We start from the raw sequence: 46,141 nt of genomic DNA on the forward strand, positions 1-46,141 counted from the left end.
TGGTGGAGCAGCACGGCGGCCTGTTTGCCGGCGCGCCCGTGGTGGCGGCCCCGGTGGCCAAACCCTAACCACTGATTGGCCTGGATTTTTCGGATTCCACGGATTTTGTGGGCGAATTCGCGTGCCTAACGGCCGCCAAACAAGCCGCCGAGCATTCCGCCCAGGCCACCGTTCAGCAGACCGCCCAGGCCCGAGCCGCCGGCGCTGGCCGGTTGCGAGTTGGGCCGCCCGCCCAGGCCGCCCAGAATGGACATCATCGAGCCCAGCCCACCGCTACCGATGGCCGAACCCTGCTGCGGCATATTGGCCGTGGCGTTGGAATTGCCACCGCCCAACAGGCCACCCAGCATGCCGCTGCCCAGCAAGCCGCCGAGCAGGCTGCCCATGCCGCTATGCGCCGCCCCGCCCAGCAAGCCACCCATGCTGCCGCCCAGCAAGCCGCCGCCGGAACTGCTCTGGTCGCCGTAGCCGCTTTGATTCTGGCTGCCGCCGCTCATCACTTTCGAAATCACCATTGGAGCCACCACGCCTAGCAGGCCGGCCATAAGCGCACCCTTGGGAATGCCAACATTGGAGAGTTTATCGCCGATGCTGCTCAGGAATCCGGTTTTGGCCGGGTCTTGCGGGTCGTGGGGGACGCTGGCGGCTTGGTCCACCACGGTTTCGAGGGTTTGCTTCTGCTCAGGGTTGATGCCGAGGTACTGAGACATTTTGCTAATCATGGCCTCCTCATCGTTGGCATACGAGCCATCGGCGCGAGCAAAGCTGATGAGGTCGGTGACGAGCGAGAAGCGTAAATCACTGTTCTTGAGAACGTCCAGGTTCTGCTGAATGCTCTGATTGGTGGCGTCCTGTGCAGCGGCCAGCACCTGCTGGGTAGCCCCGCCCGACAAGCCGGCCTGCTGGGCCAGCGCTTGCAAAAATTGGCCTTCGGCGCCCGAGGCCTGCCGGTCGGCAGTGGCCAGGCTGGCAATGGCGCTTAGGTAAGCAGTTTTTTCTTGTTCTGAATAATTCTGGAGGAGTTGGGTATCCATCGGATGGGGGTGTTGAGTGAGAAGTTTGTTCCAACTCCTTAACGCGGGCGCCCGGAATACGTTGCTTTCCTGCAGTGGCGCCGGCCGCACAGTTTTTTTCTGAAATCAGGCGAAAATTTCTTGCGCTGAAAATGAATTTGTTGCTTCCGGATTTAAGCCAAAAACGAAAAAATATGCGCCCAAATGCAGCGGAGGGTTTTGTGTTTCCAAAAAGTCCTCCCATCTTTGCAATCCCAAACGGAAACAACCACACGGGGGATTAGCTCAGCTGGTTCAGAGCATCTGCCTTACAAGCAGAGGGTCGTAGGTTCGAACCCTACATCCCCCACACTGATAAGCAGCCACTTGGATTAATATCTGAGTGGCTGTTTTCTTCTAAAACGGCCTCCTGGTTTGCGCCGGGGCTGCTGCACCTGCTGATAGGGCGTGCAGATTTTTTAATGGGAGGTTAGCTCAGTTGGTTTAGAGCGCTTGCTTCACACGCAAGAGGTCGAAGGTTCGAATCCTTTACTTCCCACCAGTAACACTAACAGCCACTCAGACGCAAGTCTGAGTGGCTGTTTTGCTTTTGACGCAGCTTCGGAATGCAGTGGTTGCCAGTGGGCTATGCGCTGCTGATACAAATTTGGATGGTAACGGCATCTGCTAGCAGCAGGAGCCGGTGGGCAAGCGCGTCTTATTGCATGGCTGGAGGACGAATCAACTTTTTTTGTTCATTGATACTATTTCAATATATTTATATGTAAAATCGTGTTGAAGGACAGACATAAAGCGTATGAAATCGCAGCTCTATTTATTGCTTTCGGCGCTGCTGTTCTTGCTGCTAGTGGCTGGAGCGCCGCCCAAATCGGCGCTTCCAACCGAAATAGGGCCGTATGCGCTGAATTACCCCGCTTACTTTGGGGATGAGCTGGCCCGGTACCCCAGCAACCCTATGACGAAGGAAGGCGTGTTTTTGGGGCGCATGCTGTTTTACGAAAAGCGGCTGTCGGGCAACAATAAGATGTCCTGTGGTACCTGCCACCAGCAAGCCCGGGCCTTTACGGATGGCAAAGCAGTCAGCCGGGGCATCGACGGCAAGGAAGGACGCCGCAGCGCCATGTCGCTGGTTAATCTGTTGTGGGTGCGCAACTTGTTCTGGGATGGGCGCGCCGCTACGCTCGAAGAACAGGCCGCCGTGCCCATCCAGGATTCGCTGGAGATGCACCAGTCGCTGGAGCAGGGCGTGGCCAAACTGCAGCGCACCAGCATCTACCCGCCGCTATTCAAGCTGGTTTTTGGCAGCGAGCAGATTACGAAGGAAAACCTGGTGAAAGCCATTGCCCAGTTCGAGCGGACGCTTATTTCCAGCAATTCGCGCTACGACCAGTACCTGCAGGGCAAATACCAGCCCACGGGAGCCGAACTGACCGGCTCGATTTTGTTCATGACCCACCCTACGCCGGAAAACGCCCTGCGCGGCGCCAACTGCGGCGACTGCCACGCCGGACCGAAGACCTTTATGGACTACTTCCACAACAACGGGCTGGAGGCAAACCCCAAAGACGTAGGCCGGGAAGGCGTGACTAAGCGCTACCAGAACCGCGGCATGTTCCGCATCCCGAGCCTGCGCAACATTGCCCTCACGGCCCCTTACATGCACGACGGTCGGTTTAAGACGCTGAGCGAAGTGCTGGACCACTACAACGAGCACCTACAGCCCAGCGCCACGCTGAGCCCGCTGCTCATCGAAGCCACCAACCAGCGCGGCGGCAAAAGCCTGCTCCTGACGCCTGAAGAAAAAGAAAGCGTGCTGGCATTCCTGAACATGCTGACGGACTCGACTTTTATCACCGACCCCCGTTTTTCCGACCCCTTCGTCAAAGCCACGGCGAGCCGAAAGTAGGAGCGCGCACGGGCCAGCCTGGGGTTGCGGGCTGGATAGGAGCGGTTTGTATTCATCTTTTTAGCGAGCAGATATCATGCGACTGATGATATGCGCGGGCTGGGCAATAGCAAGTCTGGTAGCGGCTTCGTTCCGGGTGCTGCCCCCGGACCCGCCGGCGGCACCAACGGCAGAGGTCCGCGTGCGGGTTCGGAATGTGTTTGGGGCCGAGCGGCTGCAGCTGCACCAGTCCTACACTACCCTGCCGGGCGATGTAGTCGAGCTGACCCGGTACGCCTACTACCTAAGTAACCTGCGCCTCCAGCGCGCCGACGGGACGGAATGGCGAGAGCCGCGAAGCTGGCACCTATTGGAAGTGGACGAAGACGGCACTTCTGATTTCACGTTTGTCCTGGCGGGCGTGCCGGTAGGCGAGTACACGGCCATTGGCTTCGCCGTGGGGCTGGATAGCCTGGTGAACCACGGCCCCGACCGGGCGGGGCCGCTCAACCCGGATTTTGGCATGTTCTGGCAGTGGGAGTCTGACTATGTATTTCTTAAATGCGAGGGGTACTTCCAGAAGCCCGCCCGCGAGCTGGGGGCCTTCGTGTACCATGTGGCCCGCGACGGGTGCTACCGCCCCGTGACCCTGCCGCTGGCACCTGGCCAGCTGGTGCTCAGCGCTGGCGCGGCGAAAACCGTGGAAGTCACGGCTGATGCCCGGCAGCTTTTTGGTGGTTTTCCCAAGGCCGGGCTGACGCTGAAGCTCGCGCAGGCTGATTCAGCAGCCAGCATTATGGCCGGCCGCAACGCGGCGGGGCTGGCCGACAACTATGCCCGAATGTTTTCGGTGGGGAAGGTGCTCAGCCAATAGCGCGGGGCGCACAGCCAGCGGAGCCGCTGAGGATAAGTGGCGCCTGCCGCATCGCATCAACAATCTGTTACTTTTGGCCCTTGCACTGCCCGAATACCTGCTTGTTGTCTCCCGTGAAGCTCTTTTTACTCCTGTGTGGCCTGCTCTTTGGCGTGGCTCCTGTTTATGCTGCGGTAAGCACGGGCACGACCGACAGCCTGCTAATCGAACTAAACCGGGTACTGGACCATAAGAAGGAGTACGACTCGCAGCGCCTGAATCGCATTGCCGAGCTCACGGCCGAGTTTGCCTCGGCGGAAGCAAACGACAACGCAAAGTTTGACCTGGGGCTGCGCATTTACGATGAATACAAGGCGTTTAAGTACGATTCGGCCTTTGTGTACTGCCAGAAGGTTATTCGGCTGGCCAATCAGCTGAAGCAGCCCGAGAAAGTAGAGGTGGCTAAGCTGAAGCTGGCTTTTGTGTTGCTCTCCTCGGGCCTGTTCAAGGAAACCTTTGAAACGCTCGAGGGCATCAACCCAACGCTGCTGAAAGAGGCGGACAAGCAGAGCTTTTATTTTCTGAAAGCCCGGGCCTACAGCGACCTGGGCGATTTCAACCAGGACCAGGTATACCGGCCCACGTACTATTCTAAAGCATTGGCCTACGCCGATACGGCCCTGCAATACGCCCGCCCCGGCTCCTACGAGTACCTGTCGGTGCAGGAGTTTCGGGCGCAGAAAACCAACAACCTGAAAGCGGGCGCGGCCGTGTACCAGCAGATTCTGCGCCTGCCGCACCTCACGCTGCACCAGCTGGCCGTGAGCGCCAGCACCACGGCCTACCTCTACGAGCTGGCCGGGCAGACGGATAAGGCTGTGGAGTTGCTGCTGGTGTCGGCCATCGCCGACGTGAAAACGGCCACCAAGGAAACCACGGCCATCTTCAAGCTCTCGGACTACTGCTACCGCCAGGGCGACCTGAAAAACGCCTACACCTTCATCAGGGAGGCGCGGGAAGATGCCGCGTTTTACAAAGCCCGGCAACGGCAGATTGAAATCAGCCACGTCTCATCCATCATTGAGGGACAGAAAATCAATATCATTGAAAATCAGCGCAAGTCGCTGAAAACCTACGCCATTATCATGACGCTGCTGGCGGGCGTGGTCATTGGGTTTGCCGTTATCAGCTTCAAGCAGCTGCGGAAGGTGCGCAAGGCCGACCGGGTGATTTTTGCCACCAACCAAGAGCTACGCGAGCGCAACGAGGTGCTGCGGCAGCTGAATGGCGACCTGAACGAGGCCAACAAGATTAAGGAAGAGTACATCGGCTTCTACTTCCACAACAACTCGCAGTACATTGACAAAATCGAAACTCTGAAGAAGCGGCTCGACGCCCTGCTGGCCAGCAAGCAGTACGCTGGCGTGCAGAAACTGGTGGATGGCGTGAACATCAAGACCGAGCGCAACGAGCTATTGAAGGGGTTTGACACGGTGTTTCTGCGGCTGTTTCCCAACTTCATCGCGCAGTTCAACGCGCTGTTCAGTGACGAGGAGCGGGTGAAGCTGACCGACGACCAGCTGCTGACCACGGAGCTGCGCATCTTCGCCCTCATCCGCCTCGGCATCGATGACAGTGAGCAAATCAGCCGAATGCTGGGCTACTCCATCAACACGATTTACACCTACAAGACCCGGGTGAAGAACCGCTCGTTCCTGCCGAACGAGGAATTCGAAGCGCGCATTCAGGCCATTCAGGCCGTCTGAAAAGTGAGGCTTTTGCTCAGCGGCTGTAGCCAAGCAGCACCTGATTTATGATGAGGTGAGTAAGCGCACACCGGAGCGAAGCGAGCAAAAATTATAGCTCGAGGTGGGGCTGCGATGGAGGCTCGGAGATGGTGATGGACAATAAGAGCGACTGCTTTAGCGGGGTGTAAATAAGCTGAACTTTGGCGGCTGTTTTAAGAGGCTAAGGCCTCTTTTTTTGTATGAAATGGAAGGCGAAACGGCTATACACGGTCAATATTTTAAGAGGTATTATTTGGGGTAATGAATTGTATGTGAAAGGGTAAACGGTGTGGGAGGTTAATATTTTTCATACTGTGGTTTGACAAGTTTCGGTGGGGTAGGGGTAACTCTAGTTTTGCCCGGCAAGCTCCCCCAAACGATTGTCGAAAATGGCTGGAACCGCTGACTCGGTTCGTGGCTCGGCGGGGGAGGGCCGCGCTGCCATCGGCTGATTTATTGCCCGGCAGCGGGCCGCCGGCACTACGATTAGCCACCATTAAACTCCCACCCATGCTGCACCCGTTACCTCCTCTGCTTACTGCCCGCTTGCTGCGAAAGTCGCTGCTGACTTCAGCGCTGGGCGCTTTCGTTATGAACGCCGCGCTGGCGTACCCGGCGGCCCTGGCGACGCCACTGGCCGGCGCGGAAATGCTGGCCGGCGGCACCATCACCGGCCGCGTGGTGGATGCCAAGGGCGAAGGCATTCCGGGCGTCACCGTGATTGTGGAGGGCACCACGCTGGGCTCCTCAACCGATGCGGCCGGGGTCTTCAGTATTGCCAACGTGCCCGCCGGGCCGCACACGCTGGTTTACTCGTCCATCGGGCTGAACTCGGTGCGTGTGCCAGTGACCGTGAGCGAAGGCCAGACCATTCAGCTAGCCGCCACGGCCCTGAGCGAGAATGCTACTGCCTTGAGCGAGGCGGTGGTGGTGGGCTACGGCACCACCCGCCGCCAGGACGTAACCGGCGCCGTAACCACCGTGACCACCAAAGACTTCGTGCAAGGCCAGGTGACTTCACCCGAGCAGCTGGTGCAGGGCAAGGTGGCCGGCGTGCAGATTACGACCGGCGGCGGCGCACCCGGCGAGGCCAGCGTGATTCGCATTCGCGGGGGCTCGTCGCTGAATGCCAGCAACGACCCGCTCATCGTCATCGACGGGGTGCCGGTTGACAACCAGGGTATTAGCGGGGCGGGCAACCCGCTGTCGCTGGTGAATCCGCAGGATATTGAGAGTTTCACGGTGCTCAAGGATGCTTCGGCGACGGCCATTTATGGCTCGCGGGCATCGAATGGCGTCATCCTCATCACCACCAAGAAAGGGGTGGAAGGGGAGAAGATGCATGTGAATATCAGCTCGCAGGTGTCGCGGGCCACGAACTATGGCAAGGTGGACGTACTGAGCGCCGACGCTTACCGCACGCTGTTTGCCCAGGCCAAGCTCAACGGCAGTATTCCGGCTTCGACGCCCTCTTACCTGGGCACGGCCAATACCGACTGGCAGGACGCCATCTATAAAACGGCCTGGACCACGGACAATAGCGTGAGCCTGAGCGGCAGCGCCAAGCACATGCCCTACCGCATTTCGGTGGGCTACCTCGACCAGGACGGCACCCTGAAAACCGGCAACCTGAAGCGGAACTCGGCCTCGCTGGGCCTGTCGCCGCGCCTGTTCGATAACCACTTGCGCATCGATGTGAACGCGAAAGGCACCTGGGCCGACTACCGTTTTGCCGACCAGGGCGCCATTGGCGGCGCGGCGCGCTTCGACCCCACGCAGCCGATTTACGACAGCAGCCCGAACGGCTTCAATGGCTATTTCGAATGGAAAGCTGGCGCGATTCCGAACGATTTGAGCGACCGCAACCCCGTGGCGCGCCTCAACGACAAGCGCGACAGGAGCACGGTGCTGCGCAGCATCGGCAACGTGCAGTTCGACTACAAGCTGCACTTCCTGCCCGACCTGCACGCCAACCTAAACCTGGGCTACGACCTCTCGCGCAGCAACGGCACGGTGTTTATTCCGGCGGCTTCGTCGTTGGCATTCAGTACCATGGGTCAGAATACTTCCTACCGCCAAGAGAAGAACAACAAGCTGCTGGAAGCCTACCTCAACTACAGCAAACAGCTTGGCGACCACCACGTGGAGGCGCTGGCGGGCTACTCGTACCAGGATTTCTACACCTACTCGCCGTTCCGCTTTGGTTACAAGGCCGATGGCTCGCGGGTGAATCCGCTGTTGCCGGCCGAAAACCCCTTCAAGACGCAGTACACGCTGCTGTCGTACTACGGCCGCGTCAACTACAATTTCCGCGACCGGTACCTGTTCACGGGCACGGTGCGAGCCGACGGCTCGTCGCACTTCCGCAACCCGTGGGGGTATTTCCCGGCGGCTTCGGTGGCCTGGCGCATCAACCAGCAGAGCTTCCTGAAGGATTCCCGCACGGTTTCGGACCTGAAGCTGCGCGTGAGCTTCGGCCGCACGGGCCAGCAGGACATCACCAGCGTGGCCGGCGACTACCCGTACCTGGCCAAGTACAGCCTCAGCTCGCCGTCGGTCAGCCAGATTTTTGGCACCGATACCATTCGCACCCTCAAGCCAGCCGCCTACGACGCCAACCTGAAATGGGAGCAGACCGATACGTATGACGCAGGCCTGGACTTCGGCTTCCTGAACAACCGCTTCACCGGTTCGGTGGACGTGTACCTGCGCAAAACCAGCGACCTGCTGGCCGTGGTGCCCATCCGGGCCGGCACCAACCTCTCCAACACGGTGCTCACCAATATCGGCAACCTCGAAAACCGCGGCGTGGAGCTGGCCCTGAACTACAACGTGCTGCAAGGCGAGCGCCTGAACTGGTCGGTGAATTTCAACGCCACCGTGAACCGGGGCAAGATTACCAAGCTGCTGCTGGCCGAAGACCCCAACTACCTGGGCACGCCCACGGGCAACGTCGGCAACTTCCAGTTTGTGCAGGTGAATGCCGTGGGCTACGCGCCCAACACTTTCTTCCTGTACCAGCAGAAGTACGAGAACGGCAAGCCGCTGCAGGACCTCTCCTCCAGCACCAGCACGGTGCAGTACGTGGACCAGAACGGCGACGGCCAAATCAACGACCGCGACAAGGTGTACGGCAAGAACCCCGCGCCCAGCGCCATTTTCGGGTTCGGCTCGAACCTGAGCTACGGCAAGGCCAGCTTTGCCTTCACGGTGCGCTCCAACGTGGGCGGCTACATCTACAACAACGTGGCCGCGGGCCAGAACAACTACTACGGCCTGAATACCACGCACAACTACAACTCGAACGTGGTGCCCGCCATCTACAACACGGGCTTTGCTAACGGGCAGCCCTACAGCGACATCAACCTGGAAAGCGCCTCTTTCGTGCGCCTGCAAAACGTGACGCTGGGCTACGATTTCGGCAGCCTGCTGCGCGCCGGCACCACCCTGCGCCTGAGCCTGGCCGGCCAGAACCTGCTGCTGCTCACCAAGTACTCCGGCCTCGACCCGGAGCGCTCCAACGGTATCGACAGCAATTTCTACCCCCTTCCCCGCACCGTGACGCTGGGCGTCAACGTCGGCTTTTAATCATCCTCACGCTGCATTCTGATATGAAATCCCACCCCATTCTGCGCCGCGCCGGGCTCGTATTTGCCGTGGCGGCGGCCGCGCTTACCGGCGGCCTCACGGCCTGCAACAAGGACCTGCAACGCGAGCCCTTCTACGACCTGAACACCGAATCGGTGTACCGCGACCCGGCCAACTACATCCAGGTGCTGGCCAAATGCTACGCCTCGCTCAACCTGTCGGGCAACTCGGGTGCGCCCGACGTGTTTGCCGGCCAGGGCAAGGACGAAGGCGAAACCGCCTATCTGCGTGCCTACTGGTACCTGCAGGAGCTGCCCACCGACGAAGCCGTAGTAGCCTGGAACAGCCCGCCGCTGCAGGAGCTGAACAAAGCCACCTGGACCTCGGGCAACGACCTGATAAACAACTGTTACACGCGCATTTTCTACACCATCGCGCTGTGCAACGAGTTCATCCGGGAAACCAGCGATGACAAGCTCGGCAGCCGCGGCATTACTGGGGCCAACGCCGACAAGGCCCGCACCTACCGGGCCGAAGCCCGCTTCCTGCGCGCCGTGGCCTATTCGCACGCCATCGATTTGTATGGCAATGTGCCCTTTGTGACCGAGGCCGACCTGCCCAGCAAGCAGCTGCAGCCCCGGCAAATCAAGCGGGCCGAGCTGTTCGACTACATCACCCAGGAGCTGCGCGACATTCAGCCGGCGCTGCTGGCTGCCCACCAGGCCCCCTACGGCCGCGCCGACAAGGGTGCTGCCTGGGCCCTGGCCGCCAAGCTCTACCTGAACGGCAACGTGTACACGGGCCGCACCACCACGGCCGCCTACGACAGCTGCCTAGTGTACTGCAACAAGATTCTGACCAAGCCCAGCTACGTGCTGGCCCCGGAATACCGGCTGCTTTTCCTGGCCGATAACAACGTGACTTCAGCTTCGGAAATCATCTTCCCGCTGGAGAGCGACGGGCTGGTATCGCAGGTGTATGGCGGCACTACCTACCTGGTGCACGCCGCCGTGGGCGGCCGCATGCTCAACACCGGCTTCGGCATCAACAGCGCCTGGGCCGGCAACCGCACCCGCAAGAACCTGCCGCTGCTGTTCCCCACGCCGGCCAGCGGCTTCGATACCCGGGCCATGTTTTTCACCACGGGCCAGAACCTGGAAATCAACGACCTGACGGCCTTCACCGACGGCTACGCCGTGACGAAGTGGCGCAACAAAACATCCACCGGCGCCAACGGCAACGACCCGCAGCAGATTTTTGTCGACACCGATTTCCCGCTCTTCCGCCTGGCCGATGTGTACCTGATGTACGCCGAAGCCGTGCTGCGCAACGGCCGGGGCGGCACTCAAACCCAGGCCCTGGCCTACGTGAACCTGCTGCGCGACCGCGCCTACGGCAACACCCCCGGCACCACCGACGGCCACGTAACCACCGCCGAGCTCACGGCCCCCGACTTCATCCTCGAAGAGCGCGCCCGCGAGCTGTACTGGGAAGGCACGCGCCGCACCGACCTCGTGCGCTTCGGCAAGTTCACGGGTTCCACCTACCTGTGGCCCTGGAAAGGTGGCGTGAAAGCCGGCCAGAGCATCGACGCCAAATACAACCTGTACCCCTTGCCATCCACCGACATCGTGGCCAACCCCTCGCTGGTGCAGAACCCCGGGTACTAAGGCATGACTGTTATTCCGACCGCAGGGAGGAATCTGACTCAAATGGTCGGAAGACTTTTCTCAGATTCCTCCTTCGTCGGAATGACAGGCAATGCTCGCAACTGCATAATGGTTTGGGACTTAGTGTCTGGGCGCTCTCGGTGGGAAACCGGGTGGGAACCTCGGAAGACATTGGGAATTGTCAGCTGATTGAGCAAACCCAGGCACTAAGTCCCAAGCCCCTTGCCGGGGCTACCTGCCCCGGCCCGTCATTTTCCATTCCCACTCACTTTTTCAGCTTTTCACTCATGAACAAAACGTTTACGCTCGCTTTCCTCGCTGCTTTGGGCGGGGCTACTCTCAGCGCCCGCGCCCAGGTGGTGCTCGACGGCGTCATCAATGCCAGCGAAATTGGTGCGGGCGGTAAGTATGTGTCGCTGGGCGCATTCAGCCCGGCGCACGTGGGCAACGCCGGCTTCGGCAACGCCGGCCTGCTGCGCATGTACGGGGCCAACACCGCTACCAAGCTCTACATCGCGCTGGCCGGTACCATCGAGGTGGGCGGCAATAACTTCCAGCTCTATATGGACTTGCCGAATAAATCCGGCGTGCCGGTGGGTACGGGGCTGCCCGGCATTGCGGGCGCTTCCACGGTATTCGGCACCTTCGGGGGCGGCAGCATCGGCGGCACCAAGCTGGAGCTGGAAGCCGACGCGGCCATTGCCACTACCGGCAACATGGACGTGCAGGCGGCCATCTACACGGCCACCACGGGCGTGGCCAAGTCGCTGGGCGACGGCATCAGCACGCCCGCTTCGAACGACGGCGTGGCCAATACCATCCCGCCGTCCTCGACCACGGGCGTGTACAGCCTGTTTGCCGGTACCCGCGTGGCCTACAAGGCCCCCAGCACGCCCACCATCGACATCACCAGCAACCCCGGCAATGCCAACGGCGGCGGCGCGGGCTCCTACGGCCTCGAATACGAGTTCAACCGCACCTCGCTGGGGCTGCCCTCGGGCGCGTCCATCGTGCGCGTGTTTGCGGGCTACGTGAGCGGCGACGCCTACTGGTCGTCGGACGTGATTCCGGAAATCCCCGGCAACGGCAACAACAACCTGGGTTTCAGCCCCGACTTCACCAACCAGACGCTGTATCCCGGTACCCAGGCCGCCACGCTCAACGTGGTGGTAACCAGCACCCGCCAGGCTGACGACGCCGTGGTGGCCATGAGCGTGTTCCCGAACCCGGCGCAGGGCGAATCGACCATTTCCTACCAGGTGCAGGGTGGCACGCAGGCTGTGGCCGTGCGCGTAACCGACCTGCTGGGCCGCGAAGTCCGCACCCTGCTCGAGGCCAAGCAGCCCGCCGGCTTCCACGATTTCAAGGTGTCGACGAACGACCTGTCCACCGGCATCTACCTGGTGAAAGTGCAGGTGGGCGACAAAGTAGCCAACCGCCGCCTGGAAATAACCCGCTAGTCTTCAACGCGCCGCATATGGGGCCGGCTGGGTCCGATGTGCGGCGCATCAATTTATCCACCGCGCCCCAGCCATTGAATGGCCGGCCGCTTTCGCAAAAGTCCTTTCCCGTTTTGTCTATGCTTTCTTTCCTTCCTCAAAAAACCGCTTTACGTTTCCTCGGGCTGGCCGCTACCGCGCTGGGCCTGAATACCACGGCCCAGGCCCAGACCCGCGTGCTGTTCGTGGGCAACAGCTTCACGCACGGGCAGTACACGCCGGTGCTGAACTACAACTCCGGGGCCGTCACGGATTTGAACTACAACCTGCCCGCTGGCAACCCGCGCGCCCACGATTCGGGCATGCTGGCGGCTTTTGGCGGCATCCCGGGCATTTTCAAGAAATTCACGGTGCAGACCGGGTTGAACTACGACGTGCAGTTGGAGGCGGTAAGCGGCAAGACGCTGGAATTCCACCACACCAACGCCTTGTCATTGATAGCGCAGCCGGGCTGGGACAAAGTGGTGTTGCAGGAGCAAAGCACTCGGCCGGTGCCCAGCACCCGTGGCGGCAACCTAGCCTTGTTCTACGACTATTCCACCCGCCTGGAGCAGGCCATTCACGCGGCTAACCCTGCCGCGCAGGTGTACCTGTACGGCACCTGGGCCCGCCCCGATTACACCTACCCCGCCGGGTCGCGCTACGTGGGCTTGCCTCTCGACTCGATGGCCCAGGACCTGCACCGGGCCTTCTACCAGGCCTTTGCCACCAACGGCCACTTCGCCGCCGTGGCCCCGGTGGGCGACGCCTGGATGCGCGCCATTACCACCGGCATCGCCACCCGCAACCCCTACACGCCTGACCCCGCCAAAATCAACCTCTGGAATGTCGACTACGTGCACCCCAGCACCACGGGCAGCTACCTGAGCGCGCTGGTGCTGTTTTACCAGCTCACCAACGTGGACCCGCGCACCCTCGGGGCTAGCGAGCAGGCAGCGGCGGCGCTGGGCATTGCGCCCGCTACGGCCGTTACGCTGCAGCAGCTGGCCTACCAGCAGGTGACGTCACCGACCACTTCCATGGCTTTCACGCCCGGCAACGTGGCCGTGGTGCGGGTGGGCGATGGCTCGGCCACGCTCACCACCGCCGCTACCCCGGAATTTGTGGACGAGTACACGCTGGGCGGCGCGCTGGTGCGCAGCATTGCCATGCCCACCGCCGACAACGGAACCGTGCGCGCCTTTACCAACAGCGGCACGGCTACTTCGGACAACATTACCCGCTCGGTGGATGGCCGCTACCTGCTACTGACCGGCTACAACGCCGTGCCAGGCACAGCCGGCATCGTGACCAGCACCAACAGTGGCACCACCAACAACCGCCTCGTGGCCCGCATCGGCACCGATGGCAGTGTGGACACCAACACCCGCATCAACGACGCCTTTTCGGGCACCAATGTCCGCACGGCGGTGAGCACCGACGGCAGCGCGTTTTACGTGTCGGGCGGCAACAGCGGCATCCGCTACGTGCCCTTCGGCAACGCCGGGGCCACCACGGCGCTGAGCACCGGCACGGTGACGAACTTCCGCATCCTGGGCATTGCCGGCGGCAACCTCTACGCCACTTCGGCCGCCAATTCCAACTACGGCCTGAACCAGATTGGCACCGGGCTGCCCACGGCGGCCGGCGCGGCCACGGCGCTGCTGCCGGGCTTCCCCACGGCCAGCGGCCCCAGCTCCTACGGCTTCTACTTCGCCGATTTAAGCACTACCATTCCTGGCCTCGACGTGGTGTACGTGACCGATGACGCCAGCACCGGCGGCATTCAGAAGTGGAGCTTGGTGGGCGGCACCTGGACGCTGAATGGCACCATTGGCGGCAGCACCACGGCGCTGCTGCGCGGCCTCACGGGCCAGCGCATCGGTACGGCCGTGCAGCTGATTGCCAGCGGGGGCGGCGGGCTCTACACCGTGACCGACCAGGCCGGCTACAACGCCGCTCCGAGCATCACGGCCCTGCCCGCGCCCTTCGTGCCGCTGCCCGCCAACACCTCGTTTCGGGGTGTGGCGCTGGCGCCGGTAGCCACGGCGCTGGCTGCTGCTAAGTCGGGCGCTGCGCCCGAGGTAGGCGTATTCCCCAACCCGGCCACCGACCAGCTCACCGTGCAGCTTGGCGGGCTGGTCAGGCCGACTGGCCCCGTACGCGCCACGCTGCTCAACCTGCTGGGCCAGGTGGTGGCCGAGCAAAAGGGCACGGGCAACACCTTCACCTTCGGGCTGGCCGACGTGGCCAACGGCGTATACCTGCTGCGCCTGCAAACGGCGGCCGGTGTGAGCAGCCGTCGGATAGAAGTGCGGCGGTAAGCCGTTCAACGACGAGACGCATACTTGCGTCTCGTCGTTGAACGGCCAGGACGCGCAAATCTGTGCAGACTAACAACATCAGCAACGAGGAGACGCGAAGTGTCGCGTCTCTACATCGTTCCTTTTCATGAAAAAAAACGTCTTCTCCTTCTTCCTGACCCTGTTGGCGGGTTTGGCTTGCGTCGGCCCGGTTGCCGCTCAGGCCACGCCGAAACCAGCCAAAGACCCCGCGCAGTACGGCCGGCCCTTCGGCGGCGTGCCCGATGGCCGCGATGCCACCATCTACCAGGTCAACATGCGGGGCTTCAGCAAAGAAGGAACCTTCAAAGCCGTCACGGCCCGGCTTGACTCAATTAAGAGTCTGGGCGCAAACGTGGTGTATTTGATGCCCATTTTCCCCATCGGCAAGCTGCGGGCCGTCGATTCGCCCTTTGCTGTGCAGAACTACACGGCGGTGAATCCGGAGTTCGGCACGCTGGCCGACCTGCGCACGCTGGTGGACGCTGCGCACGCCCGCGGCCTGGCCGTGATGCTGGACTGGGTGGGCAACCACACCAGCTTCGACCACGCCTGGATAACCCAGCACCCCGACTGGTACCTGCACGACGCCACCGGCAACATCGTGAACCCGATACCCGATTGGAAGGACATTGCCCAGCTTAACTGGGCCAAGCCCGAAGTGCACGCGGCTATGATTGAGGCCTTGCGCTACTGGGTGTTCGCGGCCAACATCGACGGCTACCGCTTCGACTACGCCGACGGCCCCAGCCAGGAGTTTTTCACCAAAGCCCTGGCCAGCCTGCGTGCCATTCCGAAGCACAAGCTGCTGATGCTGGCCGAAGGCGACAAGAAGAAATATTACCTGCAGGGCGGTTTCGACCTGTGCTACGACTTCGGTTTTATGAATGTGCTGAAGGGCGACATTTTTGCCAAAGGCAAGAGTGTCAAACTCATTGACTCGGTGAACACCGCCAACTACCGCAACGCCCCGACCAACGCCCGGATGGTGCGCTACATCTCCAACCACGACATCAACGCCTGGGACGGCACGCCAGCGCAGCTATTTGGCAACCAGCGCGGGGCCATGGCGGCCTTTGTGGTGGCTGCTTATATGAAGGCCACGCCCATGATTTACAACGGCCAGGAAGTGGGCTACGCCGAGCGGGTGCCATTCATGGGGGCGCGCCGGCCGATTGACTGGACACCCAACCCGGCCCTGACCAAAGAATATCAGCGCCTGATTAAGTTTCGCAACGGTAGCACAGCTGTGCGCAACGGTGCGCTGGCCTCCTACAGCACCGACGACGTGTGCGCCTTCACCAAAACTGAAGGTCGGGAGCAGGTGCTGGTGCTGGCCAATCTGCGCAACGCCGCTGTGAACTACCCGCTGCCCGCCAGTGTAAGCAGTGCGGGCTGGCGCAATGTCTTCGATGGCCATTCCGTGGCACTGGAAAAACTGACGCTACAGCCCTATCAGTACCTAATTTTGAAGAAGTAGCGGCGCCCGTTGCGTTGCGATTTTGACCCCCGAATGACAAAAGAAATTCTGCTGGCGGTGCTGTTGGCGGCTGGCTCCCAGGCCCGCGCGCAGGCCACTGCCCCGCTCACCGCCCGCCTCGGCAAAGTGAGCCTGACCGTGGCCCTGAACCCCGACGGCCGCCCGACTTACGCCGTGGCCTTCGGCCCGAAAACTGTGCTTGCGCCCTCACGCCTCGGGCTGAGCTTTGCCGATGGCAAGGGCTTTGAGGGACCGTTGGTGCTCACGGGCAGCGAAACCAAAGACGTGGACGAAACCTGGCAGCCGGTGTGGGGCGAGGTGAAAGATATTCGCAACCACTACCAGCAGCTCACGGTGCACCTGCGCCAGCCCGCCGCCGATGGCCGCAAGCTGGACGTGGTGTTCCGGGTATTTGCCGATGGGGTGGGGTTCCGCTACGAGTTTCCGCGCCAGGCCGGGCTGCAATACTTCACGGTGCAGGACGAATTTACGGAGTTTCATCTGCCCGCCAACCATAAGGCGTTCTGGATTCCGGGCGACTACGACTCGAACGAGTACGCCTACACCACCAGCCGCGTGAGCGAGGTGAACACCACGCCCATTCCGGCCATTCAGCAAAAGGCCCCGGCCAACCGCGTGCAAACGCCGCTGATGCTAAAATCGGACGACGGGCTGTACATCAACATCCATGAGGCGGCGCTGGTGAACTACCCGGCCCTGTACCTGAACGTGGACACCAAAACGTTTGACCTAACCAGCCAGCTCGTGCCCGATGCCACTGGCACGGGCGCCAAGGCCTATTTGCAGGCCCCGGAGCACACGCCCTGGCGCACCATTGTAGTGAGCGACAAAGCGCCCGAGGTATTGGCCAGCAAGCTCATCCTGAACCTGAACGAGCCCAGCAAAATCGCCGACCCGAGCTGGATTAAGCCCCAGAAATTTGTGGGCGTGTGGTGGGAAATGCAGACCGGCCGCGGCAGCTGGAACTACGCCGACACCTTCAACATCAAGCTGGCCGGCACCGATTGGCGCAAGCTCAAGCCCAACGGCCGCCACATGGCCAACACGGCCCACGTGAAGCAATACATCGACTTTGCCGCCGCGCACCATATTCCCGGCGTGCTGGTGGAGGGCTGGAACGTGGGTTGGGAAGACTGGGCCAATAACTGGAAGGAGGAAGTGTTCGACTTCGTGACGCCCTACCCGGATTTCGACGTGGACGAGCTGCAGCGCTACGCCGCCGCCAAGGGCGTCAACATCATCATGCACCACGAAACCAGCGGCGCGGCCACTAACTACGAGCGTCGCCAGGATAATGCCTACCGCTTCATGAATGCCCACGGCTACACTTCGGTGAAGACTGGCTACGTGGGCAAAATCATCCCGCGCGGCGAGCACCACGACGGCCAGTGGATGGTGAACCACTACGTGCAAACGGCCCAGAAAACGGCCGACTACCGCATCATGGTCGACATGCACGAGCCCGTGCGCCCGACAGGACTCAACCGCACCTACCCCAACTGGCTGGCCTGCGAAGCTGCCCGCGGCAACGAGTTCAACGCCTTCAGCGAGGGCAACCAGCCCGAGCACGAAACCATCCTGCCCTTCACGCGCCTCATGGGCGGGCCGATGGACTACACGCCCGGCATCTTCAAGCTCCAGAACTTTGAGCCGACCGGCAAGCGCCTGGTACACACCACGCTGGCCAAGCAGCTGGCCCTGTACGTGACCATGTACTCGCCCCTGCAAATGGCCGCCGACCTGCCCGAAAACTACAACCAGCACCTCGACGCCTTCCGGTTCATCGAAGACGTGCCCGTGGACTGGGACGACACCCGCATCCTGGCCGCCGAGCCCGGCGACTACCTCACCACCGTGCGCAAAGCCAAAGGCAAGGATGAGTGGTACCTCGGCAGCATCACCGACGAAAAAGCGCGTCAGCAGCCCATCAAGCTGGATTTCCTGACGCCCGGGCAGCGTTACGAGGCCACCATTTACGCCGACGGCAAAGGCGCCGACTGGCAGAAAAACCCCACGGCCTACCGCATCAGCAAGCAGGTGGTAACCAGCAAATCGGCCCTGACCCTGCAGCTGGCCCCCGGCGGCGGGGCGGCCATCAGCTTCAAGCCGGTTACCAAATAACGCTCCGCGTTTCGGCGCGCTATTCCTTGTCCTTTTTTAAAATTTCCTCCATGTCTATTCGTCGTATTTTAGCTAAATACAGCCTGGCTTTGCTGCTGGCCACCAGCTTCATGGCTGGTTGCAAAAAGGACACGCCCTCGGCCCCAACGCCGGTCGTGCCGCCCACTACGCCCACCACGCCTACTTCGGCCGACCCGGCCCAGTATGGCACGCCCTTCGCGGGCGTGCCCAACCGCGAGGATGCCGTGATTTACCAGGTGAACATGCGGGCCTTCAGCCAGAGCGCCAACTTTGCGGGCGTCACGGCCCGGCTCGATTCCATTAAGAATCTGGGCGCGAACGTGGTGTACCTCATGCCGATATACCCAGTGGGCCAGTTGCGCGGCGTGAACTCGCCCTACGCCGTGAAGGACTACCGCGCCGTGAACGCCGAGTTCGGCACGCTGGCCGACCTGCGCACGCTGGTGGACGCCGCCCATGCCAAGGGCCTGACCGTGATGCTGGACTGGGTGGCCAACCACACCAGCTGGGACAATGCCTGGATAACCGACCACCCCGACTGGTATCTGAAAAGCAACGGCACCATCATCAGCCCGCCCACCACCACCTTCACCGACGTGGCCCAGCTCGATTTCAGCAACGCGGCCATGCGCGCGGAGATGATTTCGGCCATGAAATCGTGGGTGTACACGGCCAACGTCGACGGCTTCCGCTGCGACTATGCCGATGCGCCCACCATCGCCGCTTCCACCTTCTGGAAACAGGCCGTGGATACGCTTCGCACCATCAAGACCCACAAGTTGCTGATGTTGGCCGAAGGCACCCGCAGCAGCAACTTCGCTTCGGGCTTCGACTACAATTTTGGCTTCAACTTCTACGGCGGTATTTATAACGTGTACCGCAACAATGCTTCCGCCACCACCTTCGATAACCTCAACACCAGCGAGTACGCAGGCACCAACGGCAGCACGCAGCAGGTGGTACGCTACATCACCAACCACGACGTGAACGACTCCGACGGCACGCCGGTGGCGCTGTTTGGCGGCGACGCAGGCGCCATGTCGGCCTTCGTCATCGCCGCGCTCTACAAGGGCGTGCCCATGATTTACAACGGCCAGGAAGTGGGCATGAGCACGGCCATCAAATTCCCCTTCACCGGCGTGAAGGTGAACTGGAATGCCCACCCCGAGGTAACGCGCCTCTATCGCCAGCTGCTGAAAGCCCGCGCCGCCAGCCCGGCCCTGCAGCATGGCCTGCCCACGGCCTCCTACAGCACCGCCAACGTCTGCGCTTTCACCAAAGCATCAGGCACGTCGCAGGCGCTGGTAGTAGTCAATACCCGCAACGCGGCCACTTCCTTCACGCTGCCCGCCACCCTGAACAGCACCACCTGGACCAACGCCCTGCAAGGCGGCCCGGTTGCGCTGGGCAGCACGCTGGCGCTGCCCGCCTACGGCTACGTCGTGCTGACGAAGTAGAAGGGTTAAGAGGGGCAGGAGCTGATTTAAGCGCCTGTCATCCTGAGCGGAGCGAAGGACCTTATCATGTTAGAACGGCTTGTTCATGCGTGATAAGGTCCTTCGCTCCGCTCAGGATGACAGGCGCTTTTGCATTGCCCACCGCTACGGCAGCAGCCGAATGACGAAATTTTTCAGCGGGTTCTTTTTGATGAGCGTCACCAGCTGGCCGTTGGCGTAGTGGTACTCGTCCTCGCGGCCGTCGCGGTGGGCGCGATAGGTGCCATCGGCAGCGCGGCTCACAGTGAAGTAATCGCCGAAATACTCGGCGAAGGCAGTAGCATGGCTGCCGGGCTCGCCAAAAAACATATCCGTCACGGTGTAGGTGATGGGGTGCTTTTCAGTGGCCTGGTAGTGGTGTTTGTACTGGTCGGCCCGGATGGCGTAATGGTCGCCCAGCCACTCGGTGCGCGACGAAAAATCGCCCTGGTTGGTGTGGGCCTCCACCGTAGACAGCAGCAGCTGGCCGCCCCGCACGCGGTTGGTCACCTTGTAGTAAATCTTCAGGTGATAAAACAGGAACGTGACCTGCACGTCGCTGGTGAGCGTGGAAATCACCTCGGTGGTGCCGGGCTGGGGCTGCCGGGTGGCCGTCATGGTGCCTACGCGCAGGCCGGCCACTTCAATGGCATAGCGGCGGGTTTCGGTGGGCGCGGCCTGGGCGTGCGCCGCGCTGGCCAGGCCCAGCCACAGTGCTGGCAGTGCCAGTAGCTGGCCGGCCCAGGGCCTATTGCTCATTCAGGCTCCAGTTGTAGTCGAGGTAGGAAATCTTGGTTTTGCCGTCGATTTTGGTGCTGGAATACTTATTGACCCACTTTTCTACCGACTGGCCATTCTTTTCCCAGTCGCCCTTGTACCAGTCGAAGTACTTAGAAAGTTGGGCGCTGGCGGCGCTGATTTTATTCTTGGCCGGGTTGTTCAGGAAGTCGCGGCCCTGGTCGTCGAGCTGGCTTTCGAGCTTGGCGGCCGTGTAGGCTTCGTTGCGCAGGCGCGGGCACGACATGGAGGCGCATACCAGCGCGAAGTGGATGCGCGGGTCGTCGTACTTCTTGCGCAGCGTGCCGTGTTCAATGTTGTCGAGGCTCATTTTCTCGCCGCCGATGCTGAAAAACTTGATGGCCCAGGGCGTGGTCACAAAGGGAATCTTGATTTTCGAGCCAATGTCCTTGATGCTTGAGACGGGGTAATGGTCAAGCACCAGCCGGATGGTGTAGGCATTGTAGGCGTTAATCCAGAAGGCCATCTGCTCGGCCTTGCTCCACGACGCGGTGGGCGCGTTCCGGCTGAGCATGTCGAGGTAGCTGTTGAGTTCTTTCTGGTCGGCCTTGAGGCCTTTGTAGTTGACGAGACCCTTGGCGCTCACGTATTTTTTCAGCAGCTTGTCGTAGCTCCCGTGGTCAACTGCGGCTGGGCTGGCGGCCGTGGCCGGGCAGACCGATGAACAAGCTGGAGCAGAGCCGAAACTATTGGCGGACAAAAACATAGCTCCGAGTAACGCGAGGGGGAAAAGGCGGGTGGTTTTCATGAAGAGAAATTAGCGGAGAAGTAGCGGAATGCCCTTGGTTTGCGGACCTGTGCGGCGGCAATAAACGTGGGGCAAGCCGTTCGTGCACAGGCATACGAGAAATGAAGCTGCGTCGATTGGTGAAGACCAAAAACGACCCGCACTACCGCTGGTCGGGCAAAGATTCTGCCCATTCCAAACTGCAGTTGACGGCTCCTGCGTAAGCAGGAGAAGCTACTCGTGGCGCGAGTTCGGCGAAATGCAGAAATTGCGCCCCCGCCCTTCCCTTGCTATGAAACTGAGCGTCATCATTCCCACCTTCAACGAAGCCCCCAACATTGCCCGGCTGGTAGCAGAGCTGTGCCGACACGATGCCAGCGGCGCGGTAGAAATACTGGTAGTAGATGCCCACAGCCCCGACGGCACCGCTGAACTGGCCCGTCAGGCCGGGGCCACTGTGCTGCTGTCCCCCAAGCCCGGCCGCGCCGCCCAGATGAACCACGGCGCCGCTCACGCCACCGGCGATGTCCTCTATTTTGTGCATGCCGATGTGAGCATTCACCCCGACTACGTGGTCACCATCGGCCAGGCGGTGGCGCAGGGCTACGCGGCGGGCTGCTATCGGTTCCGGTTCGATTCGTCGAGCCTGCTGCTGCGCATCAATAGCTACGGTACTCGCTTCAAAGGGATTATGAGCCGGGGTGGCGACCAAACTTTGTTCATCACGCGGGAGTTGTTCCGGCAGCTGGGTGGGTTCAACGAGCGGTTTGTGGTGATGGAGGACTTTGAGATTATCCAGCGCATCCGGCGGGTAGCTTCGTTCCTGATTGTGCCGCAGGACGTGCTGGTGTCGGCCCGCAAATACCGCAACAATAGCTGGCTGCGCGTGCAGTTGGCCAACCTGACCGCCTTCTCGATGTACTTCCTCAAGGTGGCCCCGGTGCGCATTGCCCGCACCTACAAAGCCATGCTCAACACCTACTAATGGCTGAAACTGTGCTCGTGACCGGTGCCAATGGCTTTCTGGGCCGGCACCTTGTGGCCGAACTGCGCCAGCGCGGCCACGAGGTGCGGGCACTGCTGCGGCCCGGCACGCCCGCGCCATTTCCGGCCGACTGGCACATCGACTACCGCGAAGCCGACCTTACCCAACCTCACACGATGGCCGGCGCGGCCGACGGCTGCACGGCCATCATCCACGCCGCTGCGCTGGCCCGGGTGAACCCGGCCCGCAACCCGGCTGTGTGGGCCGCCAACGTAGGCGGTACCAAAGCCGTGCTGCGGCTGGCCCGGCGGGCTGGCGTGCGCCGGCTGGTGTACGTGGGCACGGCCAATGTTTTCGGCTTCGGCCCCAAAGCCAACCCCGGCGACGAAACCCGGCCTTATTCCGGCCGCCGATACGGCCTCGACTATATGGACAGCAAGCGCGCGGCCACTGACCTCGTGCTGCGCGCCGTGGCGCAGAAGAAGTTGCCCGCCGTGCTGGTGCACCCCACCTTCATGCTCGGCCCGCAAGATGCCAAGCCTACTTCCAACGCCCTGCTGCTGGAACTACTGCGGGGCAAGCTGCCGGGCTACCCGCCGGGCGGCAAAAACTACGTGCACGTGCGCGACGTGGCCACGGCCACCATTAATGCCCTTACCCAGGGCCGGGTAGGGGAGTCCTATATTCTTGGCAATGAAAACCTGAGCTACCGCGAAGCTTTCGGGCTGATGGCTGAAGTGCTGGGCGTACCGCCGCCGCGCTGGCCTGTGCTGGCCGGACTGGCCACGCTCTATGGCGAATTCTGCGACGTGAAAGCGTGGCTCAGCGGCCGGCCAGCGCAGCTGAATTCGGCCATGACGGCCGTGGCCAACGATAACCACTATTTCAACGTGCAGAAGGCCCGGCAGGAACTAGCACTTCCCCAAACGCCCATTAGACAGGCCGTAGCCGAAGCCTTCGACTGGTTTAAAGCCAACCACTATGTCTGATTCATATCCAGGGCCGCGCCTGGGCGATTTTGCGGGCAAGGTGGCCATTGTCACCGGTTCCGAGTCAGGCATTGGGCGCGAAACGGCCCGGGTGCTGTGCGAAAACGGGGCCGCCGTGGTCCTGAACGGCCGCAATGCCGAGCGGCTGGAGCAAACCCGACAAACCCTGGCCGCCGCCGGCCACACCGTCGCCAGCTGCGTGGCCGATGTGACCGACTACGCCGCCTGCGAGCGCCTCGTGCAAAAGGCCCTCGACCACTTTGGCCAGGTCGATATTCTGATAACCAACGCCAGTATTTCCATGCGGGCCTACTTCGCCGACATGCAGCCCGAGGTGTTCCGGCAGGTGCTTGACAGCAACGTGTATGGCTCGGTGTACCCGCTCAAGGCCGCCCTGCCACATTTGGTGCGCTCGCGGGGCAGCGTCACGTTCATTTCCTCCATCTCGGCCCTCAATGGCATGCCGAGCGGCTCGGCCTACTGCGCGGGCAAGGCGGCCGTGGCCAACCTGGCCCACACCCTGCGGCTTGAACTAGCCGATACTGGCATTCACTTTGGCGTGGTCCACATCGGCTTCACCCAAAACGACCCCGAAAAGCGCGTGCTCGATGCGTCCGGCCAGCCCGTGCCCATTGCGCACCGCCCGCCGCGCTGGCAGAAGTCGCAGGCCGAAGTGGCGGCCATTATTGTGCGGCACGTGCGGAAGCGGCGGCAGCGCACCGTGATTTCGGCCTTGGGCCGAATCATCGTGCTGGTGCACAACTATCTGCCGCGGCTAGGCGACTGGGTGGTGCTGTCCACCATCCGGCGCATGCGGCATTTCTACGAATAGCGGCTTGGGCAACTGGCAGGCCGGAGTGGGCAGCACAATGTTCGGGGCTACATTCGCTGCCAATCTGTGCTGCTATTTGCCATCGCGCCGCTTTGCCTGACTCTGCTTTTTCTGCGTTTATTCGTTCGCGCCGCTGGGTAGTGGGCTTGTTTTTCAGCCTGCTGGTGCTGGTGGGTTTTGCCTTGCACCGCGACTATGGCATGGGCTGGGACGAGCCCGCCGAGCGCCTCAATGCCTTCGTCAGCGCCAAGTACATTGCCCTGAAGCTGGCCCCCGAACTGGCCAGCCGCCAACCCCGCCTGGCCGACATCCCCGACCTGCGCCAGCACCGCGATGCCGACCACGGCGTGCTGTTTATGCTGCCCTGGGTAGGCCTGGAGGCCCTGCGGCCCGGCCCCGACCCCGCCGAATGGGCTTACCGGCGGCACCTGGCCGGGTTCCTGCTGTTTGTGGCCGGCGCGTGGGCCGTGTATCGGCTGGGCCGGGCGCGGCTGGGCAGCTGGCGCTGGGGGCTGGTGGGCGCGGCGGCGCTGGTGCTCTCGCCGCGCATCTTCGCTGAGGCGTTTTACAACTACAAGGACATCGTGTTCCTGAGCCTGTTTGCGCTGGCCGTGCTCACGCTCACGCGGCTGCTGCGCCGGCCCACAGCGGGCCGGGCGCTGCTGCACGCCCTGGCCACGGCGGCGGCCATCGACGTGCGCACGATGGGCATTTTGCTGCCCTTGCTCACCCTGGCTTTTGGAATACTGGAGATGTGGGCGCGGCCGGTGCGGCGGCGCGGACTGGCCGGGGCGCTGGCCCTCTACCTGCCCCTGACGGCGGTGCTGGTAGTGCTGGCCTGGCCCTACCTGTGGGAAAACCCCTGGGAAAATTTCAGGGCTGCGCTAAGCAGCTTTGGGCATTATGCCAAGCCGTTGGAAGTGTTTTACCTGGGGCAGTTTGTGTCGATTCAGGCCCTGCCGTGGCACTACGCCCTGGTGTGGCTGCTCATCACCACGCCCGTACCCTATGCGCTGCTGTTTGTGGTGGGAGCGGCAGGAGTGGCGCGCGCCCTATGGAGCCTGGGGCCGGAGCGTTGGCTGCGGCGCACGGGCAGTCGGCGCGACTTGCTGGTGCTGGCCTGGTTCGTCGGCCCGCTGCTGGGCGTGGTGCTCCTGCATTCGGCCATTTATGACGGGTGGCGGCATCTGTACTTTGTGTATCCGGCCTTCTTATTACTGGCTGTTCAGGGCTTGCGGCTGATGTGGCAGCAGTGGCAGCAGTGGCAGCAGGGCCCGCGTGCGGGCGGGTGGGCTGCTGGGGCGGCGCTGTTGACGGTGGCGCTGGGCACTGCACAGGTGGCGTGGCGCATAGCTACCGAGCATCCGTTTCAATACGCCTACTTCAGCTTTTTGCCCGGCCGCGTTATCGAGCAGAATTTTGAGCGTGACTACTGGGGTTTATCGGTGAAACAGGGGCTGCAATGGGTGCTGGCCCATGATGCCCGCTCGGCCGTGCCCGTAAGCATGGACAGCCGCACCGAAATGACCCTGCGCATCAATGCCAAGGTGCTGCCGCCCGCCGCCCGCGCCCGCTTGCGCCTGGTGCCGCCGGATTCGGCCGCCGGGGGGTATTTTCTGAGCATTCACCGCTGGCACCCGGGGCCGTACCCGGCCGGGGCGGGGCAGCCGGTGTATGTGGTTAGGGTGGGCGGCGCGGTTATCCTCACGGTGCTGCGCCGGCCCTGAATGCTGAACGGTGGCGCGGGTGTTTCTTTGCGGCCCCGTTGGGCCTTTCGCGCTTGGGTTTGGTTGGCAAGCGTTGCTTTTATCGTGTTAGTTTATGCCGCTGCTTGAAGTTACGGATGCCCGCCTGGCGCGGCAGTTTGTGGAGTTGCCCGCCCGCCTGCACCAGGCCGTGCCGCAATACATCGGGATTCTGGAAAACGAGCTTGAGGCCGTTTTCGACCCTATCAAGAACCCGAAGTTTGCCAACGGCGAAGCCATTCGCTGGGTCCTCACCGATGCTGCGGGCACGGTCATCGGCCGGGTGGCGGCCTTCCTCAACCGCGACGCGCCCGACGTGCAAAACCCCGACCTGCCCACCGGCGGCCTGGGCTTTTTCGAGTGCATCGACAACCAATCGGCCGCCAATGAGCTGTTCGATGCTGCCCGGCAGTGGTTGGCCGTGCGCGGCATGCAGGCCATGGACGGCCCCATCAATTTCGGCGAGCGCGACCGGCTGTGGGGCCTGCTAATTGACGGCTTTGACCGCCCGCCCAACTACGGCATGTTCTGGCACCCGCCGTACTACCAGCAGCTGTTCGAGCGGTACGGATTTCAGCTGTACTTCAAGCAATACACCTGCTACCGCACCACGGCCGCGCCGCTGCACGCCCGCTTTGCGCAGCAGGCCAAGGAGCACGCGGCCGAATTCCGGTTTGAGCACGCCCGCAAGGCCGACGCCGAAAAGCTGGCCTACGACTTCCACCACGTGTATAACCTGGCGTGGGCGCGGCACTCGGGCGTGAAGCCGATGACGCTGGACCAGGCCCGCAACATCGTGAAGGAAATGAAGCCCGTGGTAGACGAGCGCCTGCTCTGGTTTGCTTACCACGGCTCCGAGCCGGTGGCATTTTTCATCAGCCTGCCCGAGTTGAACCACATTTTCCGGCACGTGGGCCGGCGTCTCAACCTCGTTGGCAAGCTGCGCTTTCTGTGGGCGCGCTGGCGCTTCATGCGCCGCCGCGACAAGCGCCTGTTCGGCATCATCTACGGCGTGGTGCCCGAGTACCAGGGAAAGGGCGTGGACGCGGCCATGTTGGTGTATGCCCGCCAGGCGTTCATCGACGCGGGCTACGCCGACATCGAAATGAATTGGATTGGCGATTTCAACCCGCGCATGCTGGTTACCACGCGTTCCATTGGGGCCACCATCGTGAAAACCCACGCCACCTTCCGCTACCAGTTCGACCGCGAACGGCCGTTCGAGCGGATGCCGATAATTCGGTAACGAGTGACTGAGTGAGGGAGTGACTGAGTGAATCGTTGAAAAACGTCACTCAGTCACTCGCTAGAACGGATAGCCAATGGCCAGGTTGAAGCGGCCGGTGGTGCTGGTGGGCGTGCCGTAAGGCGCTTGCAGCGGGATGGCGTAATCGAAGCGAATGACGAAAAATTGCACGTCGACGCGCAGGCCTACGCCAGCTCCTACGGCCAGTTCTTTCAGGAAAGTGCTGGCGCTGAACTGACCAAACCGGCCGTCGGGCTGGCCCTTGTCGTCCGAGCCGGGGCGGCTGGGGTCGGGGTTGGCCAGCCAGATATTGCCGGCGTCGAGAAACACGGCGCCTTTGAGGTAGGGAATCAGGTCCTGGCGGTACTCCACGTTGCCTTCGAGGCGAATGTCGCCCACCTGGTCGTAGAAGCTGTTGAGGTCCTGCGTGGCATTCTGGGGGCGGTAGGTGCCGGGGCCGACGCCCCGGGCGGCAAAGGCGCGCACCGAGTTTGGCCCGCCGATGCCGTACTGCTTGGGGTAAGGCAGCACGTCGGAATTGCCGTAGGGCATGCCCACGCCGGCCTGGAAGCGCGCCACGATGCGGTTGCCGGAAGCCGGATTCTGGCTGATGCGGTAGTATTCGCGGAATTCGAAATCGAATTTCAGGTATTGGCTATACTCCTGACCGCCAATGGTGTACTTGCCGTTGGCGTCCTTGGTGCCGCCGAAAGAGCTGACGAGGCCCTGCGCCAGGTTGCCGCTGCCTTCCACCTGCCCGCTGAAATAAATCTGCTGGCGGCGCTGCTCCAGCACCTGCTGGTTGTAGGTGTAGCGGTAGGAACTGGCCAGGATGAACTGCTGCTGAAACGCGCTTTTCAGAAAAGGCCGCGCTTCGAGGATGGGGATAAACTGGTCGGTGGGCGTGAATTGAACGTAGGTGATGTCAATCGGCTTGATTTCCTGCTCGTTGGTAATCTTGGTTTTCCAGGAGTAGCCGTATTTCAGGTTAAAGAAGTTCTGGGTGAAATAGTTGGCGCGGGTCACGAGTCGGAAGCCCGCCCCGATGGTGGTGCGCGGCTGGAAATCAGAGTTAGGCAGGTGCACATCCAGTAGCGGCAAATCGGGCACCACCAGGCGCGGCACGAGCAGTTGGGCATTCAGGCCCAGCTCGTAGCTGGTGAGGCCCACGCCACCGCTGCCACTGCCGGTCTGGGTTTCGGTGCTGGCCACGGCATTCACGAGCAATTGCTCGCCGCCGCGCAGGGCCGAGCGGTTGCGGAACGACACCGTGAGGCCCGGCCCGGTAAAGCCGTTGCTCTTGGACACCAGCTGCAAGTCGGCCCGTAGGCTTTTCTTTTTGAGTTGCGTCATCAGCACGTCGGCGTCGAGGCGGGCGCGGCCGGCCGAGTCGCCGGCCACAGCCGGCTTCAAGCGGATTTCTACAAACTTGAACGTGTTCAGGCTCATCAGGCGGCTGATAGTCTGGTCGCGCCGCCGGCGCCGGTACAGGCTGTCCGGGTACAGGAACGTGGCCCGCGTAATGGCACTGGCCTTGAATACTTTCTCGTCGGGATAATACTCGTACTTACGGTAGAGCACCGGCGGGCGCTTGGTGGTATCGGTCAGGATGTAGTTCGTGTTCAGCTTCACCACGTCGAGCCAGTAGGGGCGCACGGCTTTGGCCGGGGTGTTGCCTTTCACGCGCAGGTACACGTTCACCTTGTCGTGCAGCGTACTATCTACCTGAAACAGAATGTAATCGGGGTTGAAGTAGAAGAAACCCTCGTTTTTCAGCACGTTGTCGATGCGCACCCGCTCGTTGGTGAGCGTGGTCAGGTTGTAGGCATCGCCCACTTTCAGCAGGGTGCCGGGCTGGGTGGCGCGCACGGCGGCATTCACGGCGGTATCGCCCTCGGGGAAATGGATTTCCTTGATGGTATAGGGCTTGCCGGTATTGGCGGTATAGTCGACCTGCGCGGTTTTGTCCTTGGCTTTCACCTCATGGGCCACGGTGCCTTTAAAGAAGCCGTTGTTGTAGAGCCGGTTGGTAATCAGGCCCTCGCTAGCGCTGATTTTCACGTCCTTGAGCAACACTGGCGCTTCCCCAAACTTATCGGCGAAGAACTTGCCCAGGCCCTTTTTTTTGCCCACGCCCAGGTGCCAGAAATACAGCTTCGGCCGCAGGCCCAGAATAGAGCTGTTGGGCTTAGGCGCAATCACTGATTCCAACTCGGTTTGCAGCGCCGCTTTGTTGGTGAGCTTTTCAGGCGATTTGATGATGACCTTGCTGCCGGTGTAGAGCTTCTGACCTTCGGGAATGTAGCGTAGGCCCGAGCAGGAAGTAAAAAATAGAAGCACAGCAAGGCTGAGCAGGCGCCGCACCTCACCCCCCGGCCCCCTCTCCCGCGGAGAGGAGGAGCTTAACGATGTTGTTAGAGCAGCGTCAGGCTCCCCCTCTCCTCGGGAGAGGGGGCCGGGGGGTGAGGTGACACCGGGAAGTAAGGTTCGGGTATGCCAATCAAACATGCTACTATCGTTCACTACCAACTGAATATCTATTTCTTGCTCGCTTGCTTCGTCGAATCCATCCGCGCCGTGGGCTGGCTTTGCTGCACCGAGTCCTTCTCGGCCTTTTTCTCTACCTTTTCCTGCTTGCGGTTGGCCTTGCGCTCTTGTTTAATGTCTTTCGGGACCTTCGAAAACAGCTCTTTGAGGTCGCGGTAGTCGCGCTGGAACACCAGGGCCGCGCCGGTGCGCACCAAGGCCCCGTCGATGTCCTCGTAGCTGTTCTGGCGGAACACGCGCACCCGCAGGCGACCGTCGGCCAGCAGGGTGTATTCCAGGCTCACGTCGCCGGCCAGGTTGCTGGGGCTGTTCTGGCCCTGGGTGCTTTGGGTGCCAGTGTTGCCGCTCAGGGCAATGTCGGTGCCCACGCGCACGGTCAGGCGGTTGTTGAGGAGCTGGCGGCGCAGGGCCACGTTCAGGTCGGTGCGGCTGCCTTGGCTGCCGTCGGCACCGTAGGCGGCTTGGTTGGTCACGCCCAGGTCGAGGCCTAGGCCAGCGAGGTACTTGCCGGTGAGGTTGTTTAGCTGGTCCGTCAGCACGGCGCTGGCGCTGCCGCGCAGCTGCGTGGCCACCAGGCCCTCGCCGCTGCTGGTCTGGAAAGGATTCTGCGCCACAAACCGGCCCAGAATCAGCAGCGAAAATACCTGCTTGCTGAGCTCCGAAGTCTGGTTGGGCTGGCGCAATTGGGCCAGCTTGGCATCGACCTGGCCGTTGAGGGCGCCGCGCTGGTTTTCGGGCATCGTAATATCGAAACCAATGGTGGGCTTGCTCATCTGGTCGGTCACGTTCAGCAGCACGTTAAACGGGAGGCGGTTACGCGACACAGTAGCGCTGGTGAGGTCGTCGGCCCCTTGGCCGGCCAGCAGCTCGGCCGGCGCGGCCTGCACCTTATACACGGCTGTGATGTTGAGCGTGGCATTGTACGGGTCGCCGTCCCAGGTAATGGTGGAGCCGCGTCGAATGATGAAATCCCGTTGCGCCAGGCTATAGAGCGACATATGGTACAGGCCGCGCCCCACCTCCAGCCGTCCGCTGAGCGTGATGGTGCCATCCGGCGCAATGTTGGTGTTGAGCGTGCCGGCGGCCCGTACTTTCAGGTTGTCGCCGCTCACCGGGTCGATGACGATGGTGAAGGGCGTGCGGTCGGTAATCGTGACCACGGCCGTCACGTCGTAGCCCGAAGCCGCCATTTTCAGTGTATCGCCGGCCGCCAGCTTGCGCGAAAGCATGGTATCAAGCGGGGCGCTTTTGTCGACAAATTCGACGATGCCCTCGCGTTCCACGGTGGTGGGCGTAGCCGTGGGCGACTCCACTGTGAGGTTGGAACCATCCACCACCGTCACGTTGGTATTCACTTTTATCAGCGAAACCGGCCCCGTGAGGCGGGTGTCCGAGTCGAGCACCAGCCGGCCGTAGAACAGCTGGTTGTTCTCGCGGGTGCTGCGCACGGCCATGAAATTGTTGGTCGTGGCCCGCATGTCGAAGGAGTAGTTGATGAAGTCCTTGCTCAGCAGGTAGCCGTTGATAACCGCCTTGTTCGAGGCTGAATCCAGCACTGTGAAGTTGTTAAAGGCAATGCCCCGGTCATCGAACGTGAGCGACTGGTTGGGCAGGCGGAACGGTGAGCCCAGCTGCGGCACCACAAACCCGGCATCGTCCGAAGTATTGAGCGTGCCGCGCACCACCGGTGCGCTCGGTGCGCCCGTCACCGTGAGTTGGCCGCGCACGTAGCCGTTGGCCTGGCGCACCTGGCCCACCGAGAAAGGCTCCACTAGTTTTAGGTTGAGGCGGTTGGCATCCACCGTCAGGTTGAGCGGGGTGGGGCTGCTGGCGAGGTAGGTGCCGCGCACTTGGACGTCGTTGCCCGCGCCGCCCACGGTGCCGGCCGCGCCGCCGGTCAGGCGCGCGTCGATGTCGTAGCGGCTGGGGGCGGGGTTGGTGGCGCGCAGGGCAATGTCGCCAATCTGGGCTTTCTGGAACACAAGGTTTTTGATGGTGGCATCGGCCGTGAAGGCTTGGCTGGGCTTGCCCAGGTTGTCGATGCGGGCCGTGCCGTTCAGGTTGCCGGCCACCAGCGAGTCCTGCTGCTGCACGATGCGGGCCAGCTCGGCCAGCTCAAAATTGGTAAACGTGACGCCCAGCGGCGAGGTGCGCACCTGCGGGTTCTGGCTTTGCAGGGCCAGCGTGCTGCGGCCGTTGGTCAGGTTCAGGCCGTTGGCCACCACTTCGCCAGTGGGGTAGTAGCGCACGAAGTTGTTGGCGCCCGCCGTCCAGTTCTCGTAGTTGATAACCTGCTGCGGCGCGGCCACAAACTCGTACACCACGCTGCTGTTCCTACCGCCGCCCTGGGCCAGCGCCTGCAGGGTGCCGGCCACCGCCAGCCGCTCGCGGTTGGCCGAGTCGCCGAGGATGGCCACGCGGCTGAACAGCTTGTTATTCGCCACGTTGCCGATGATGCTGGGGCGGCGCAGTTTCAGGGTCGAATCCTGGGCGGCCTGGGCCAGGCGCAGGCTATAGTCCAGCTTCGCGGGGTCCGAATCCACGTTCAGGCGCAGCGAATCGAGCTTGTAATTATTATACCGAATGACAGGAATGCTGGTATTTGCCGTGAGGCGGGCGGCCTGCCGCGAGTAGTCGCCGGCCAGCGTGAAGGGCGAAATTCGCTTCAGGCCTGGCACCAGCTTGGTGGCCAGCTTGGGGTCTTTCAGCTTCAGGGAGTAGGTGAAATGCCGGTCGGCCGCGCTGGGCACGTACTTCACGCCGGGTACATCGAAGTAGCGGTCGAGGTGCTGCTGGAGTTCGGTGGCAATGTCGCCCAGGTGCACGTTGCCATCGAGGTTCACATTGGCAATGTCGGAGCTGATGACGGCCAGCGTGCGGCGGTCGTTCTGCACAATGCGGCCGTTGAGCGAGTCGAGCGGGAAGGGCTGGTTATCGCGCACTATCACAATGTGCCGCCCGCTGAACGTGCCATTCAGCGTGTTCAGATTCGACCCGCGCAGGTTGGCCACCAGGTCGCCCTGCACGCGCAGGTCACCGCCGGTGTAGAAGCCCAGCGCCGTGAGGTTGGCCCCGCGCAGGTTCAGCTTCGTGACTTCGTAAGTCGGGTTTTTTGCGTCGCGCAGGTTTACCACGGCGCTCAGGTCGAGGTTCAGGTTGGGGTCGTTTTTGCTGCTCGCGTTGATGATGTAGCGGTTGTGGTCAAGGTCCACCGTGGCCACCACGCTGTGGTAAGTGTAGCCGTTGTAGCGGGCGCTTTGCACGGTGCTTTGCACGCGGCCCACCAGCGAGGCGGGGCTTTTCAAGTCGCCCGTGGCGTTGATGCGGCCCGTGGCCGTGACGCGCCCGATGCTCGGGTCCTTCAGCAGCTTGCCAAAGTCGAATCCGCCCACCGCAAACGTGCCGATGAGCGGCTGCCGACCACCCGCCTGCGCCGCCCCCAGCTTCCCGCTGAACGCGAGGTTACCATAAGTGGAACGTAGCTTCAGGTTGGTATCGAACGCCAGCGTGGTGGGCCGGCCCCGGAAGGTGCCGCTCAGGGCCAGCGTGGGCGGAATGCTTATATTATTCGGAATGCTGCCCTTCGGCGCGAGACTAAGAATATCGGCCCGCGAAGTACTGAACTGTTGAATGTCGAGGTCGGCGTACAGCCGCGCATCCGTATTGGGCAGGCCCTGAATGCGGCCGCGCCGGGCTTTGAGCACCGTATTGCGCAGCCCCACAAACTCCAGGTTGCGCACCGAGAAGTCGCCCACGCGCCCGGCAATCTGCCCGTTCAGCAGCACCGACTGATTAGGGCCGGTATTAAAAGGAGAGGTGCCGGCCAGTTGCGGCGCCAGATACAGAATGTCGCGAAAGCCCAGCCGCACGTTCCGCAAATCGCCTTCAATCTTCAGATTCGGCAGCTTTTTCGCGTTGCCCAGCGCAGCCAGGCTCTCGTAGCCAATGGCCAGCGTGCGCCGGATGCGGGTGTGCGGTGTAATCAAATCGAGGCTGTCGAGCCGAATCTGCACCGAGTCGTACACCACGTTGGCCTTCCACGAATCGACGCGGAAACCGCTTTGCTCCCGGCCGGCCAGGTTATCAACCTTGCCCGTGGTGCGGTTTTCGGAATAGCTCAAATCGTGCGTGTTCAGCACAAGGTCGGTGAAATTGAGGTGGTTGTAGTCGAGCGCCGGGAGGCGGGTGCGCTGCTTCGGTTGGTTGAAGTTGTCGAACTTCACGGCCAGCCCGCTGATGTCGGACTCGTCCAGCAGCACCCGCCAGCCCGGCGCGGCGGCGCTCTGGCCGGTAGCGGCTTTGGCCTTGTCGGTGGCTTCGTCCAGCTTGCGCACGGCTTCGGCGGGGTTCACCACGCGCTCGGCCACGGGCACGGCCTCGTTCTGGGCGTAGGCGAAAGTGGTGTTTTTCAGTGTCAGCTTGCCCAGGCTCACGCGCTGCTTTTGCAGGTCGATGTTCTTGGCGGTGATGTCGGCTAGGCCAATATTGGTGCTGATGAACTGCGCCGCCGGGGCGTTTTTGTACGTGAACTGCACGCTGTCGAGCGCTGCGTGGTTCAGCCCAAACTGCAGCGTCAGCGGCTCGGTGGGGCCGGGGTTTTCTACCTCCGGGGCCGTTTTGGTTTGCACGATGCTGATGGCCGAGCGGTGCAGCGCCGCGTTATCCACCTTGTAGATGGATTTATCCACATCCACCTCGTCCATGTTGGCCGTGAACTCGCCCACCCGGGCCCGAATGTCGGAGCCGGTTACCTGGTCATTCTGCGTGAAGTAAATGTTGGTGAGCCGCGCCTTGCCGATGTCGTATTTCAGCTTCGAAGCCGTGGTATCTGCTGGGGCGTTGGGGTCCACGAAGGCATCGACGATGAAGTCGTAATTATTCACCGAGTCGGGCTCGGTGCGCGTGAGGCGCACGCGGCCGTCGTTCAATTCGACGTTGGAAATATTTACCTGGCTATGTAGCAGCGCCCAGATATCGAGGTCGACGCCGAGGTGACCGACCGACAGGAGCGTGTCGCGCTTCTGGTCTTCCAGGTACACACCGTCGAGGTTAATGGCGTGGCGAAAGTCGGTTCTGAATTTTCCGATGCGGACTTCCGTCTTGAGCTTGCCTCGCAGGTAGCTCTCGGCTTTGCTGGCCACAAAGTCCTGGCCCGAAGGAAATTGCAAGAACACAACCACCCCGATGACGAGGAGTAGCACCAGGGCAATTAACCCCAGAATTCCGTAGAGGGCACGACGCAGAAAAGTGGACAAGGCGGAAGGTAATTAGCAGCAACACAAAGCAGGAGCAGCTTTCCAAACGCAGAAACTGTGGCTGGGGTTGGCAAAATGGCCTGCTGTCCCGTCTGCCGAACACGACCCGGCCCGGCTGCGTAAGCCCGGCCCCGGCCAATGCCCGTGCGCAACCGTTTGAGCATTCCCGCCCTGTTCCGGCTTCATAAATCGTCCCCGGCAAGTACCTATCTTGCGCGTCCCAAACCCCACCAGCTCCCATGATACTACGTTTCTCCCTTCCCTACCGCACCGTACTTGGCCAGCGCCTGGCCGTGTGCGGCTCTCACCCCGACCTCGGCAGCTGGCAGCCCAACGCAGCCGCCGACATGAACTACGACGAAGCCACCACCTGCTGGAGCCTCGAGCTGACCGTGCCCGATGCCGTGGGCGAGCTTACCTATAAGTATGTGCTGCGCGATGACAACACCGGCGGCGAGCACTGGGAGGCCGGTCCCAACCGCCGCATTGCCTACGACGCCTCCCGCACGCAGCGCCTGCACCTAGCCGACTACTGGCGCGCCCCCGCCCAGCCCGAAAACGAGCTGCTGACCGCCGCCTTCACCAAAGCCCTGTTCCGCCGCCCGGCCAAAGCCACGGCCGCCGTTGGAACCCCGGCCGCGCCCGCCAAAAAAGCCAAAGCTCCCGCCGCTGCCAAAGGCTCGAAAGCCGCCAAAGCCACGACTGAAGCGGCCCCGGCGCTGCCAACGGACAACGACCAACCAACCACCAAAACGGCCGCCGGCGAAACCACCTTCCGCCTGCTGGCCCCACGCGTAGCGCCGCAGCTCGGCCTCTGCATCCTTGGCTCCGACCCCGCGCTGGGAGCCTGGGACAACACCAAAGCCTTGGTGCTTTCGGATGCCGACTACCCCACCTGGAGCGGTACCGTGACGCTGCAAAACCCCACCGAGGACTGCTACTATAAATACGCCATGTGGGACGCCGCCGCCGGCCACGCCCTCGACATGGAGGGCGGCGAAAACCGCGTGGTGCCCGCCACACCGGACCGCACCGTGGCCCGCGTCTTCAACGACGAAGCGTACCAATACGCCACCGCCTGGCGCGGGGCGGGCGTGGCGCTGCCCGTGTTTGCCATGCGCAGCGCCGCCGGCCTCGGGGTAGGGGAGTTCTCCGATTTGAAGCTGCTGACCGATTGGGCCGTGCAAACCGGCCTCAAGCTGGTCCAAATTCTGCCCATTAACGACACCACGGCCACCCATACCTGGGTCGATTCGTACCCTTACGCGGCCATTTCGGTGTTTGCGCTGCACCCGCAGTTCATTCACCTCGAAGGCATTGCCACGCTTAAGGACAAGAAAGCAGCCAAAGAACTGGCCCAGCTAAAGCAGGAGTTCAACGCCAAGGATTTCGTGGACTACGAGCCGGTGATGAACGCCAAGTGGAAGTTTCTTAAGCTGCTCTATAAGCAGGAGAAAGCCGCCTTCCTAGCCGACCCCGAATACCGCGAGTTCTTCGCCAGTCAGGCCGACTGGCTGGTGCCTTACGCTGCCTTCTCGGCCCTGCGCGACAGGTTTGGTACCGCTGATTTCCAGCAGTGGCCCGAAGAATTCCGCACGCCCGCAAACGTGGCCGCGCTCACCGCCGAAACCGCGCCCGATTACGACGACTACGGCCTGTTCTTCTTCACCCAGTTCCACCTCGACAAGCAGCTGCGCGCCGCCGTCGACTATGCCCGCAGCCGGGGCGTGGTGCTGAAGGGTGACCTGCCCATCGGCATCTACCGCCACTCGGTAGACGCCTGGACCCAGCCCGAGCTCTACCACATGAACGCCCAGGCCGGTGCCCCGCCCGATGATTTCTCGACCACCGGCCAGAACTGGCGCTTCCCGACCTACAACTGGGAGCGCATGGCCGAGGACGGCTACCTGTGGTGGAAGCAGCGCATGAGCTACCTCGCCCGCTACTTTGACACGCTGCGCATCGACCACATTCTGGGCTTCTTCCGCATCTGGGAGATGCCCATCGAGTCGGTGGAGGGGCTGCTGGGCCACTTCGCGCCGGCCCTGCCGCTGCACCGCCACGAGATTGAGCGCCGCCTCGGCTGGTTCGACTACTCGCGCCTCTGCGAGCCTTACATCCGTTGGCACATGCTGCAGGACATCTTCCAGGGCGAAGCGCAGAACGTGTTCGACGAGTACATGGACGACGCCAGCTACGGCCGCATTCACCTCAAAGAGGCCGTGAGCGACCAGCGCAAAATCGAGGCCTACATCGCCGAAAAAGTAGCCACCTACCCCGAGCACGCCGAGTATTTCGCCTGGCTGCAAAAGGGCCTGTTTGCCCTGGTAAACGAAGTCCTCTTCGTGCCCGCCGGCGACGACTTCTATCACCCGCGCATCACCCTGAACAAGAGCTACTCGTTCCGCGAGCTGGATTCCGACGAGGACCGCCGCCGCCTCTACGACGACATTTACGTGGACTTCTTCTTCCGCCGCCACGAAGAGTTCTGGCGCCAGCAGGGCCTCGTGAAGCTGCCGCCCGTGCGCTACGCCACCGACATGCTCATCTGCGGCGAAGACCTGGGCATGGTGCCCGCCTCGGTGCCCGGCGTGATGAAGGAGCTCGGCATTCTGGGCCTCAACATCCAGCGCATGCCCTCCAACCCCGAAACCGAATTTGGCCACCCGGATAGCGCGCCCTACCTGAGCGTGGTCACAACCAGCAGCCACGACATGAGCACCGTGCGCGGCTGGTGGGAAGAAGACCGGGTACGCACGCAGCGCTTTTACGAGACCGTTTTGGGTCACTGGCGGGAGGTGGCGCCGTTCTACTGCGAGCCGTGGGTGGGGCGCGAAATCCTGGTGCAGCACCTGCACTCGCCGGCCATGTGGGCCATTTTCCCGCTGCAGGACCTGCTGGCCATCGACGGGCACCTGCGCCGGGCCAACCCGCACGAGGAGCAAATCAACGTGCCGAGCAACCCCGCCCACTTCTGGAAGTACCGCCTGCACCTGCCGCTGGAGGAGTTGGTGCAGGCCGTGGGCTTCAACGAGCCGCTCCACCAGCTGGTGGTAGCCAGCGGGCGCGGGTAGCGCGGTCTAATTAATAATTTATTAATACAAAAGCCCTTCTTCCATCGGAGAAGGGCTTTTTGCTGTAGGGCGGCCAATCAAAAGTATGGCATTTGTGGCCACTTGTTACTGCGCTATGTTCGGTGCTGCCATGGGTAATTATCTACTTGAATTTCAATAAATAAATCATTTCCGTTATTATTCTGATATCACTATTTAATTGAACTATAACAATATTAAGCGCAGTGCCAAATGCGCTAAATCCGGCTTAGCGATGGCATCGTACATACCTCTTAATCTCAGCCACACTGTGTTAACTGCTTGATACTCGGAGCCATCTTGACCATAATTATTAAACGCTTTTCACCGTGGAAATAAGGTCGTTTGTCGAAATGGCGATTCTCTGGCAGGGCCGAGATTGTAATTTTGGGCGTTGCTAAAGTAGGCTTATGCAAATAGTAGAAGAGCCTTGTACGTCTTACAGTCCTACTATCTATAGTATGCATAGACTGCCGCCTGTACTCCCACCGTTGGTACCTGTTGATTTAGTTCTGATTGCCTTTTAACCCCGTGTCCTAACCTTTATGAAATCTCACTTACAATTCTTGCTCCTGCTGCTGTTAGCCATTGGGCACAGCGCTCATGCGCAGCGGGGCAAAAACGGGGCTGGCACCATCACAGCGGCCAGCACGGTTGTGAATACCTACACCACCCTAACGGCCAATGCCGGAACGGGGGCCACTTCGCTGAGCGTGGCTAACAGTGCCCTCACGGGCGGTGCTTTTGGTACCACAGCCCTGGCCACCGGCGACTTGGTAATGATTATCCAGATGCAGGGGGCCGGCATCGCCACCACGAACACCGCGGGCTACGGTGCCGTTTCGGCCTATAACAACGCCGGCAACTACGAGCTGAGCGAGGTGCGCAGCGTGCCCAATGCCACGACTATTGTGGTGGCCTGCGGCTTGCAGAAGGCCTATACCGCTGCCGGCCGGGTGCAAATCGTGCGGATTCCGCGCTACACCACCCTAACGCTCAATACCAATACGAGCATTGTGCCCACGGCTTGGAACGGTAGCACCGGTGGCATTGTGTCCATTGAGACGCAGGGCGATGTCATCATGAATACTGGTTCGTCCATCAACGCAACGGGCCTGGGCTTTCGGGGCGGGGTAGTGGTCCGCTCGGCTACCGCTGTCAACGGTGCCCTGGGGTACCTCTATAACACCAACGCCAACGGTGCGGAGAAAGGCGAAAGCATTGCCGGTTACCAGACCGACTACGACAACCTGGGCGGTCGCTACGGCCGTGGGGCTCCGGCCAATGGCGGCGGCGGCGGCAACAACCACAATGCATCTGGCGGCGGCGGGGCCAACGTAAGTGCCACGGCCTGGAACGGCCAGGGCAACCCCAACAACTCGTCCACTTACGCTACGGCTTGGAACCTGGAAGGAAATAACTTTTCCGCATCGACGTCGGGCGGCGGCGGGCGCGGGGGCTATTCCTATTCCAACACGCAAAACAACCCCAACACCACCGCGCCCGGCAATGCCGCCTGGGGCGGCGATAACCGCCGGAACACTGGCGGCCTCGGCGGGCGTCCGCTCGACCAGACCGGCGGCCGGCTCTTCTTCGGCGGCGGCGGCGGGGCCGGAGATGCCAACGACGGCGTTAGTACGTCGGGCGGCAACGGTGGCGGCCTGATTTATGTGCTGGCAGCCGGCCGGATAGCCCGGGCTACCACTGCCACTACCAACATTACCATTGCTGCCGACGGCAGCAGCGTGACGACCGCCTCCACCAACGACGGCGCGGGCGGCGGCGGCGGCGGCGGCAGCATCGTGCTGAACACGGCCGGAACCGTGAGCAACACCCTCGCGGTTTCGGCCGTGGGCGGGCAGGGGGGCACCCAGAACCTCGCCAACAACGAAGCCGAAGGTCCCGGCGGCGGCGGCGGCGGCGGTTTCATCACCTACACCGATGCTCCGGCCAGTGCCGTAGTTACCGGCGGTGCCAACGGCGTTACCAATTCGACCGGCGTCAACAACGTGGGCAACCCGGCCGTTTCTTTCCCGCCCAACGGCGCCACCATTGGCGGCGCAGGTATCACCAGCACCTTCACGTTCAACCAGCAGTGCCTGGTGACGGCCGACGTGCAAACCGTGCTCAGCGGGCCCAACGCGGGCACAGTGGGCCAGTCCATTATCTACACGGCCCAGACCGTGAACCTAAGCCCCGACATCACGGCCACCAACGTGGTACCCAGCATTACGTTGCCCGCCGGCGCCACCAATGTGGTGCTGCCCGCGGGCGCGACGCTTACGGGCAACGTGGTGACGTTTGCCTCCATTGCCTCGCTCGCGCCCAACCAGAATGTCACCAACACGGTGCGCTATACTCCCGCCGCTGCGGGCACCGTCACGGCCTCGGCGGCCAACGAGGCCGGCTCGCCTGACCAGACGGTGGCCAACAACGACGGCACGGCGGCCAGCGCTATCGTGAGCACCATCATCACGGCGCCCTCGGCCACGGCCTGCGCCAGCCCTGGGTCCAACGGCCCGGGCGTGTCGGCCGGCAACCCCACCAACCTGACCACGCTCTCGGCCAACCCGATGTCCTACTTCCCGGGTACCTCGGCCACGGTGAATGCTACCAGCACCACTCTCACCGTGGGTGCGGCCACCGGCGCGGGCACGGCCATCGCGCAGGGCGACCTGTTGCTCATCATTCAGATGCAGGGCGCCGACCTTAACGCGACCAACACCGACCAGTACGGCGACGGCGTGCCCGGCCTGCCGGCCAACAACGTGGTGAGCAACACCAGCTACCTGGCCGGCCAGTATGAATACGCCATTGCGGCGGCGGCTACGCCGGCCGGCGGCGGCACCGTGACGCTGACCACCGGGCTGCGCAACTCCTACGCCAACGCGACCGGCACCACGGCTGTGGCACAAAAGCGTTTTCAGGTGGTGCGGGTGCCCCAATACGGCAACCTGACCTTGAGCAATGACATTATTGTGACCCCTTGGAACGGCACCACCGGCGGTGTATTCGCTGTGGATGTGGCCGGGGTGGTAAACTTCAACGGCAAAACCATCAACGCCGACGGCGCGGGCTTCCGCGGCGGGGCCAACGTGAACATTGGCCTCGGCACGGCCGGCGCTTCTACCGCGTCGGAGTTTGTGCTTAACTCGGATGCGACTTCTCAGAAGGGCGAAGGCACGGCCGGTACCCCGGCGCTGGTGAACAACGGCGGCGCGGCCTTAAGCACAGGCTCGGCCTACGTGAGCGGCAATGCCGGCCGCGGCGCACCTGGCACGGCCGGGGGCTCAGGGGTGCGGAGCCAGAACGCGCTTGGCTTCGAGAACTCGGGCGGCGCAGGCGGCGCCAACGCCGGGGCCGGTGGCCGCGGCGGCAACAACTACAACCAAGCCCTTGCCATTGGCGGCGAGCCGGGCGCGGCCTTCACGGTATTTAGCCCGAACCGCTTGGCGCTGGGCGGTGGCGGCGGCTCGGGCGATTCTAACGACAACGTAGGTAGCGGCGGCGGCGCCGGTGGTGGCTTGGTGCTGCTGCGGGCCGGCAGCGCCACAGGCACGGGCACAGTTTCGGCCAACGGCACGAGTGCGGCTTCGGGTCAGAACGACGGCCAGGGCGGCGGCGGCGCGGGCGGCTCGGTGCTGCTGACGGTGGACCGCGGCAGCCTGAGCACGGTGACGGTGAGCGCCCAGGGCGGCAACGGCGGCAACGCCGTATATGCCGCGGCGCACGGCACGGGCGGCGGCGGCGGCGGCGGCGTGGTGTTTGCCAACGCGACGCTGGCGGCCAGCAACGTATCGGGTGGCGTGAACGGCACCACTGGCGACGGTAATGCCACCAGCGGCAACGCTTTCGGTGCCACCGTCGGCCTGGGCGGCGCCGGCCCTACCGGCTCAACCGGCCAGGGGGCTTTTGGCCCCACCACACTGAGCACACCGGTGAACAACAGCGTGGCTGGTGCCACCTGCAACCCGGCGCCGGTGGCGCAGAACGACGTGACCACCACCACACCCGGCGCGGCCGTGACCTTTAACGGCGCTACTGCTATCCTCGGCAACGACTCTGACGTGACCGGCGGCCTCGACGCTACTTCGGTTGACCTCAACCCTGCTACCAACTCGCAAGTGAAAACCCGCACCATCGCGGGGGTGGGTACCTGGACGGTGGACGCCACAACTGGCGTACTCACCTTCACGCCCGCTGGGGGGTTTGTGGGCGTGGCCACGCTGCCCTACACGGTGAACGACATCTACGGCAAGCCGTCGAACCAGGCCGTGGCCACCGTGACGGTGGAAAGCACCCGCTCGGACCTCTCGACGACCATCACCTCAACCCCGGCTTCGGGCGGCACGGTGAGCGCGGGCGCCTTGGTGCCCTATTCGGTAGTGGCCACCAACAACGCCGGCACTGGCCTGAGCTCTGCCTCTAATGTGGTGCAGACCGTGCAGTTGCAAACCGGCCTGACGGCCGCGCAACTCACCATCACCGGCGCCACGGCGGGCACGCCCAGCGGCGGCGTGATTACCTACACCGGCGGCACCTTCAGCGGCGCTACCTACAACCAGAACACCGGCGTACTCACCTTCCCGGCTGTGTCGCTGGCATCGGGCGCTTCGCAGAACTACACGTTCTCGGCCGCGGCACCGGCCAGCGGGCCGTTTACGGTGCTGGCCCAGGTGGGCAACGGCAACGTGGACCCCACCCCGGCCAACAACACCGCCAGCACCACGCTCGGCGTGTCGGTGAAGGCTGACCTGGCCACCACCATCAGCGGCCCTACCACCAACCCTACGGCCGGCGACCTGCTGACGTATAACGTGACGGCCAGCAACGTGGGCAGCAGCCCCGCCACGGCCGTGGTGCAAACGGTAAACATCGGCACGGGCCGCACCAACGTGTACGCCACCAACGGCGGCACCTACGACAGCAGCACCGGCCTAGTGACCTTCCCGGCCATTGCCCTGGCTCCCGGCCAGGTGGCCAACAACTCGGTTAGCTTCGTGGCCCCGACCAGCGGCACTGTGCTCAGTACCGTTACTTCGACCTTCACCAGCGCTTCGCTCACTTCGAATAACGACACCAATACGGCCAACAACTCGGCTACGGCTGCCTCGCTCACCACCCAGGCCGGCAGCGGTACGGCCGCCAACGTGAGCACCACGCTCACGGCCACCTCGGGCGGCAACAACGTCTCGCCGGGCACGGTGACGGCCGGTGCTACCGTCAACTACACCGCGAGAGCCAACAACAGCGGCCCCGGCCCGGCGGCCAGCGTGCAGGAAGTGGTGGCCTTGCCGGCCGGCCTTACGGCCGCTCAACTCGGCATCACGGGCTCGACCTCGAACTCCAGCGCCGTAGTGAACGGCCAGACGGTGATTACTTACGCCGGCGGCTCGTTTGCCGGCACCACCTACAACCAAGCTACCGGGGTGCTCACGTTCCCGAGCGCCGGTACGCTGGCCCCGCAGGGCTCGGCCACTTATACCTTCTCGGTGGCGGCACCCAACGCCCCCACGCTGCTGGCCGTGGCCTCGGTTTCGACTACTTCCATTGACCCGGTGACGGGCGACAACGTGGCCTCGACCCTGACCACCATCGGCCAGGGCACCGACGTGAGCGTGCAGTTGCTGGGCCCGACGACGGCCCAGGCCGGCCAGCCGGTGAGCTACGTGGCCACCGCCTTTAACAACGGCCCGAATACCGCTACGGGCATGGTGGAAACAGTGACCATTGCTGCCGGCCTGCTCACTTCGACCTCCAACAACAACGGGCTAAAGATTAACGGCAGCCTGCCTACTTCGGTGGATGCTACCACGGGCGTGGCCACCTACACGGGCGGCATCACCTACGACCCGCGCTCCGGCGTGGTGACCTTCGCCACCCTGACCTCGCTGGCCAGCGGCGCCAGCGCCCAGAACACGCTCACCTACCTGGCCCCGGCCAGCGCCACGGTGGCCAACGTAGCGGCCGTGCGCAGCACGTCGGCCGATACCAACCCGGCCAACAACACCAGCGCCGTGACAACCACCGTATCTACGGCCACCGACATCGTGGTGGCCGTGAGCGGCCCGGCTTCGGCCACGACCGGCGACCTGGTGACCTACGCCGTGACGACGACCAACAACGGCACTTCGACGGCCAGCGGCACTTCGGCTACGGCCCTGCAAGCCCCCACGGGCCTGCCGGTGGCCACCAGCGGCAACTCGCTGCGCGTGAACGGCCAGTACCCCGCCAACGTGAACGGCACCACGGGCGTGGCCACCTTCGCCGACGGCTCGACTTACGACCCGGCTACGGGCATCGTGACTTTCCCGGGCATCAGCAGCCAGCTCACCGGCACGGCTTCGGCCGTTACCAACACGGTATCTTTCAGCGCGCCCAGCGCCACCAGCCTCAACCTGGTGGCCACGGTGAACCCCGCCACCGGCAGCGCCGACCGCAACCTGGACAACAACTCGGCCAGCGCGACCACGCAACTGGCCGCCCCCAGCGCCGGCAGTGCCGACATTGCGGTGAACATCAACCCCAGCGTGGCCACGCAAACGGCCGGTCAGTTCGTGACCTTCACCGTGACGCCCAGCAACGCCAGCACCAGCGCCACTGCCGGCACCAACGTGCAAACGCAGGTGGTGGTGACCGCCAGCCAGCCCACTTCGGGCGTGAATGCCATCGTGGTGAACGGCCAGAGCACGCCGTCTTCGGTGAACGGCACCACGGGCGTGGCGACTTACACTGACGGCTCGACCTACAACCCCGCCACCGGCGTGGTGACCTTCCCGACGACGGCCACTCTGGCCGTGGGTGCTACCGGCACGGGATTCACCGTGCGCGTGGCGGCCCCGGGCACCGGCCCGCTGGTGGCTGTGGCTTCGGTGCGTTCCGATAACAACGAAGGCGCGGCCCTAACCGCCGATAACGTGAAGAGTAGCAGCGTGGCCATCACGGCCAGCGCCGACCTGAGCACCGTGGTGAGTGGCCCCAGCCAGACGGCCCTAGGCAGCGCGGTGGCCTACACCGTGACCACCACCAACCTGGCCCCGACTACGGCCGGCAGTGCGGGCGGCTCGCCCGCCGTGGGCGCTACCCAAACCATCAGCATCCCGGCCAACGCAGCCACGGGCACGCCCACGGTGAGCGGCCCCGGCACGGTAGCTATCAGCGGCACGGCTGCGGGCGGCTACACCATCACCATCAGCTACGGCACCCTCAACTTGGGCGCAGCCGGTGAGGTGGTGAATACGGTGAGCTTCACCGAAGCCAGCACCACGACCTACACGGTGTCGGCCACGGCCAGCACCACGGGCACTGGCGCCACCCCCGACCCGGTGAGCGGCAACAATCCGGCCTCGCAGCAAACCACCATTGCCCCGACCGGTCCGGTGGCGGCTGACATCGTGAATAACGGCCGCACCGGCACCAACGCCGGGCAGAGCCCCATCGGCAACACCGCCGGCCAGGTGGCCATCACCTCACTGGCCGCCACGGTGGGCAGTTCGTCCATCGCCTCCTACAACATCACGGCCATTCCTACCGTGGGCACGCTGTATGTGAACGGCACGGCCGTGACCGCGCCTCGCCCGTTGACTTTGGCTGAAGCCGCCCAGCTTACTTATGACCCCGCCGTCGCCGGCGCGCAGGGTAGCACAACGCCTTCGACGCTCGCTGCTAACAACGACTTCTTTCAATTCACGGCCACCGACAACAACGGCTTAGTGTCAAACATTGCCCGTTATACAGTGCCAGTGAATCAGGATAACCTGTCGGTGTACACGGTTATCACCAAAGGCGGCAACGCGAACCAGTACCAGAACGGCGACGTGGTGGCCTACGGCATCGACCCCAACGGCGCGATGTACAACACCTCGGGCCTGATTTATAATGCTAACGGTACGACGGCCGCGGGCACAGTGAACAATGGCATCGCCACCGGCTCCATCACCAACGCCAACACCACGACCCTGGCTGGGGTGGGCATCGCCTACAGTTCTACTACAGGCTTGTTCACGGTAACCGACCGCACCAAGTTGCCCCGTGCTGGCCGTACCATTCCGGTGACTATCACTACCACCGACCTCTTTGGCGGCGTAACGGTGCAGACCATCAATATTGTATTAGGTGCCTTCCCGCTGCCGGTGGAGTTGACGGACTTCACGGCGAGTGCGGTGCGCAACGTGGACGCGGCGCTGCTGTG

General features: G+C 62.7%; 22 protein-coding genes and 2 tRNA genes. 19 read left to right on the top strand and 5 right to left on the bottom strand.

The window, feature by feature from the left end:
• Nucleotides 1-125: 125 nt before the first annotated feature.
• Complete coding sequence (locus I7X13_RS20710; RefSeq protein ID WP_198076951.1) at nucleotides 126-1,034, bottom strand: TerB family tellurite resistance protein; 909 nt, start codon at nucleotides 1,032-1,034, stop codon at nucleotides 126-128.
• Nucleotides 1,035-1,287: 253 nt separating this feature from the next.
• On the opposite strand from I7X13_RS20710, the gene I7X13_RS20715 reads away from it, so the two are divergent.
• From I7X13_RS20715 to I7X13_RS20770, 12 genes are all read left to right on the top strand, one after another.
• Nucleotides 1,288-1,362 (top strand) — tRNA-Val (locus I7X13_RS20715).
• A 114-nt stretch (nucleotides 1,363-1,476) separates the two neighbouring features.
• Nucleotides 1,477-1,554, top strand: a tRNA-Val gene (locus tag I7X13_RS20720).
• 255 nt (nucleotides 1,555-1,809) lie between these two features.
• Nucleotides 1,810-2,919, top strand: a complete 1,110-nt coding sequence (locus I7X13_RS20725; protein WP_198076952.1) for a cytochrome-c peroxidase — start codon at nucleotides 1,810-1,812, stop codon at nucleotides 2,917-2,919.
• Nucleotides 2,920-2,995: 76 nt separating this feature from the next.
• Nucleotides 2,996-3,772, top strand: a complete 777-nt coding sequence (locus I7X13_RS20730) for an MbnP family protein (protein ID WP_198076953.1) — start codon at nucleotides 2,996-2,998, stop codon at nucleotides 3,770-3,772.
• A gap of 113 nt (nucleotides 3,773-3,885) precedes the next feature.
• Nucleotides 3,886-5,517, top strand: a complete 1,632-nt coding sequence (locus I7X13_RS21975) for a DUF6377 domain-containing protein (RefSeq protein ID WP_198070048.1) — start codon at nucleotides 3,886-3,888, stop codon at nucleotides 5,515-5,517.
• A 531-nt stretch (nucleotides 5,518-6,048) separates the two neighbouring features.
• Nucleotides 6,049-9,126 (top strand): SusC/RagA family TonB-linked outer membrane protein, encoded by a 3,078-nt coding sequence (locus I7X13_RS20740; RefSeq protein ID WP_198076954.1) that lies wholly within the window; start codon nucleotides 6,049-6,051, stop codon nucleotides 9,124-9,126.
• A gap of 23 nt (nucleotides 9,127-9,149) precedes the next feature.
• Nucleotides 9,150-10,796 (top strand): RagB/SusD family nutrient uptake outer membrane protein, encoded by a 1,647-nt coding sequence (locus I7X13_RS20745; protein WP_198076955.1) that lies wholly within the window; start codon nucleotides 9,150-9,152, stop codon nucleotides 10,794-10,796.
• A gap of 287 nt (nucleotides 10,797-11,083) precedes the next feature.
• Entirely contained in the window at nucleotides 11,084-12,256 is a 1,173-nt protein-coding gene (locus I7X13_RS20750) for a T9SS type A sorting domain-containing protein (RefSeq protein WP_198076956.1), read from the top strand.
• A 119-nt stretch (nucleotides 12,257-12,375) separates the two neighbouring features.
• Complete coding sequence (locus I7X13_RS20755) at nucleotides 12,376-14,598, top strand: T9SS type A sorting domain-containing protein (protein WP_198076957.1); 2,223 nt, start codon at nucleotides 12,376-12,378, stop codon at nucleotides 14,596-14,598.
• Nucleotides 14,599-14,725: 127 nt separating this feature from the next.
• Nucleotides 14,726-16,096: an alpha-amylase family glycosyl hydrolase gene (locus I7X13_RS20760; protein ID WP_198076958.1), complete on the top strand. Its 1,371-nt coding sequence runs from the start codon at nucleotides 14,726-14,728 to the stop codon at nucleotides 16,094-16,096.
• Between the two features lie 33 nt (nucleotides 16,097-16,129).
• A complete protein-coding gene (locus I7X13_RS20765; protein ID WP_198076959.1) occupies nucleotides 16,130-18,238 on the top strand; it encodes a glycoside hydrolase family 97 protein in 2,109 nt (702 codons plus the stop codon).
• Nucleotides 18,239-18,288: 50 nt separating this feature from the next.
• The gene (locus I7X13_RS20770) at nucleotides 18,289-19,716 is read left to right on the top strand and encodes an alpha-amylase family glycosyl hydrolase (RefSeq protein WP_198076960.1); all 1,428 of its coding nucleotides are present in this window, start codon (nucleotides 18,289-18,291) and stop codon (nucleotides 19,714-19,716) included.
• 144 nt (nucleotides 19,717-19,860) lie between these two features.
• Here the strand turns inward: I7X13_RS20770 and I7X13_RS20775 are convergent, their stop codons facing one another.
• Both I7X13_RS20775 and I7X13_RS20780 read right to left on the bottom strand, forming a co-directional pair.
• A complete protein-coding gene (locus tag I7X13_RS20775; RefSeq protein WP_211532101.1) occupies nucleotides 19,861-20,493 on the bottom strand; it encodes a DUF6134 family protein in 633 nt (210 codons plus the stop codon).
• Nucleotides 20,483-21,280, bottom strand: a complete 798-nt coding sequence (locus I7X13_RS20780) for a DUF547 domain-containing protein (protein WP_211532102.1) — start codon at nucleotides 21,278-21,280, stop codon at nucleotides 20,483-20,485. The genes I7X13_RS20775 and I7X13_RS20780 overlap by 11 nt, the downstream gene beginning before the upstream one ends.
• Nucleotides 21,281-21,551: 271 nt before the next feature.
• Between I7X13_RS20780 and I7X13_RS20785 the strand changes: the two genes are divergently transcribed.
• The 5 genes from I7X13_RS20785 (at nucleotide 21,552) to I7X13_RS20805 (ending at nucleotide 27,056) form a co-directional block, all read left to right on the top strand.
• On the top strand, nucleotides 21,552-22,244 hold the full coding sequence (locus tag I7X13_RS20785; protein ID WP_198070056.1) for a TIGR04283 family arsenosugar biosynthesis glycosyltransferase: 693 nt from the start codon (nucleotides 21,552-21,554) through the stop codon (nucleotides 22,242-22,244).
• On the top strand, nucleotides 22,244-23,233 hold the full coding sequence (locus I7X13_RS20790; RefSeq protein ID WP_198070057.1) for an NAD-dependent epimerase/dehydratase family protein: 990 nt from the start codon (nucleotides 22,244-22,246) through the stop codon (nucleotides 23,231-23,233). The genes I7X13_RS20785 and I7X13_RS20790 overlap by 1 nt, the downstream gene beginning before the upstream one ends.
• A complete protein-coding gene (locus I7X13_RS20795) occupies nucleotides 23,226-24,065 on the top strand; it encodes an SDR family oxidoreductase (RefSeq protein WP_198076961.1) in 840 nt (279 codons plus the stop codon). The genes I7X13_RS20790 and I7X13_RS20795 overlap by 8 nt, the downstream gene beginning before the upstream one ends.
• A 92-nt stretch (nucleotides 24,066-24,157) precedes the next feature.
• The gene (locus tag I7X13_RS20800) at nucleotides 24,158-25,792 is read left to right on the top strand and encodes a hypothetical protein (RefSeq protein WP_198076962.1); all 1,635 of its coding nucleotides are present in this window, start codon (nucleotides 24,158-24,160) and stop codon (nucleotides 25,790-25,792) included.
• A 94-nt stretch (nucleotides 25,793-25,886) separates the two neighbouring features.
• A complete protein-coding gene (locus I7X13_RS20805) occupies nucleotides 25,887-27,056 on the top strand; it encodes a hypothetical protein (protein WP_198076963.1) in 1,170 nt (389 codons plus the stop codon).
• A 60-nt stretch (nucleotides 27,057-27,116) separates the two neighbouring features.
• Here the strand turns inward: I7X13_RS20805 and tamL are convergent, their stop codons facing one another.
• Both tamL and I7X13_RS20815 read right to left on the bottom strand, forming a co-directional pair.
• On the bottom strand, nucleotides 27,117-29,396 hold the full coding sequence (gene tamL, locus I7X13_RS21980; protein WP_198076964.1) for a translocation and assembly module lipoprotein TamL: 2,280 nt from the start codon (nucleotides 29,394-29,396) through the stop codon (nucleotides 27,117-27,119).
• A gap of 197 nt (nucleotides 29,397-29,593) precedes the next feature.
• On the bottom strand, nucleotides 29,594-34,858 hold the full coding sequence (locus I7X13_RS20815) for a translocation/assembly module TamB domain-containing protein (RefSeq protein WP_198076965.1): 5,265 nt from the start codon (nucleotides 34,856-34,858) through the stop codon (nucleotides 29,594-29,596).
• Nucleotides 34,859-35,097: 239 nt separating this feature from the next.
• On the opposite strand from I7X13_RS20815, the gene I7X13_RS20820 reads away from it, so the two are divergent.
• The gene (locus tag I7X13_RS20820; RefSeq protein ID WP_198076966.1) at nucleotides 35,098-37,932 is read left to right on the top strand and encodes a 4-alpha-glucanotransferase; all 2,835 of its coding nucleotides are present in this window, start codon (nucleotides 35,098-35,100) and stop codon (nucleotides 37,930-37,932) included.
• Between the two features lie 563 nt (nucleotides 37,933-38,495).
• Nucleotides 38,496-46,141, top strand: a 7,646-nt coding sequence (locus I7X13_RS20825) for a beta strand repeat-containing protein (protein WP_198076967.1), incomplete at its 3' end; no start/stop codon positions are given.

The organism is Hymenobacter negativus (genome assembly GCF_016056375.1).
GTDB classification, from domain to species: Bacteria; Bacteroidota; Bacteroidia; order Cytophagales; family Hymenobacteraceae; genus Hymenobacter; species Hymenobacter negativus_A.

Coding starts and splice junctions, on each gene's coding strand:
- I7X13_RS20765 (WP_198076959.1), top strand. CDS start 16,130: ATGACAAAAGAAATTCTGCTGGCGGTGCTGTTGGCGGCTGGCTCCCAG.
- I7X13_RS20775 (WP_211532101.1), bottom strand. CDS start 20,493: ATGAGCAATAGGCCCTGGGCCGGCCAGCTACTGGCACTGCCAGCACTG.
- I7X13_RS20790 (WP_198070057.1), top strand. CDS start 22,244: ATGGCTGAAACTGTGCTCGTGACCGGTGCCAATGGCTTTCTGGGCCGG.
- I7X13_RS20785 (WP_198070056.1), top strand. CDS start 21,552: ATGAAACTGAGCGTCATCATTCCCACCTTCAACGAAGCCCCCAACATT.
- I7X13_RS20780 (WP_211532102.1), bottom strand. CDS start 21,280: ATGAAAACCACCCGCCTTTTCCCCCTCGCGTTACTCGGAGCTATGTTT.
- I7X13_RS20805 (WP_198076963.1), top strand. CDS start 25,887: ATGCCGCTGCTTGAAGTTACGGATGCCCGCCTGGCGCGGCAGTTTGTG.
- I7X13_RS20770 (WP_198076960.1), top strand. CDS start 18,289: ATGTCTATTCGTCGTATTTTAGCTAAATACAGCCTGGCTTTGCTGCTG.
- I7X13_RS20755 (WP_198076957.1), top strand. CDS start 12,376: ATGCTTTCTTTCCTTCCTCAAAAAACCGCTTTACGTTTCCTCGGGCTG.
- I7X13_RS20750 (WP_198076956.1), top strand. CDS start 11,084: ATGAACAAAACGTTTACGCTCGCTTTCCTCGCTGCTTTGGGCGGGGCT.
- I7X13_RS20820 (WP_198076966.1), top strand. CDS start 35,098: ATGATACTACGTTTCTCCCTTCCCTACCGCACCGTACTTGGCCAGCGC.
- I7X13_RS20745 (WP_198076955.1), top strand. CDS start 9,150: ATGAAATCCCACCCCATTCTGCGCCGCGCCGGGCTCGTATTTGCCGTG.
- I7X13_RS20710 (WP_198076951.1), bottom strand. CDS start 1,034: ATGGATACCCAACTCCTCCAGAATTATTCAGAACAAGAAAAAACTGCT.
- I7X13_RS20760 (WP_198076958.1), top strand. CDS start 14,726: ATGAAAAAAAACGTCTTCTCCTTCTTCCTGACCCTGTTGGCGGGTTTG.
- I7X13_RS20795 (WP_198076961.1), top strand. CDS start 23,226: ATGTCTGATTCATATCCAGGGCCGCGCCTGGGCGATTTTGCGGGCAAG.
- I7X13_RS20740 (WP_198076954.1), top strand. CDS start 6,049: ATGCTGCACCCGTTACCTCCTCTGCTTACTGCCCGCTTGCTGCGAAAG.
- I7X13_RS20725 (WP_198076952.1), top strand. CDS start 1,810: ATGAAATCGCAGCTCTATTTATTGCTTTCGGCGCTGCTGTTCTTGCTG.
- I7X13_RS20730 (WP_198076953.1), top strand. CDS start 2,996: ATGCGACTGATGATATGCGCGGGCTGGGCAATAGCAAGTCTGGTAGCG.